This is a genomic window from Streptomyces cacaoi, from assembly GCF_006539165.1.
In the GTDB taxonomy this organism is placed as follows: Bacteria; Actinomycetota; Actinomycetes; order Streptomycetales; family Streptomycetaceae; genus Streptomyces; species Streptomyces cacaoi.
In genome coordinates this window covers 1-57,671 of record NZ_BJMM01000033.1, presented here as the reverse complement: position 1 = coordinate 57,671, position 57,671 = coordinate 1, and the positions used below count along the sequence as shown (strand labels likewise).

General features: G+C 75.1%; 43 protein-coding genes (1 of these 43 running past the window's edge). 20 read left to right on the top strand and 23 right to left on the bottom strand.

Going from position 1 to position 57,671, the window contains the following annotated elements:
• The 4 genes from SCA03_RS25295 to SCA03_RS25280 all read right to left on the bottom strand — a co-directional run.
• A protein-coding gene (locus tag SCA03_RS25295) for a WXG100 family type VII secretion target (RefSeq protein WP_030886768.1) crosses the window boundary here: on the bottom strand, window positions 1–847 show its 5' portion. The gene continues 527 nt to the left of window position 1, outside the view; 847 of the gene's 1,374 nt are visible here — the first part of the coding sequence; it begins with the start codon at window positions 845–847; the stop codon falls past the left edge of the window.
• A gap of 9 nt (window positions 848–856) precedes the next feature.
• Window positions 857–1,204, bottom strand: coding sequence for a hypothetical protein (locus SCA03_RS25290; protein ID WP_051846177.1), 348 nt, complete (start codon window positions 1,202–1,204; stop codon window positions 857–859).
• 352 nt (window positions 1,205–1,556) lie between these two features.
• On the bottom strand, window positions 1,557–2,387 hold the full coding sequence (locus SCA03_RS25285) for an SCO6745 family protein (RefSeq protein ID WP_170297932.1): 831 nt from the start codon (window positions 2,385–2,387) through the stop codon (window positions 1,557–1,559).
• A 104-nt stretch (window positions 2,388–2,491) separates the two neighbouring features.
• Entirely contained in the window at window positions 2,492–3,037 is a 546-nt protein-coding gene (locus tag SCA03_RS25280) for a YbhB/YbcL family Raf kinase inhibitor-like protein (RefSeq protein ID WP_086817225.1), read from the bottom strand.
• Window positions 3,038–3,385: 348 nt separating this feature from the next.
• On the opposite strand from SCA03_RS25280, the gene SCA03_RS25270 reads away from it, so the two are divergent.
• The gene (locus SCA03_RS25270) at window positions 3,386–4,078 is read left to right on the top strand and encodes a GntR family transcriptional regulator (protein ID WP_141275674.1); all 693 of its coding nucleotides are present in this window, start codon (window positions 3,386–3,388) and stop codon (window positions 4,076–4,078) included.
• A gap of 53 nt (window positions 4,079–4,131) precedes the next feature.
• Here SCA03_RS25270 and SCA03_RS25265 read toward each other — a convergent pair whose 3' ends face one another.
• From SCA03_RS25265 to SCA03_RS25250, 4 genes are all read right to left on the bottom strand, one after another.
• On the bottom strand, window positions 4,132–4,509 hold the full coding sequence (locus SCA03_RS25265) for a GNAT family N-acetyltransferase (protein ID WP_371863985.1): 378 nt from the start codon (window positions 4,507–4,509) through the stop codon (window positions 4,132–4,134).
• A gap of 34 nt (window positions 4,510–4,543) precedes the next feature.
• Window positions 4,544–5,149 carry a DsbA family protein gene (locus SCA03_RS25260; RefSeq protein WP_030886752.1) on the bottom strand — a complete coding sequence of 202 codons (606 nt, stop codon included), beginning with the start codon at window positions 5,147–5,149 and terminating at the stop codon, window positions 4,544–4,546.
• Between the two features lie 66 nt (window positions 5,150–5,215).
• Window positions 5,216–5,884, bottom strand: a complete 669-nt coding sequence (locus tag SCA03_RS25255) for an isochorismatase family protein (RefSeq protein WP_086815871.1) — start codon at window positions 5,882–5,884, stop codon at window positions 5,216–5,218.
• A gap of 121 nt (window positions 5,885–6,005) precedes the next feature.
• Window positions 6,006–8,615 carry a penicillin acylase family protein gene (locus tag SCA03_RS25250; protein ID WP_371863984.1) on the bottom strand — a complete coding sequence of 870 codons (2,610 nt, stop codon included), beginning with the start codon at window positions 8,613–8,615 and terminating at the stop codon, window positions 6,006–6,008.
• A 268-nt stretch (window positions 8,616–8,883) separates the two neighbouring features.
• Between SCA03_RS25250 and SCA03_RS25245 the strand changes: the two genes are divergently transcribed.
• Window positions 8,884–9,129 carry a Rossmann-fold NAD(P)-binding domain-containing protein gene (locus SCA03_RS25245; protein WP_141275672.1) on the top strand — a complete coding sequence of 82 codons (246 nt, stop codon included), beginning with the start codon at window positions 8,884–8,886 and terminating at the stop codon, window positions 9,127–9,129.
• Window positions 9,130–9,141: 12 nt separating this feature from the next.
• Here SCA03_RS25245 and SCA03_RS25240 read toward each other — a convergent pair whose 3' ends face one another.
• Complete coding sequence (locus SCA03_RS25240) at window positions 9,142–9,777, bottom strand: TetR/AcrR family transcriptional regulator (RefSeq protein ID WP_030886737.1); 636 nt, start codon at window positions 9,775–9,777, stop codon at window positions 9,142–9,144.
• Window positions 9,778–9,850: 73 nt separating this feature from the next.
• On the opposite strand from SCA03_RS25240, the gene SCA03_RS25235 reads away from it, so the two are divergent.
• The 6 genes from SCA03_RS25235 (at window position 9,851) to SCA03_RS25210 (ending at window position 20,050) form a co-directional block, all read left to right on the top strand.
• On the top strand, window positions 9,851–10,516 hold the full coding sequence (locus SCA03_RS25235) for an O-methyltransferase (RefSeq protein WP_030888226.1): 666 nt from the start codon (window positions 9,851–9,853) through the stop codon (window positions 10,514–10,516).
• A 250-nt stretch (window positions 10,517–10,766) separates the two neighbouring features.
• On the top strand, window positions 10,767–11,546 hold the full coding sequence (locus SCA03_RS25230; protein ID WP_030886732.1) for a 2,3-dihydro-2,3-dihydroxybenzoate dehydrogenase: 780 nt from the start codon (window positions 10,767–10,769) through the stop codon (window positions 11,544–11,546).
• A 356-nt stretch (window positions 11,547–11,902) separates the two neighbouring features.
• Entirely contained in the window at window positions 11,903–13,192 is a 1,290-nt protein-coding gene (locus SCA03_RS25225; RefSeq protein WP_141275679.1) for an isochorismate synthase, read from the top strand.
• A gap of 98 nt (window positions 13,193–13,290) precedes the next feature.
• Window positions 13,291–14,916 (top strand): (2,3-dihydroxybenzoyl)adenylate synthase, encoded by a 1,626-nt coding sequence (locus SCA03_RS25220; RefSeq protein WP_086816485.1) that lies wholly within the window; start codon window positions 13,291–13,293, stop codon window positions 14,914–14,916.
• Between the two features lie 14 nt (window positions 14,917–14,930).
• Window positions 14,931–15,815: an isochorismatase gene (locus tag SCA03_RS25215; protein ID WP_086816487.1), complete on the top strand. Its 885-nt coding sequence runs from the start codon at window positions 14,931–14,933 to the stop codon at window positions 15,813–15,815.
• Window positions 15,812–20,050 carry a non-ribosomal peptide synthetase gene (locus tag SCA03_RS25210; protein WP_086816489.1) on the top strand — a complete coding sequence of 1,413 codons (4,239 nt, stop codon included), beginning with the start codon at window positions 15,812–15,814 and terminating at the stop codon, window positions 20,048–20,050. The genes SCA03_RS25215 and SCA03_RS25210 overlap by 4 nt, the downstream gene beginning before the upstream one ends.
• Before the next feature lie 30 nt (window positions 20,051–20,080).
• Here SCA03_RS25210 and SCA03_RS25205 read toward each other — a convergent pair whose 3' ends face one another.
• From SCA03_RS25205 to SCA03_RS25160, 10 genes are all read right to left on the bottom strand, one after another.
• Entirely contained in the window at window positions 20,081–20,329 is a 249-nt protein-coding gene (locus SCA03_RS25205; protein WP_086816491.1) for a hypothetical protein, read from the bottom strand.
• Entirely contained in the window at window positions 20,329–20,646 is a 318-nt protein-coding gene (locus tag SCA03_RS25200; RefSeq protein WP_141275671.1) for a hypothetical protein, read from the bottom strand. The genes SCA03_RS25205 and SCA03_RS25200 overlap by 1 nt, the downstream gene beginning before the upstream one ends.
• A 96-nt stretch (window positions 20,647–20,742) precedes the next feature.
• Window positions 20,743–21,972, bottom strand: coding sequence for a helix-turn-helix domain-containing protein (locus SCA03_RS25195; protein WP_086816496.1), 1,230 nt, complete (start codon window positions 21,970–21,972; stop codon window positions 20,743–20,745).
• A gap of 231 nt (window positions 21,973–22,203) precedes the next feature.
• Complete coding sequence (locus tag SCA03_RS25190; protein ID WP_086816498.1) at window positions 22,204–23,292, bottom strand: FecCD family ABC transporter permease; 1,089 nt, start codon at window positions 23,290–23,292, stop codon at window positions 22,204–22,206.
• Window positions 23,289–24,380, bottom strand: coding sequence for a FecCD family ABC transporter permease (locus SCA03_RS25185; protein ID WP_371863983.1), 1,092 nt, complete (start codon window positions 24,378–24,380; stop codon window positions 23,289–23,291). The genes SCA03_RS25190 and SCA03_RS25185 overlap by 4 nt, the downstream gene beginning before the upstream one ends.
• A complete protein-coding gene (locus tag SCA03_RS25180; protein WP_078873798.1) occupies window positions 24,377–25,048 on the bottom strand; it encodes a dTDP-4-dehydrorhamnose 3,5-epimerase family protein in 672 nt (223 codons plus the stop codon). Before SCA03_RS25180 ends, SCA03_RS25185 begins: the two co-directional genes overlap by 4 nt.
• Complete coding sequence (gene rfbD, locus SCA03_RS25175) at window positions 25,036–25,986, bottom strand: dTDP-4-dehydrorhamnose reductase (protein ID WP_086816500.1); 951 nt, start codon at window positions 25,984–25,986, stop codon at window positions 25,036–25,038. Before rfbD ends, SCA03_RS25180 begins: the two co-directional genes overlap by 13 nt.
• Window positions 25,983–26,951, bottom strand: a complete 969-nt coding sequence (rfbB, locus tag SCA03_RS25170; protein ID WP_030886689.1) for a dTDP-glucose 4,6-dehydratase — start codon at window positions 26,949–26,951, stop codon at window positions 25,983–25,985. The genes rfbD and rfbB overlap by 4 nt, the downstream gene beginning before the upstream one ends.
• A gap of 9 nt (window positions 26,952–26,960) precedes the next feature.
• Complete coding sequence (locus SCA03_RS25165) at window positions 26,961–28,028, bottom strand: glucose-1-phosphate thymidylyltransferase (RefSeq protein ID WP_030886686.1); 1,068 nt, start codon at window positions 28,026–28,028, stop codon at window positions 26,961–26,963.
• Window positions 28,025–31,765, bottom strand: coding sequence for an ABC transporter ATP-binding protein (locus SCA03_RS25160; protein WP_158102318.1), 3,741 nt, complete (start codon window positions 31,763–31,765; stop codon window positions 28,025–28,027). Before SCA03_RS25160 ends, SCA03_RS25165 begins: the two co-directional genes overlap by 4 nt.
• 141 nt (window positions 31,766–31,906) lie before the next feature.
• On the opposite strand from SCA03_RS25160, the gene SCA03_RS25155 reads away from it, so the two are divergent.
• From SCA03_RS25155 to SCA03_RS25140, 4 genes are all read left to right on the top strand, one after another.
• Window positions 31,907–33,079 carry a nucleotide disphospho-sugar-binding domain-containing protein gene (locus tag SCA03_RS25155; protein ID WP_086816502.1) on the top strand — a complete coding sequence of 391 codons (1,173 nt, stop codon included), beginning with the start codon at window positions 31,907–31,909 and terminating at the stop codon, window positions 33,077–33,079.
• Window positions 33,076–34,569, top strand: coding sequence for an enterochelin esterase (gene fes / locus SCA03_RS25150; RefSeq protein WP_086816503.1), 1,494 nt, complete (start codon window positions 33,076–33,078; stop codon window positions 34,567–34,569). Before SCA03_RS25155 ends, fes begins: the two co-directional genes overlap by 4 nt.
• 63 nt (window positions 34,570–34,632) lie before the next feature.
• Window positions 34,633–35,604, top strand: a complete 972-nt coding sequence (locus tag SCA03_RS25145) for an ABC transporter substrate-binding protein (RefSeq protein WP_086816505.1) — start codon at window positions 34,633–34,635, stop codon at window positions 35,602–35,604.
• Window positions 35,605–35,766: 162 nt separating this feature from the next.
• Window positions 35,767–37,884: a P-loop NTPase family protein gene (locus tag SCA03_RS25140; RefSeq protein WP_086816694.1), complete on the top strand. Its 2,118-nt coding sequence runs from the start codon at window positions 35,767–35,769 to the stop codon at window positions 37,882–37,884.
• Here SCA03_RS25140 and SCA03_RS25135 read toward each other — a convergent pair.
• Together SCA03_RS25135 and SCA03_RS25130 are read right to left on the bottom strand one after the other, a co-directional pair.
• On the bottom strand, window positions 37,814–39,145 hold the full coding sequence (locus SCA03_RS25135; RefSeq protein WP_230988905.1) for a hypothetical protein: 1,332 nt from the start codon (window positions 39,143–39,145) through the stop codon (window positions 37,814–37,816). The genes SCA03_RS25140 and SCA03_RS25135 overlap by 71 nt on opposite strands.
• A gap of 594 nt (window positions 39,146–39,739) precedes the next feature.
• A complete protein-coding gene (locus SCA03_RS25130; protein ID WP_141275670.1) occupies window positions 39,740–40,909 on the bottom strand; it encodes a carboxylate-amine ligase in 1,170 nt (389 codons plus the stop codon).
• Between the two features lie 293 nt (window positions 40,910–41,202).
• Here SCA03_RS25130 and SCA03_RS25125 point away from each other — a divergent pair, with 293 nt between their 5' ends.
• Window positions 41,203–42,324, top strand: a complete 1,122-nt coding sequence (locus tag SCA03_RS25125; protein ID WP_230988904.1) for a DMT family transporter — start codon at window positions 41,203–41,205, stop codon at window positions 42,322–42,324.
• A gap of 235 nt (window positions 42,325–42,559) precedes the next feature.
• Here SCA03_RS25125 and SCA03_RS25120 read toward each other — a convergent pair whose 3' ends face one another.
• Both SCA03_RS25120 and SCA03_RS25115 read right to left on the bottom strand, forming a co-directional pair.
• Entirely contained in the window at window positions 42,560–43,750 is a 1,191-nt protein-coding gene (locus SCA03_RS25120; RefSeq protein WP_086816566.1) for an FAD-dependent oxidoreductase, read from the bottom strand.
• A gap of 57 nt (window positions 43,751–43,807) precedes the next feature.
• The gene (locus SCA03_RS25115) at window positions 43,808–45,025 is read right to left on the bottom strand and encodes a DegT/DnrJ/EryC1/StrS aminotransferase family protein (RefSeq protein ID WP_086816564.1); all 1,218 of its coding nucleotides are present in this window, start codon (window positions 45,023–45,025) and stop codon (window positions 43,808–43,810) included.
• Between the two features lie 385 nt (window positions 45,026–45,410).
• Between SCA03_RS25115 and SCA03_RS25110 the strand changes: the two genes are divergently transcribed.
• The 7 genes from SCA03_RS25110 (at window position 45,411) to SCA03_RS25055 (ending at window position 57,652) form a co-directional block, all read left to right on the top strand.
• On the top strand, window positions 45,411–45,665 hold the full coding sequence (locus SCA03_RS25110; RefSeq protein ID WP_030886651.1) for an acyl carrier protein: 255 nt from the start codon (window positions 45,411–45,413) through the stop codon (window positions 45,663–45,665).
• Complete coding sequence (locus tag SCA03_RS25105) at window positions 45,662–47,428, top strand: (2,3-dihydroxybenzoyl)adenylate synthase (RefSeq protein WP_230988903.1); 1,767 nt, start codon at window positions 45,662–45,664, stop codon at window positions 47,426–47,428. The genes SCA03_RS25110 and SCA03_RS25105 overlap by 4 nt, the downstream gene beginning before the upstream one ends.
• Window positions 47,429–47,474: 46 nt before the next feature.
• The gene (locus tag SCA03_RS35275) at window positions 47,475–54,062 is read left to right on the top strand and encodes a type I polyketide synthase (RefSeq protein ID WP_086816562.1); all 6,588 of its coding nucleotides are present in this window, start codon (window positions 47,475–47,477) and stop codon (window positions 54,060–54,062) included.
• Window positions 54,044–55,021: a 3-hydroxyacyl-CoA dehydrogenase family protein gene (locus tag SCA03_RS25070; protein ID WP_141275669.1), complete on the top strand. Its 978-nt coding sequence runs from the start codon at window positions 54,044–54,046 to the stop codon at window positions 55,019–55,021. The genes SCA03_RS35275 and SCA03_RS25070 overlap by 19 nt, the downstream gene beginning before the upstream one ends.
• Window positions 55,022–55,096: 75 nt before the next feature.
• Entirely contained in the window at window positions 55,097–55,372 is a 276-nt protein-coding gene (locus SCA03_RS25065) for an acyl carrier protein (protein ID WP_030888298.1), read from the top strand.
• Window positions 55,369–56,628: an acyl-CoA dehydrogenase family protein gene (locus SCA03_RS25060; protein ID WP_051846180.1), complete on the top strand. Its 1,260-nt coding sequence runs from the start codon at window positions 55,369–55,371 to the stop codon at window positions 56,626–56,628. Before SCA03_RS25065 ends, SCA03_RS25060 begins: the two co-directional genes overlap by 4 nt.
• The gene (locus SCA03_RS25055; protein WP_086815455.1) at window positions 56,618–57,652 is read left to right on the top strand and encodes an HAD-IIIC family phosphatase; all 1,035 of its coding nucleotides are present in this window, start codon (window positions 56,618–56,620) and stop codon (window positions 57,650–57,652) included. Before SCA03_RS25060 ends, SCA03_RS25055 begins: the two co-directional genes overlap by 11 nt.
• Window positions 57,653–57,671: the final 19 nt, after the last annotated feature.

The following is a 57,671-nucleotide window of genomic DNA, read 5'->3' as shown; positions in this document are numbered from 1 at the left end:
TGTTCGCGGTGATCCACTCGCTGCGCTCCGCCGCGTTCGAGGGCGGCGACCAGTAGCTGTCCTTCGCCCCGGGAAGCCCCTCCAGCTCGCGGCGGATGGCCGCCAGCGCGGGCGAGATCTGCCGGTCGCCCGCCGCCGAGGTGGAGTCCCGCTTCGGCCCGGAGCCCGGCAGATGTGTGAGCGGGACCTTGCGTGCCTCCCTCGCCTCCCGGAGCAGGTCCGGCATGTCCCGGAAGAAGTCGGCCCGTTCGGTCCGGCCGAGGAAGAACTCCGGGAGCTGCTCGTAGGCCCGCTTGAGCCGGGAGAGACACAGCGCGCGCGCTTCCTTCTCGGTCCGCCGGGCCCGGCCGAACGCCTCGCTCGTGCTGTCGTGCAGGCTGTTGGCACGGTCCTTGATGTCGTCGACGTCCATGCCGATCTCGGCGACGAAGTCCAGCACGCCCGTCGTCGCCCGCATGTCCTCCCATCTGCGCATCGGCTCCGCCTCCTGCGCGGTGCGCGTGACGGCCGTGCCCTTCGTGCCGATCAGGTCGGACAGCTTGGCCTCGACCTCCTTGCCGTGGGCGTAGTGCCGCTTGGCGGTGGCCAGTTCGTCCGCGTAGTGGCGCAGGGCACCGCGTGCGGTGTCGAACGCCTCCTGCATCTCGGTGACGAGGCTGCGTGCCTCGCGCAGCCGTGCGTCGTACTGATTCCGCGCCTCGCCGACCCACTGGGTGCGGGTGGCCTGCCGGGACGCGGGTTCGACCTCACCGAGCAGATCGCGGACCCGCTTGAACTCGTCCGCGTTGCGGTCGACCTGCTCCGGGCTGCACTTGTCCAGGTATGCGACGTCCTCGTGGTACGTCATGGCGGCACCTCAGCTCGGCCGGGACTCGGGTGAGCGGTAGTCGCCCTCCAGGACGTGCCGGAGGAAGTCCCGCGACTTCTGCCCGTCGACCTCCGCGTAGGCGGTCCCGGCAGTGCGCAGCTTGGTGGACAGGGCCGCGTAGAGGGCGACCGTGTCCTCGTACTGGTTCTTGGCGAAGGAGACGAACCGGGCCACGGCGTCGGCCACGGAGGCCGGGGTGCGCGGGACGCGCGTCGCCGTGCACAGATCGATGTCGGGCCGCCCCTCGTACAGCAGCCCGGCGATCTCGATCAGAAGGTTCGAACTCCCGTTGATCGAGGTGCCCTTGACGCTGAAACCGTCGCTCTGGTCGCTCATCCCCGCCCCCACGAGAGAAGTTCCGACCGTGCGTTGCTGAGCTTGTGTGGTGCTGAGCTTGCGCGTTGCTGAGCTTGTGTGGTGCTCAGCTTGTGTGGTGCTGAGCGTGCGTGGTGCCGTGCCCGGCGCGTCCGCGTACGTCGCTCGCGCGTCTTTGTCCGTCCGCGTCTTCGCGGCCCGTGCGTGCGGGCGGCCGCGTGTCCGTGCTCGCGGCCCCGCGTGTCCGCGGTCCCGCGTGTCCGCGTCTCCGCGGACTCGCGAGCTCACGTGCTCGCGTGTCCGCGTCAAGTAAAGCGGGGCGCCGGCAGGCCCGGCAAGGGGGCCGGGGCCGTGCCGGGCGGTGCCGCGGCCCTCACCGGGTACGCAGGGCCTCGAAGGTCCCGGCTGCGGTGAACGCCTCGATGATCGGTGCGACGAGTGCGGCGAGACGGCGGGCGCCCGCCTCGCCGACGGGTGCCCACAGGGCGGCGCAGTGCTCGTCCGTCTCCGTCTCGATCCGCTCGCGCGCCGCCCGGCCGGCGTCCGTGGGGGTGCCGTCCGGGGCGAGCCAGCCGCGTGCGACGAGGCGTTCCGTCGCCGCGGCCCACTCCGCGTCGTCCCATCTGCGGGTCGCGCGGGCGATCTGCACCGGGAGGCGGCCCGTCGCGGTGTGCAGGACGAGGCACTCGCACGGGCCGAGGCGGTGGGCGGCGAGCACGGCGAGATGGGCGTCGCCGCGCCACTCGCGCACCACGGTGAGCTGCTGCCACAGCGCGACGAGCGGGTCCCGGGGAAGCGGCACCGACGCGTTGGCGGCGGCCAGCACCTTGCCCGCGTGGTCGGCGGACGCGACGACCCGGTCGAGCAGTGCGCGGGCCTCGGCGATCCGGTCGGGCGCCAGGTCGGCGCCGACGCGTCGCAGCGCCCGCCCGGCGGCCCGGAAGCGGGCGGCCTGCCACTGCTCGGGAGGCGCGGCGTCCCACACCCCCGCCATGGTCCGCACCGCCTGCGGGCTGAAGTTGTAGAAGGCGGCGAACGTGACCTGCCACGGGACCGCCCCCATGGCGGCCGACCGCAGGGCGAAGTAGGCCCGCCCGCGGTCGGTCACGCCCAGCCCGGCCGCCTCCTCCGCGCTCTCGGGCACGAGGTAGATGAACCGGTGGGCCGCGCTGACGGCCTCGCCGGCTTCGCGGACGGCGTCCAGGGCGAGGGGCTCGCCGTTCTGCCGGGAAGCGCCGGGGAGTTCGGCTGCGCCGGGGCGCAGGGGTTCGCCGGTGTGCATGAGGGGGTGTTCCTCCGGGGGGTTCGTCATCGGGCGGGGTTCTCCGCGGGGGTCTCCGCTGTGGCGGTCAGGACGGCGCGGCCGAGGATGTGGCCGGCCAGGGTGAAGCCGAGGACGGCGGGGGTGGCGTCGGCCGGGACGCCGAGGGACTCGACGTCGAGGGCGTGCACCACCGTGAAGTAGCGGTGCGGGCCGTGCCCGGCGGGCGGGGCGGCGCCCAGGTAGCGCGCCACGCGGGCGTCGTTGGGCAGCTGGAACGCGCCGGCGGGCAGCCCCGAGCCGCTGTCGTCGCCCGCGCCCTCCGGCAGTTCGGTGACGGTGGCCGGGATGTCGGCCACGGCCCAGTGCCAGAAGCCGGACCCAGTGGGGGCGTCGGGGTCGTAGACGGTGACGGCGTAGCTCCTGGTGTTCCCGGGGGCGCCGCTCCAGGACAGCTGCGGGGAGAGGTCCTTGCCGCCGGCCCCCGAGGAGAGCTGCTCGGGGGCCCAGGCGGCGCCGTCGGTGACGGACGTGCTGGTGACGGTGAAGGACGCGGCCTCCGGGAGGCGGGCGAAGGGGTCGTTGGCGCTCATGTGTCGTTCCTCTCGGTGTCGAAGACGGAAGGGACGGCCGGGACTTCCGGGAGCTCCAGGACATCCAGGATCTCCGCGACGTCCAGGATCTCCGGGACTTCCGGGTCGTCCGGGTCGCCCGGGTGTGGTCGGGGCCGCCGGGCAGCGGCGCTGCGTCGGCAGCTGCGTGGCGGCTGCGTGGCGGCTGCGTGGCGGCCGGGTGGCGGCCGGGTGGTCGCGCGGGCGGTCGGCCCTGACGTCGTACCGGTCGTGGTGCCGTACCGGCCGTCACGCTGTGCCGATCCGTGAAGCTGAAATCGACAGTAGCAGAGATAATCGATTATCCCCTTCGTCGTCTATGATGGCGCCATGACACAGACGGGGTCCTCGACCGGTTCACCGGGGAAACAGATGCTTTCCGAGCAGGTCTACGCGCGGCTGCGGGACGCGATCATGCGCGGGGAGTTCGCCCCCGGTGACGCCCTCAAACCGCAGGATCTGGCCAGGGAGCAGGGCGTGAGCCTGGCCGTCGTGCGCGAGGCACTCGTCCGGGCCGTCGGTGACGGCCTCGCCGACCGGCTGCACAACCGCGGCTTCGCCGTCCCGGCCTTCTCCGACCGGCGCTGGCAGGAGATCGCCGAGGCCCGGCGCACCGTCGAGCCGGCCGTCCTGCGCCTGTCCGTCGAGCGCGGCGACGTCGACTGGGAGGCCCGCGTCCGCGCCGCGCACCACCGGCTGGCCCGTACCCCGGCGTTCACCCCCGAGGAGGGCAGGTACTACACCAGCGCCTGGGCCGAGGCCCACCGTGTCTTCCACCGGACCCTGCTGGAGGGGTGCGGCAACCCCGTCCTGCTGGAGACCTTCGACCGCATGTGGACGGCGAGCGAACTGGTCCGCCGCTGGTCGGCGTACCGCGACCCCGGCCGGGACGGCGCCGAGGAGCACCGGCGGCTGGAGGAGGCCGCGCTGGCCCGCGACGCCGACACCGCCTCCGCCGTGCTGCTCCGGCATCTGACGCTGACGGCGGACGCGCTGGTGGACGACCCGGGCCGGGACGGCTGACCGCCGAAGTCCGGGTGCCGTGCCGCCCGGACGGCCCCGCCGCACCGCGCTCCCTAGCCCCGGCCGTGCCCGCTGCCCCCGCCGTCCCCGCCGTCCCCTCCCTCTCCGTCGTCCTCCTGCGGCTTCTCGTAGACGAGGGGGAGGTAGTCCGGGTGCTTGCGGAGCCAGCCGGCGATGTAGGGGCAGGCGGGGACGACCTTGTCGCCGGCCGCGGCGGCGGTGTCCAGGGCGGTGCGGGCCAGGGTGCCGGCCACGCCGCGGCCCTCGTAGGCGGGTTCGACCTCGGTGTGCAGCAGGGCGATCACGTCGTGGGCGCGCTTGTAGCGCAGGACGCCGGCCAGCAGCTTGCCGTAGCGGGCCTCGTAGCGGCCCTCGGCGGCGTTGTCCGTCACGGTGGGCACGGTGGGCGGGGCTTCCTCGGCGTCGCTCACGGGGGCTCCCGGTGTCGTCCAGGGCGGCTGCGGGTCATCCGGCGACGGAGCGGAGGCGGTCGGTGAACTCCTCGGGTTCCAGGGCGTGTCCGTCGCGGTCGAGCACATGGACGGGGCGGTCGGCGAAGCGGACCGTCGGTGTGCTGTCCACGCCGCTCTCGTCGAAGGCGCGGGAGACCCGCTCGACCCAACTGTGGAAGGCCCCTTCGAGTACGGCGTTCTCGAACTCGGGGGAGCGCAGGCCCGGCACCTCGGAGGCGAGGCCCAGCAGGGTGCGTTCCTCCGCGAAGCCGTCGCTGTTCTCGCGCGGCTGGCTGCGGTAGAGGGCGTGCAGATACGCCATGAAGTGCCGCTGCCCGGTGTTGGCCGCGGCGCCCAGCGCGTTGAGCGCGCGGTGCGAGCCGTGGCCGCCCAGCTCCCGGTCGAGGAACGTCGCGAAGTGGTAGTGGAGCACCAACTGCCCGTCGTCGGCGAGCTGTTGCATGGTGGAGCCCAGCGCCCGGTCCATCCGCTTGCAGTACGGGCAGCGCAGATCGGCGTAGACCTCCAGGACGGGCACGCCGGGCGGTGGATCCTCGGCGGGGTCGGTGCCGTAGACGACGACGGTGCCGCCCTCGCCGGCCGTGTTCGCGGGGATCATGTCCTCAGCCTCACGCGGCGGCCGGTGCCGGGCAACGGGAGGCGGGCCGATGGGGTGGCACGCCGGTCAGCCCCGCTCCCGCCGGTCCTGGTCGAGCATCGTCCAGAGGTACTCGACCCCCAGCCCGTAGGCGCCGCCGTGCGCGCGCACGAGATCGCCGACGGCGGAGGCCGTGCCGGACCTGGCCCAGTCCCGCTGGAGCTCCAGGGTGTAGGCGAGCCAGGTCAGTGGCTGCACCCCGGCCTGGGTCATGCGCTGCACGGCCCGCTCGTGCGCCTCGGGGCTCACCCCGCCGCACGCGTCGGTGACGGCGTACACCTCGTACTTCTCGTCCAGCGCGCACAGTGCGGGCAGCGCCACGCACACCTCGGTCCACAGCCCGGCCAGCACCAGCTTCCGTACGCCGGTCGACTCCAGCCAGGCGCGGACCCGGGTGTCCTCCCAGGGGTTCATCGTCGTCCGGTCGATCCAGCTGTCCCGGTCGGGGAAGACCTCCCGGATGCCGCGGAAGACGGGCCCGCTGAAGTGCTGTTCCATGACGGTCGTCACCAGCGTGGGCACCTGGAAGAGCCGTGCCGCCCCGGCCAGGCCCGCCGCCGCGTTGAGCACCAGCTCCATCGGGTGCGAGCCGACGGCGAAGCCCATCTGGCTCTCGTGGTCGACGAGCATCAGCGCGTGGTCGTCGGGGGCCAGCAGCCGGGGGGAGACACCCGCCGGCTCGGTCGCGTCGGTCATCCGCCGCTCCTTTCGCCGCCGCACGACGGCCCCCCGCCGCGGGAGGGGCCGAGGGGCCGCCGTGCACCACCATGACCCGGTTCCGCCGCACACGCACGGCGGGCGGCGGCCGGGCCGGGGCTCAGCGGGTGCCGACGTGGACGGTGCGCAGCCCGGGTGCCGAGCGGATGTCCTGCTCGCAGAACCGCTCCTGGACCATTCGGCCGCGCGAGTACAGCCGCGTCTGGTCGCTGTGGTGGGCCGAGGTCGGGTCGGACGACTGCGAGTAGGTCAGCAGGGTGCCGGCTCGCACCGGGCAGCCGTGCCCGCTGAACGTGACCGTCTGGATGTAGCTGGAGCCGGCCTCGACCTCGCGGTAGCCGCCGTGCCCGGTGTCCCACACCGGTTCGGTCTTGTTCCAGACACCGAGCGACTCGGTGCCGCCGGGGATCGGCAGCCGGTCGCCCCGCCGCTCGACGAACTGGTGGCGGCCGAGCGGCGCGTCCGGCGCGATCCCGTACCGGTCCAGCTCGGCGACGGCGTCGGCCAGCGCGGTGCGGAACGCGGGGGTGCCGGTGTTCAGATCGCGCGGGGTGCTCACCGGATGCTCCGGGTCGAAGGGCGTCCGCCACAGCTTCCCCTCGGGCGCGGACGCGGTCAGATGCCGCCAGAACCGGTCGAAGAGCAGGGCGCCCTCGCTGTCGGTGCGCAGGGTGCGGTCCCAGTCCCGCAGCACGTCGCACGCGGCGGAGACGTCGACGTTCCGGCCGTCGCTGCCGGGCGCCGTGCCGCCGGGAAGCTTCGCGCAGGCGGTGGCCGCGTCCTCGGCCGCCAGCTCGCCCGCCGGCGCGCGGTTGGCGAACTGCTGGGCGCGCAGGGCGCGTTGGTCGATGCCGCCCTCCCGGGCCATGGCCGAGACGTCCCGCAGGGCGCCCCGGGTGCGCATCGAGCGCTCGGTGCCGGTGTCGCCGAAGATGCGCGGGAAGCCCGTCAGCGGCCGTCCCGCATACGACAGCCAGGCGCTGTCGTTGGAGTTCTCCACGTAGGGCGCGTCGTGCAGCTGGGGCATCTCGGACGGGCCGAACACCCCGCGCTGCACCGCGCCGGGCCCGGTCCGCGGTACGCAGTCCCCGCGGGAGCCGTCCAGTACGGCGAGCCCGGCGGCGGGGTACGTGGCCTGCCCGAGCGGGGTGTTGCAGCGTTCGGCCAGCGCGTCGGTGACCCGCGGCAGCACCTGCGACTGCGCCATGAGGGTGTGGCCGCCGGAGTCGGTGGCGACGGTGTTGACCCAGGGCAGGCCCTGCACCCGGCGCAGGGCGTCGCGGACACCGGCCACGTCGCGCGCCTTGCTGAAGGCGAGGCCGGCGTCGGTGAACCGGAGGTTGCGCGCGTTGGGGTCGGCGAGCGCGTAGGCGGTCCGCTCGGTCCAGGGCAGTTCGACGCCGGCGACGTTCGTCGAGACGGGCCCGTAGCGGGTCCACCACTGGGTCCGGGTCACCCGCCGGCCGCTCTTGTCGGCGACGGTCACCTTGCGCGGGCGCATGCGCTCGGTCTTCCCGTCGACGGTGTAGGCGGTCGGGTCGGCCGGGTCGAGCTTCAACTCGTGCAGGGTGAGCGGGACGCCGGTGGCCACGGTGTGGCTCCAGGCGATGTTCCGGTTGTGTCCGATGGAGATGGTGGGGGAGGCGAGCAACGAGCCGCCCGCCGCGTCGAGTTCGCCGGGGATCGTCTGGTGCGACTGCCAGAAGCGGCGCCCGCCGGACCAGGGGTAGTGCGGGTTGCCGATCAGGGCGCCGGAGCCGTTCGCGGTGGTCGAGCCACCGAAGGCCACGGCGTTGGAGCCCATGTCGGAGCGCTGCGGGTCGAGCGCCGCACGGGCGGCCCGTGCCGCCTCCCGCGGATCCGGCTGCCGCGCCGCCCGTGCCTCCCGAGGGGCCTGGGCTTCCGGCGCCTTCTGTGCTCGCTGTGCCTTCTGTGTCTCCTGGTCCTTTTGCGGGTCCTGCGTCGTCCGTGCCGCCTGTCCGGTGCGGCCGGTGCCGGGACGGGCGGCGTCCTCGGAGCCGGCGCGGGCGGAACCGGTGCCGGGCGGTGTCGCCGCGGTGATGCCGTTCACGGCGGCGCCCTGGCCGGACAGCACGGAGAGCGCGAAGCCGCGCCGGGAGACGTCCAGCGGTGTGATCGGCCGGACCCAGTCCGCGCCCTTGCAGGCCGGGTCGGTGATCTCGTCGCGGTGGTCGCGCAGCCAGGCGTTGTACCCGGCCGCCCAGCCGCGGCTGAGCTGCCGTACCTCCCGGCTGGGGCCGGCCGGCGCGGGCCGGGCCAGCAGCTTCTCGACGGTGCGGGCGTCGCGGACGCCACGGAACCACAGGTCGCTGGTGAGGTTGGTGCCGGCGGCCGAGAGCGACGCGTCGGGCTTCTGCTCGGCGCCGAACCACCGCGAACGCTCCCCGCGCACGGTGACGAAGCCGTCGGCGAGGGTGCAGATCTGGTCGGCGGCCTGGGCCCAGCCGGTGCCGAAGCCGAGGCCGGGATAGTCGTCCGCGGTGATGTGCGGGATGCCGTACTCGGTGTAGCGGATGACGGCGGACATGCCGTCACCGGAGGGGTGCGCGCCGCGGGACGCGGTGTCCCGGCCGGCCGCCGCGGCCGGCAGCGCGGTGACGGTGAGCGCGAGGGCGGCGCAGGCCAGGGCGGCGCGGCGGAGCCCGGATCTGCGACGCGCGGATGTCGCTCCGCGCGGTATTCGTCGCACGGTGTCTCCCAACTGTGGTGACGGAAGGGCCCGTTGAGCCTACCGATCGGTATGTGCGCGGGGGCAGGGGGCGAGCGGGGGTGGGCACACGGCTGACGTCGAGTCGGCTTCAACCACGAGAGTGGGCCGTAACCACGAGAGTGGGCCGTGTGGTCGCCCACCCGGGCGGCCGGACCCGCGGGCACCCCACGCCCCGGCACCACAGGAGTGAGCACTCCTCGGCCGGGCCCCGGAGACGACCGGGCCCGAAGTGCTCACCCGGGCCGAGGTGGCGCGCACGATCGGACGGGTGCTGGGCCGGCCGCTGGAGGCCGAGCGCATCAGCGTCGAGGAGGAGCGGGCCGCGCTGCCGGCCGCCGGGCTGCCCCCGGTGTGCGCGGACGGCATCGTCGCGGCGCACCGCGCCATGGAGGCCGAACCCGAGCCGGTCGTCACCGGGTTCGAGGCCCTCGTGGGGCGCCCGGCACGCACCTTCCGGCAGTGGGTCGAGGACCGGCTCGCCGCGGCGCGCTGAACCGCCGCCGGGTCAGCGGGGGCGTGCGGGGAAGCGGGCCAGGAAGGCGTCGACGAGCGCGTCGGTGAACGCGGGGCCGACGGACTCGCCGGTGACCAGGACGCGGTAGTAGAGGGGGCCGATCAGCCGGTCGGCCTCCGCCGCCAGGTCGAGGCCGGAGGGGAGTTCGCCGCGCCGCACCGCCCGCTCCAGGGGCAGCCGGTCGCGCCGGCGCTGCTCGGGCAGGCACCGTTCGCGGAACTGCCCGGCCACGGCGGGGTCGTGCTGCGCCTGGCCGATGAGGGCGCGGAAGACGGCGCCCGGGTCGGTGCCGGTCAGGAACTCGGCCAGCCGGCGCAGGTGGGCGCGCAGATCCCGCTCCAGGTCGCCGTGGTCGACGGGGGCGAGGGCCTCGGCGGCGTCGGTGAGGTACGCCTCGACGAGGATGTCGGTCTTCGAGCTCCACCAGCGGTAGATGGTCTGCTTCGCGACGCCCGCGCTCTTGGCGATGCCCTCGATGGTGACGCCGGCGAAGCCCTTCTCGGCCAACAGGTCGTCGGCGGCCCACAGCACGGCGAGGCGGGCCCGCTCGCTGCGGCCGTGCCGGTTGCCGTGGTGCTGCTGCCGGGGCTCGGTGCCGGTGCCGTTTTCGCCGTTGCCTCGTGTCATCTCGTTCTCTCGCCTCCTTCGGACAGGATAGAAGGGCTAGCGTGGACGCAACGTTGCGTCTACTCTGGTCTCCATGGCGAACACACTCCACGAGCCGCGCGTCGCCTCCGCACTGAAGCGGATGTTCGCGCAGGCCGAGCAGGACGAGATCAGTTTCCGCCGGGTCGACGAGGAGAACGGCGGCAACGCGTTCGACCCGGCGCGGCTCACCGCACAACAGCGCGCCGACGTCGCCGACCGGATCTACATGCCCGTCTCCGCGGACGCCGGGCGGCTGCTCTACAGCATGGTCCGGGCCGCCCGCCCGGCCACCGTCGTCGAGTTCGGCACCTCCTACGGCATCTCGACGCTCCATCTGGCCGCGGCCGTCCGGGACAACGGGACCGGCCGGGTGGTCACCACCGAGATGAGCGCCACCAAGGCGCAGGCCGCGCGCCGCACCTTCACCGAGACCGGGCTCGACGACGTCGTCACCCTGCTGGAGGGTGACGCGCTGGAGACCCTCGCCGACCTGGAGGGGCCCGTCGGGCTGCTGCTCCTGGACGGCTGGAAGGAGCTGTATCTGCCCGTACTGAAGCTGCTGGAGCCGCAGTTGGCGCCCGGCGCCCTGGTGGCCGGTGACGACCTCGGCCTCCCCGGGATGCAGCCCTACCTGGACTACGTACGCGACCCCGGCAACGGCTACGAGAGCATCACCTTCCCCGTGGAGGACGGCGTGGAGATCAGCTGCCGGGTCTGAACCCGCGCCCGCCGCACGGCAAGGGGCCCGCACCCAGGAACCGCCCTGGGTGCGGGCCCCTCGCCGTGCGGTCGCCGTCTCCGGTCGTTCGTCCCCGGCTGCTCGTCCGCCCGCTGCCCGCCGTCGGCTCCGCGTCGACGGCTGCCCGTCGGCTCGCGGTCGCGGGGTCGTCGGCGGCGGGGTGGGGCGGCCGGTTCCCCGATGTGTAAGGTTAGGCTAACCTAAATAGCCGACCTAGGGGGTTGTGCGCGTGCTGGAGGATCAGTTCGCCGGTCGCATCGCAGTGGTGACCGGCGCCGGACAGGGCGTCGGCGAGGCCGTCACCCGGCTGCTCGTTGCGCGGGGCGCGCGGGTCGCGGCGGTGGACATGCACGAGGCCGGTCTCAAGTCCCTTGTGGCGGACCTCGGTTCGCGGCGGGTGACCGCCCACCGCGTCGACGTGGCCGACGCGGACGCCGTCCGGACGCTGGTGGACGACGTCGAGCAGGACCTCGGCCCGATCCACTACCTGGTCAACGTCGCGGGGGTGCTCCGGCCGGCGACCGTGCTGGAGACCGCCGACGAGGACTGGGAGCGGACCATGGCGGTCAACGCCGGCGGTGTCTTCCACATGTCGCGGGCCGCGGCCCGCCGGATGGCGCGGCGCCGCGCCGGCGCCGTCGTGACCGTCGGCTCCAACGCCGCCGGCGTACCGCGCACCGCCATGGCCGCGTACGCCGCCTCCAAGGCCGCCGCCGCCCATGTGACCCGGTGCCTGGGGCTGGAGTTGGCCCGCTCCGGTGTGCGCTGCAACATCGTCTCGCCCGGCTCGACCGACACCGCCATGCAGCGCGGGCTGTGGGACGGGGACGAGCCCCCGGCGTCCGTGCTCGACGGCGACCCGGAGTCCTACCGGGTGGGCATCCCGCTCGGCCGGATCGCCGACCCCCGCGACATCGCCGAGGCCGTCGCCTTCCTTCTCTCCGACCGCGCCCGGCACATCACCATGCAGGACCTGTACGTGGACGGCGGCGCGACCCTGCACGTGTGACGACCGCCGCGGCCGTCCCCGCCGCCGCTGCGATCCGGCTCCCGCCGCCGAACTGCCGCCGACCGCCGCCCTGTTCGGCCCCGCCGCGCCTGTCCGCCGTCTTCTGCCGCTGCCCGCCGTCCGGCCCGCTGCTCCTCTCGTCGTTCTCGTCGTTCTCGTCGCCCTCGTCGCCGCCCCGCCGTCCGTCCTGCCCTTCGTCGTCCGCCGTCCGCCGTCCGTCATTCGTCTCCCGTCCGTCCGCCGTCCGTTGTCGTCCGTCCTGTCGGTGCGTCCCCGCGCCGACCCGCCCGACCGGCACCCCCGTGCCGAGAACGGAGCCTCCCGTGTCACCCGAGACCGCCGCGAGCGGTGCGCGCGTGCCCGCCCCGTCGACCCCCTCACCGTCCTCCGTACCGTCCCCTCGGGCGTCCTCCGTACCGCCCGCCCGCGGCCCGGGCGAGGGCACGGTCGGTGTCGCCACCGCGCTGCTGGACTCCTACCGGCCCGGTGCCGACAGCCGCTTCCTCGCCTCGCCGACCCGCACCCTGCTCGCACACGGCGCGCGCCACCGGGTCCCGCACGGAACCGGCGGGTTGGGGGAGAGAGCGGCGGAAGCGATAGCCGCCGCCCGCGACGCGGGTGTCGCCCGGCCCGTCGTCGTCGGCGCCGTGCCCTTCCGCGCCGACGAGCCCGCTGCGCTGGTGGTGCCGGAGGCCGTGCGCTGGGCACCGCCGCTGCGTCAGGACCCGCTGATCGCCCTGCCCGGGCCGGAACCCGCCGGTGCGGCCGACTGGCGGGTCAGCCCCGTGCCGGACACCGGGACCTACGAGAAGGCCGTCGGCGAGGCGGTCGCCCGTCTGGAGCGCGGCGAACTGCGCAAGGTGGTGCTCGCCCGCACCCTCGAACTGCGCTCCGCACGCGGCGCGGAACCCGATGTGCCCGCCATGCTCCAGCGGCTGGCCCGCCGCGACCCGGGCGGCTACACCTTCGCCCTGCCCACCGGCCCCGGGCGCACCCTGCTGGGCGCCAGCCCCGAACTGCTCGTCTCCCGCCGGGGGCGGCACGTCGTCGCCAACCCGCTGGCCGGATCCGCGCCGCGCAGCGCCGACGTGGCCGAGGACGTGCGTGCCGCCGCCCGGCTGCTGGAGTCCGCGAAGGACCTGCACGAGCACGCCGTCGTCGTCGACGCCGTCCGGGCGCGGCTGGCGCCGTCCTGCGCCGAGCTGTCCGTGCCGGCCCGCCCCACACTGGTGCGGACCGCCACGATGTGGCACCTGTCCACGACCGTCACCGGCACCCTGCGCGACGACGCGGGCCCCGGCCCGTCCTCCCTCGACCTGGCGCTCGCGCTGCACCCGACACCCGCCGTCTGCGGGACGCCGACGGACGACGCACGCGCCGCCATCGGTGAACTGGAGCCGTTCGAGCGGGGGTTCTTCACCGGCATGGTCGGCTGGGCCGACGAGCACGGCGACGGCGAGTGGGTGGTGACGCTGCGCTGCGCCGAGGCCGAGGAGAGCACCCTGCGGCTGTTCGCCGGCGCCGGCGTCGTGGCCGCCTCCCGGCCGGAGGCGGAGACCGCCGAGACCGCGGCGAAATTCCGAACGTTCCTCGACGCGGTGGGCGCCGAGCGCGGCGCGCTGACCGGCGAGGAGGGACAGCAGTGAGCGTCACCGCACCCGGAAGCCCGTCCCCGGCCCCGTCCCCGGCCCCGTCCTCGTCTCCGGCCCCGGCTCCGTCCTCGACCCCGGCCGAGAACGCGGACGTGGACACCCACCCCACCTGGCCCGAGGAACTCGCCCGGGTCTACCGGGAGGCGGGCTACTGGCGGGGCGAGACCTTCGGCGAGGTGCTGCGGGCGCGTGCCGACGGCTGCGGCGAGCGCGTCGCCGTCGTCGACCCCGTCTCCGGCGCGCGCTGGACCTACGCCGAACTCGACGCCCGCGCCGACAGCCTGGCCGCCGGACTGCTGGCCCGGGGCATCGGCAAGGGCGACAAGGTCGTCGTCCAACTCCCCAACGTCGCCGAGTTCTTCGAGGTGATCTTCGCGCTGTTCCGGATCGGCGCGCTGCCCGTCTTCGCGCTCCCGGCGCACCGCTTCGCCGAGATCCGCTACTTCTGCGCCTTCACCGGGGCCGCCGCCTATGTGATCGCGGGCGAACACGGCGGCTTCGACCACCGCACGCTCGCCGACCGGGTACGGGCCGACGTGCCCACCCTGCGGCACGTCCTCGTCGCCGACGCCGACCCGGGCTCCCACGAGCGGCTCGCCGACGCGCACGCCGCGCCCGTCCCGGTGCCCGACCCGCCGCAGGCGCACGAGCCGGCCTTCCTCCAACTGTCCGGCGGCACCACCGGCGTGCCGAAACTCATCCCGCGCACCCACGACGACTATCTGTACTCGATCCGCGCGTCCAACGAGATCTGCGGCGTCGACGAGGACAGCGTGTACCTGTGCGCGCTGCCCGCCGCGCACAACTTCCCGCTCAGCTCGCCCGGTACGCTCGGCGCGCTGTACGCCGGTGCCCGCGTCGTCCTCGCCCCGCAGCCCGCGCCCGAGGTCGCCTTCCCGCTGATCGAGCGGGAGCGGGTGACGCTCACCGGCCTCGTACCGCCGCTCGCCCTCGTCTGGCTGGACGCCGCCGCGCACCGCACCGAGGACCTCGGCAGCCTGGACGTGCTGCTGGTGGGCGGCGCCAAGTTCAGCGAGGAGGCGGCCCAGCGGGTGCGGCCCACGCTCGGCTGCCGGCTCCAGCAGGTCTTCGGCATGGCCGAGGGGCTCGTCAACTACACGCGGCTCGACGATCCGGAGGAGACCGTCGTCACCACCCAGGGCCGCCCCATCTCGCCGCACGACGAGGTCCGTGTCGTCGACGCCGACGACAACGACGTGCCCGACGGCACCGACGGCGCGCTCCTCACCCGCGGCCCGTACACCATCCGCGGCTACTGGAACGCGCCCGAGCACAACGCCGCCGCCTTCACCGCCGACGGCTTCTACCGCACGGGCGACATCGTCCGGCGCACCCCCACCGGCCATCTCGTCGTCCAGGGGCGGGCGAAGGACCAGATCAACCGGGGCGGCGAGAAGGTCGCGGCCGAAGAGGTCGAGAACCATCTGCTCGCACTGCCCGGGGTGCACGACGCCGCCGTCGTCTCCATGCCGGACGCGTACCTGGGCGAGCGCGTGTGCGCCTACGTCGTGCTCCGCGCCGGGGTGGAACCACCGCGCCCGGTGCAGGTGAAGAAGTTCCTGCGCGAGCGCGGGCTCGCCGCCTACAAGATTCCCGACCGGATCGAGCTGACCGACGCGTTCCCCGTCACCGGCATCGGCAAGGTCAGCAAGAAGGAGCTGCGTGCGGCGATCACCGCGCGGCTCCACGAGAAGTGAAAGGCCCTGCGTCCATGGCACTCCCCACGATTCAGCCCTATCCGATGCCGACGGCGGCCGACCTCCCCGCCGACCGCGTCACCTGGCAGGTGGACCCCGGGCGGGCCGTCCTCCTCGTGCACGACCTCCAGAACCACTTCCTCGACCCGTTCCCCGACGGCGCCTCGCCGCGCCGCGAACTCCTGCACAACGTCGCCCGGTTGAAGGAGGTCTGCGCCCGGCTCTCGGTGCCCGTGCTCTACTCGGCCCAGCCCGGCGGCCAGACCCCGGCGCAGCGCGGGCTCCAGCAGGACTTCTGGGGGCCCGGGCTGCCCGGCGGCGACCCGCGGGCCGCCGCCGTCGCCGACGAGGTCGCACCCGGCCCGGACGACGTGGTGCTCACCAAGTGGAAGTACAGCGCGTTCGTCCGCACCGACCTGGCGGAACGGATGGCGGCCCAGGGCCGCGACCAGCTGGTGATCACCGGGGTGTACGCGCACATCGGGGTGCAGGCCACCGCCTGCGACGCCTGGATGCGCGACATCCGCGCGTTCGTCGTCGCCGACGCCGTCGCCGACTTCGGGCCGCGCGAACACCGGCAGGCGCTCGCGTGGTGCGCGGGCCGCGCCGCCCGCGTCCTCACCACCGACGAACTCGTGGCCCTCGGCGCGGCACCCGACGAGGCCGCAACGCCTTTGACTCTCGACCGGGTGCGCGCCGACGTCGCCGACGTCCTCGGTGAGGACCCGGCCGACATCGCCGACGACGACAACCTCGCCGATGCCGGCCTCGACTCCGTCCGGCTGATGGCCCTCGTCGAACGGTGGCGCACCGCACACGGTATCGACATCTCCTTCGTCGAACTCGCCGAGAGACCCGGCATCTCCGCCTGGTGGCAGCTGCTGGAGGGGCGCGCATGACCGCCGACCCCGCGCCGGAGACCGTCCCGGCCGACGAGGGCCCGGGGCTCCCGCTCACCGCGGCGCAGACCGGCATGTGGCTCGCACACACCCTCGACGAGGGCAGCCCCGCCCTCAACACCGCCGAATGCGTCGCACTGGACGGCCCGCTGGACCCCGCCGTCTTCCGCACCGCGCTGCACCGGACACTCACCGAGTGCGAGCCCCTGTGGGTACGCATCACGGGCGGCGCCGAGCCGCACAGCCCGGAGCCTTCGGGCTCGCGGCTGCGGGGGCCGCGGCAGTTCCCCGTCCCCGTGCCCGCCGTCCCCGACCCGGCGGCCGGATTCCCCTACGACGAGACCGACCTGCGCGGCGAGGACGACCCCGAGGCCGCCGCCGAGGCGCGGATGCGTGCCGACCTCGGCACCCGCTGCGACCTCGCCGCGGGCCCGCCGTTCCGCGCCGCCCTCCACCGCGTCGGCGAGCGGCGGTGGCTGTGGTACCAACGCGTCCACCACGCCGTGCTGGACGGCTACGGCTACTCCCTCGTCGCCCGCCGCGTCGCCGAGACCTACCGGGCGCTGCTGGCCGGCCGCGCCCCCGGGCCCAGCCCGCTGCGTCCCCTCGCCGAGCTGCTCGCCGAGGACGCCGCCTACCGGGCCTCGGACGCCTTCACCGCCGACCGCGACCACTGGAGCAGGCGGCTGTCCGGGCTCGACGAGGCCGCCGCCGGACCCGACGTGCAGCCCTCCCGCACCTTCCACCGCCGCTCGGCGCACCTGCCGTCCGAGGCGACCGCCCGGCTCAAGGCACGCGCCGCCGAGCTGCGCGCCACCTGGCCCGAACTCCTCCTCGCCGTGCAGGCGTTGAGCGAGTCACGGCAGACGCGCAGCGAGGAGGTCGTGCTGGGTGTGCCCATGATGTGCCGCAGCGGAACGGCCGCCCTGCGCGTCCCCGGCATGGCCATGAACGTCCTCCCGCTGCGGCTGCGCCTCCCGGCCGGCGCCACGTTCGCGCAGCTCGTCCGCCAGGTCGTCCTCGGCCTGCGCGAGCTGCGCCGCCACCAGCGCTACCGCTACGAGGACATCCGCCGCGACACCGGCGCCACCGCCGCCGGGCGGGCGCTGACCGGCACCCTGGTCAACACCATGCCGTTCGACTACGCCCTCGACTTCACCGGCTGCCGCGCCACGCCCCGCAACCTGTCCGCCGGGCCCGTCGAACACCTCACCGTCAACATCCACGACCGGGGCGACGGCACCGGGCTGCACCTCGACCACGACGCCAACCCCGCCCTGCACGACGAACCCGGCCTCGCCGCCCGGCAGGAGCGCTTCCTCCAGCTCGTCGCACGCCTCACCGAGGCCGACCCGCACACGCCGCTCGACCGGCACGCCGTCGCCACCGACGCCGAACTCGACCGCGTCCTGCGGGAGTTCAACGACACCCGGGTCGACCTGCCGCCCACCACCCTCATCGGACCCGTCGAGGCGCAGGCCGCCCGCACCCCGCACGCCACGGCCCTGGTCGCCGACGGCCGGACCCTCAGCTACGCCGAACTCGACACCCGTGCCAACCGGTTGGCCCGGGAACTCGTGCTGCACGGGCTGCGCCCCGGCGCGCTCGCCGCCGTCGCCCTGCCCCGCTCGGCGCACCTCGTCGTCGCGCTGCTCGCCGTGCTCAAGGCCGGCGGCGCCTATCTGCCGCTCGACCCCGAGCACCCGCGCGAGCGGCTGCGCGACATGCTGGAGGACGCCGCACCGCGCTGCGTCCTCACCGACAGCGCGACCCGGCCGCTGCTGCCCGCCTGCCGTACGCCCGTCCTCACCCTCGACGAGCTGGACGTCTCCGAGCACCTGCCCACCGCGCCCAGCCGCCCGCTCACCCCGCGCGACCCGGCCTACGTCATCTACACCTCCGGCTCCACCGGCCGCCCCAAGGGCGTGATCGTCCCGCACTCCGCGATCGACAACCGGCTGCGCTGGATGCAGGCCGAGTACGGGCTCGGCCCCGGCGACCGGGTGCTCCAGAAGACGCCCGCCGGATTCGACGTCTCCGTCTGGGAGTTCTTCTGGCCGCTGCGCGAGGGCGCCGCCCTCCATCTGGCCGCGCCCGGCGCACACCGCGATCCGGCCGCCCTCGCCCGCACGCTGCGCGAACAGCGCATCACCACCGTGCACTTCGTCCCGTCGATGCTCCGGGCGTTCCTCGCCGAACCCGGCGCCGCCGAAGCCGCGGCCGAGGGCGCGCTGCGCCGGGTCTTCTGCTCCGGCGAAGCCCTCGCCCGGGAGACCGCCGACCACTTCCACCAGGTGCTGCCCGGCGTCCCCCTGCACAACCTGTACGGGCCGACCGAGGCCGCCGTCGACGTCACCCACCACACCTGCGAACCCGGAGCGGACGGGCCCGTCCCCATCGGCCGCCCCGTGTGGAACACCCGGCTGTACATCCTCGACCGGGCAGGACAGCCGTGCCCGCCCGGCGTCGCCGGTGAGCTGTACCTGGCGGGCGCCCAGCTCGCCACCGGCTACCTCGGCCGCCCCGCCCTCACCGCCGAACGCTTCGTCACCGACCCGTTCACCGCCCGCGTCCCCGCCCGGGTCCCGGCCCGGGAGACGGCGGGCGCCCCGGGAACGACGGGCTCCCCGGGGACGACCGGCGCCCCGGCGACGACCGGCTTCCCGGGGACGGGCCGCCCGCGCCCCGCCGGCTGGGACGTCCCGCAGCCCGGGGACGACCCGCCCTGCGCACCGCCCGGGGACGGACGCATGTACCGCACCGGCGATGTGGCGCGCTGGCTGCCGGACGGCTCCGTCGAGTACCTGGGCCGCACCGACCACCAGGTGAAGCTCCGGGGCCTGCGCATCGAGCCCGGCGAGACCGAGGCGGCCCTGAACGCCGAACCGGAGATCGCCGCCTCCTGCGTCCTGGTCCGCGAGGACCGCCCGGGCGACCAGCGGCTCGTCGGCTACGTCGTCCCGGCACAGGAGCGCCGCGCCCCCGCCCGGGGCACCGAGGAGGCGACCGCGGCGGACTCTCCCGCACCCGCCACCGTCGACACCGCCGCCCTCCGCTCCCGGCTGGCCGCCCGCCTCCCCGCGCACCTGGTGCCCAACGCCCTCGTCGTGCTCGACGACTTCCCCCTGACCGCCAACGGAAAGCTCGACCGCAAGGCCCTCCCGGCGCCCGACGAGCCGGCCGGCACCGGCGGCGGACGGGCCCCGCGCACGCTCCGCGAGGAAGCGCTCACCCGGATCTTCGCCGAGGTGCTCGGCGTCCCCCGGGTCGGCGTCGACGACGGCTTCTTCGACCTGGGCGGCACCTCGCTGCTGGCCGTGCGGCTCGTCTCCCGTCTCCGCGCCGACCTCGGCACGGAGACCTCCGTCGGCGCGCTCTTCCGCGCCCCCAGCCCGGCCGCGCTCGCCGCACTGTCGGCCGACGGCGCGCACGGCAGCGGGGACGCCGGGGCCCTCGACGTGCTCCTGCCGCTGCGCGCGGGCGGCACCGCGCGCCCCCTGTTCGCCGTCCACCCGGCGGGCGGCCTCAGCTGGTGCTACTCGGGTCTGCTGGCACCGCTCGGCACCCGGCAGCCGGTCATCGGCCTCCAGGCACGCGGCCTCGCCCGCCCCGGCGAGGAGGAACTCCCCGGCACCATGGAGCAGATGGCGGCCGACTACGCGGAACAGCTGCGCAAGGCCCAACCACGCGGCCCCTACCGGCTGTTGGGCTGGTCCGTCGGCGGGGTCCTCGCCCACACCGTGGCCGTCCAGCTCCAGGAAGCGGGTGAGGAGGTCGAACTGCTCGCGCTGATGGACGCCTACCCCTCCGACCAGTGGCGGGACATGGCCGTCCCCGACGAGGCCGACGCGCTCCGGGCCCTGCTGCGGATGGCCGGCTTCGAATCGGCCGAGGACGGCACGCTGGAGCGGGCGCAGGTGCTGCGCCGCCTCGGCGAGGAGGGCAGCGCGCTGGCGAGCCTGTCCGAGGAGACGCTCACCGCCGTCACCCGGGTCGTCGTCAACAACGCCCGGCTGATGCGCGCCCACGAGCACCGCCGGTTCGACGGCGACCTCGTCTTCTTCACGGCCACGGCCCCACGCGCCGAACACTGGCTGGACCGCACCGCCTGGCGCCCCTACGTCACCGGCGACATCCGCAACCACGACATCCCCTGCCTCCACCACGAACTCACCCGCCCCGAACGCCTCCAGGAGGTGGCCCGCGTGCTGCGCGCCCAACTGGCCGAGGAATGACGGGGGTTCGGGCGGACCGCGGCGGCGTGCTCACGGCCGCCGCCCGGCCCGGGCGTCCAGCGCGGCGATGTCGTCCTTGAGCCACTGCGGGGCGAACCACAGCGCCGCATACACCCGCGCATGCGCCTCACACGCCTCCAGCACCTTGCCCGGCCCGGAGTTCCCCTGCGCGTAGGCGACGGCCATGGCGTCACCGACGTACCGCTCGCAGTCGACGCACCAGCCGTACCCGACGGGCGGCCCCTCCGCTGCGCCGTCCCCGGACATGCTGCCGTCCATCACCGCTCCCCGAGCCCCGCGATCCGCGCGGCGAGCGCGTCCCGCTGACGGTCCGTGCGTGCCGACGCGGCCTCGTAGGCGGCGCGTTCGTCCGCCGTGGCCGGCCGCAGACGGTGGTCGGCCGCGGTCCACACGAAGCCGGTGGGCGACAGCAGCCGCGAGCCGCTCCCGTCCTCGAAGACGTGCACCAGCCGCCCCGTCCACGGTGTTTCGCCGAGGACGGCGGTCCCCTCGTCCACCAGATGGGCACCCAGGGGGTACCTCGGGGGCGTGGTGGCCGGGCCTTCGCGTCCTTCGCTGTGGGATGCCTGTCCCATGTCTGCACTCCTTCGGCTCGCCAGGGCCGTGAACCTAGGAGCTTCGGAAGGAGCGAGGTGGGACAGGATGTCCCCCTGCCCCGGGCCGTCCCCGTCTCAGGCCCCGCCCACTCCCACCGCCGTCGCCAGTTCCCCGGCTTCCGTGCGGAGGGCGCGGGGTGCTCTGCGCCAGAGTTCGGCTGTGGCCGTGCGGGCCGAGGGGGTGTAGGCCACCGTTTCCGCGCCGATGCGGTGGGCGCGCTGCATCACGTGCAGGGCTGCTGTCGCGTCGCCGCGCTGGAGGTGGCCGCGGGCGACCTCGACCCACAGTCGGGACCGGCGCTCGGTGGAGGGCATCGTGTCGGGGTCGAGGTCGTCCGCCAGGGACAGGGCCTTGCCGGAGCTGCGCAGGTCCGTGGCCACGGAGACGGCGTGGAAGTCGACGTTGGCGCGGCCGAAGACGGTGCTGGGATGGACGTAGCCGGACGGCAGGGACTTCGCGACCTGGTCGCCCGCGTCCCAGAAGCGCCACGCGTCGCCCTCGCGCCCCTCGCGCGCGCACGTCACCGCCGCGTGCAGCTGGAGCGCACCGTAGACGCCCCGCCAGTGCTCGGGGCCCGCCTCCAGATGGGGGCGCAGCAGGTCCGCCGCCTCGGTGACCGTGCGCAGGGCCTCTTCCGGATACGAGGTCTCGCGCAGGATGTTGCCCATGTTCCACGCCGCTGCCGCGACGGCCGCCGGATCGTCCGCCTGCTGCGCCGCCGTGAGCGCACGATCGGCCACCACCCAGGCGAGTTCGGCCGGTGCCACATAGGCCGTGGCCTGCCCGGTGAGGCGATAGGTGGCGGAGAGCGCGACCAGGGCGGCGCGGCGCTCCGCGCCGTCGCAGGTACGGGAGGCGGTCTCGGCCTGCCGGATGAGGTCGGGCAGCAGGGCGCCGACCTCGGTCCGGTTGCGCCCGGAGGTGTGCCACAGCCTCCAGGTCTGATCGACCCTGCCCCGGAGGACGTCGACGTCCGGCGCCGCGTCCGCAGCTTCCGGGGTGAGCCTGCGGTCCATCACCGCCGCCCAGATCTCGGGCATGGCCGGGTGGTTCAGGCGCCCCAGCGGGACGGGCTGGTCCACCGCGTCGGCTCCGGTGAGCGAGGACAGGTCGGGTACCCGGAGGGCGGCGGCCAGGCGCAGGAGGAGGGTGTACGAGTTCAGCGGCCGTTCGCCGTTCTCGATCTTCTTGAGCCAGTCGGGGCCGCGCCCGCACAACCCGGCGAGCACCGGACGGCTCATGCCCCGCGCCTCCCGGAGGAGACGGATGCGCTCGCCCACGTTCATGTCGGTCTGCTCAGGCATGCCGGCCTCCTCGTCCCGACGCTGACACTCGACAACGGTACGCCGTCCGGGCGGGGCGAGCGATGTTCCGGTGGCGGCTGCCGTGCACCGGGGCGTACGACGAACGCCCGTGCAGGGGCAGGCCGTTGGCCGTGGCCGGTGCCGTCCGGGCCACGGTCAGCTCCGTGCCGTCGACTGTGGCGGCCCCGAGCAGGAGCAGCCGGCGGTGGTCACCGGCACGTGCCCGTGCCGCTACAGCCGCCCGTCCCGCCGCTGTCGCCACAGCAGCCAGGCCAGATACAGGCCGCCGGTGACGCCGGTGACGACGCCCACCGGGACGATGCCGGGGAGGCGCTGGGCCGTCCAGTCGCAGGCCGCGACGAGGAGGGCGCCCATCCAGCCGGCCGGGAGGAGGTTCGGCCCGGTGGAGCGGGTGACGCGGCGGGCGAGTTGGGGCGCCGCCAGGGCGACGAAGGGAATGGGGCCGGCGGCGGCGACGGACATCGCCGTCAGGCCCGTGCCGGCGGCCAGCAGGGCGATGCGGGTGCGCTCGGGGGAGACGCCGAGCGCGGCGGCGGCGTCGTCGCCCATCTCCAGCAGGGCCAGCCGGCGGGCGCAGGCCAGCACGGCCGGCAGCAGCGCGAGCAGGCCGACGGCGGCGACGGCCGCGTCGCTCCAGCCGCGTCCGCCGAGGCTGCCGACCATCCAGGTGGCCGCCTGCGCGGCCTTGCCCAGGTCGGCCCGGACGAACAGGAAGCTCGTGCAGGAGCCGAGCACGGCCGAGGCGCCGATGCCGATGAGGACGAGCCGGTAGCCGTGTGCGCCGCCGCGCCGCGCCAGCAGATAGACGACGAGGGCCGTGCAGAAGCCGCCGCCGACGGCGCCCGCCGCGGTCTGCACCGGACCGGTGTCCAGGAGGATCAGCGCGACCAGCGCCCCCGCCGAGGCGCCGTTGCCGAAGCCGATGATGTCGGGGCTGCCCAGCGGGTTGCGGGACAGCGATTGGAAGACGGCCCCCGCCACGCCCATGCCGAAGCCGACGAGCAGCGCGTCCAGGGCGCGCGGCAGCCGCAGGTCCATGACGACGAAGTCGGCGCCGGGCGGGCCGCTGCCGGCCAGGGTGCGCACCACCTCCAGCGGAGACAGGGACAGTTCGCCGGAGCCGATCGCGGCCACCGCGGCGCAGCCGCCCGCCAGGGCCAGGACGAGCGCGGCCAGCAGCGCACGCCGCTCGAAGCGCAGCGACAGCGCGCCGCCCCGGCTGCGCAGATGGCCGCGGCCCAGCTCCAGCAGGGGAGCGTCGGCGGGCGTCCGGGAGGTGCGGGCCGGGCGGGTACTCACAGCTTGGCCACCTTCCGGCGCCGGACGAGGTGCATGAACAGCAGTCCGCCGAGAAAGGCGGTGATGATGCCCACCTGGATCTCCGAGGACGGGATGAGGACCCGTCCCACGACGTCGGAGACCAGCAGCAGGACGGGCGCGTACAGGGCGCAGTAGGGGAAGAGCCAGCGGGCGTCCGGGCCGCAGAAGGCGCGGACGGCGTGCGGCACCATCAGCCCGACGAAGCCGATGGGGCCGCACAGCGCGGTCGCGCTGCCGCACAGCAGCGTGACGGCGACGACGGACAGCACCCGGGTGCGGCCCGGCGCGGCCCCCAGCGCACGGGCCGCGTCGTCGCCGAGGGCCATCGCGTTGAGCGGCCGGGCGAGCGCGAAGGCCAGCACGACGCCGGCCACGAGCAGCGGCAGGGCCTGCCACAGCAGGGATCCGGGACGGCCGGCGAGGCTGCCCACGTCCCAGTTGCGCATCCGGTCCAGGGCGTCCAGATCGAGCAGTTGGAGCCCGTTGACGTAGCCGGAGAGCGCCGCGCTGACGGCGGTGCCGGCCAGCGCGAGCCGGACGGGTGTGGCGGAGCGGCTGCCGCCGAGCGCGTTGACGAGGACGGCGGCGACGGCGGCGCCGGCCAGCGCGAACCACAGATAGCCGCCGAAGCTGGTCACCCCGAGCAGGCTGATCGCGGTGGCGACGGCGGCCGAGGCACCGGCGTTGACGCCCAGCAGCCCGGGGTCGGCGAGCGGGTTGCGGGTGAGGGTCTGGAGGACCGCGCCGGCCAGGCCGAGCGCGGCCCCGGCGGCGACGCCCAGGAACGTCCTGGGCAGCCGCAGATCGTGCACGATCGTCTCGTTCTTGCCGGTGGCGCCGTGCACCAGGCCGTCCCAGACCTGGCCGAGCGGGATGTGCTCGGCGCCCGCCGAGACGCTCAACAGGGCGGCGCCGGCGAGCAGGACGAGCCCGAGGAGCAGTCCGGCGCCGCGCCCGGCGGTGCCGCGTGCACGGCCACGGGAGCCGCCGGGCGCGGGCGCCGGGGCGCGGGCGGGTACGGGCGCGTCGGCGGACGGGGAGGGTCTGCCGGGCAGCGAGAGGCTCACGCCGGCCCCTCCTGCGCCGGCCCCTCCTGCGCCGGACCGTCCCCGCGGCCGGCCGCGCCGTCGGACCCGGTACCGGTCCCGGCCGCCTGCGCGCGCAGCCGCAGGCAGTCCTCGTAGCGGGGGAGCGCGCCGGCCGTGCGGGCCTGTTCCAGGGTGGGTGCGGCCTCGTCCTTGGCGGACAGGACGGGGGTGAGGCCGTCGGGCCAGGCGATGCCGAGGGCCGGGTCGAGGGGGTGGATGCCGTGTTCCCGGCCCGGGGCGTAGCCGGTGGAGCACAGATAGACGACGGTGGCGTCGTCGGTGAGGGCGAGGAACGCGTGGCCGAGGCCCTCCGAGAGGTACACCGCCCGTCCCGTGCCGGCGCCCAGCTCGACGGCCTCCCAGCGGCCGAACGTCGGGGAGCCGACCCGGATGTCGACGACGACGTCCAGGACGGCGCCGCCCACGCACGTCACATATTTGGCCTGGCCGGGCGGCACCTCGCTGTAGTGGATGCCGCGCAGGGCGCCGCGGCGCGACACCGAGCAGTTGGCCTGGGCGAGGGCCGGGCGCTGCCCGGTCGCCGCGGTGAACTCGTCGGCGCGGAACCACTCGTGGAACGCGCCGCGGTCGTCCCGGTGCACGGGCGGGGTGCGCAGCCAGGCACCTTCGATGGTCAGTGCGTGCATCGGGTGTGCTCCCCTGTGGACGGGTGGCCGGCGAGCGCCCCGGCCGGACGCGGGGCCTCCGGGACGACGAAGGGCAGGGCCTCGGCCAGCGCCGCGCGCCAGTCGCGCGGGGGCGGTTGCCCGGGCGGGGTGTCGCGCCGCCCGTGGGCGAGGACGCTCCAGGCGGGGCGAGGCGCCGGGCGGTTCAGCGCGGCGCTGTCGAGGGGGCGGACCCGGCCGGGGTCGGCGCCGCACAGCCGGAAGACCTCGCGGGCCAGCCCGTACCAGGTGGTGCGCCCCGCCGAGGTGCTGTGGAAGACACCGGAGGCCGGCGTCGGCGCACGGCCGAGGGCCAGCAGATGCCGGGCGACGTCCCGGGTCCAGGTGGGCTGCCCGTGCTGGTCGTCGACGACGGAGACGGTGCCGCCGCCGGGCGCCAGGGCGCGGTCGGCCATGGTGCGGACGAAGTTGCGCCCGTGCCGCCCGTACAGCCAGGCGGTGCGGACGACCGCGCCGGACGTGGGCAGTTCGGCCAGTACCGCGCGTTCGCCGGCGAGCTTGGTGCGGCCGTAGGCGGTGCGCGGCCCGGGCGGCGCGTCCTCCGGGTAGGGGGCCGGGCCGCCCGGTCCCGGCTCGCCGGAGAAGACGTAGTCCGTGGACAGATGGAGCAGGCGTGCGCCGGACGCGGCGCAGGCGCGGGCCAGCAGCCGGGTGCCGTCGGCGTTGATCCGGGCGGCGGCGGCCTCGTCGCGCTCCGCGCCGTCGACGTCCGTCCAGGCGGCGCAGTTGACGACGACGGCGGGGCGGGCGCGGCGCAGGGCGCAGCGGACCGCCCGCTCGTCGGTGAGGTCGAGGTCGGCGCGGGCCAGCGGCAGGGCGGCGATCCCGGCCTCGGTGAGCGTGGTGTGCAGCTCGCGGCCGAGCATGCCGCCGGCGCCGGTGACGAGCCAGCGGGTCACGCGTCCCACCACCCGGGGTTGTCGCGGTACCAGGCGACGGTGGCGGCGAGGCCCTCGGCGAAGTCGTGCCGGGGCGTGTAGCCCAGCTCGTCGCGGATGCGGCTCCAGTCGACGGAGTAGCGCAGGTCGTGTCCCTTGCGGTCGGTGACGTACTCGACGCGGTCCCAGCCGGCGCCGCAGATCTCCAGCAGCCGTGCCGTCAGTTCGCGGTTGCTGAGTTCGGTGCCGCCGCCGATGTTGTAGATCCGCCCGGCGCGGCCCCCCTCCAGCACGAGCCGCAGCGCCCGGCAGTGGTCGTCGACGTGCAGCCAGTCCCGGACGTTGCTGCCGTCCCCGTACAGCGGCACCGTGCCGCCCGCGAGCAGCCGGGTGGCGAACAGCGGGATGACCTTCTCGGGGTGCTGGCGCGGGCCGTAGTTGTTGGAGCAGCGGGTGACGCACACGTCGAGCCCGTGGGTGCGGTGGTAGGCGAGGGCGAGCAGGTCGGAGCCCGCCTTGCTGGCCGAGTAGGGGGAGTTGGGCGCCGGCGGTGACTCCTCGGTCCAGGAGCCGGTGGCGAGGGAGCCGTACACCTCGTCGGTGGAGACGTGCACGAAGCGGCCGACGCGGTGCCGGGCGGCGGCCTCCAGGAGGGTCTGGGTGCCGAGCACGTTGGTGGAGACGAACTCGGCGCCGCCGGCGATGGAGCGGTCGACGTGGGACTCGGCGGCGAAGTGCACCACGGCGTCGTGCCGGCGCAGCAGCGCGTCGACGAGCGGTGCGTCGCGGATGTCGCCGTGCACCACGTCCAGGCAGGCCCCCTCGCCGAGGCCGGCCAGGTTGCGGGCGTTGCCCGCGTAGGTGAAGGCGTCCAGCACCGTGACGGTGTGGTGCGGTCCGTCGTCGGGGGGAGCGCCGGTGCCGAGCAGGGTCCGGACGAAGTGGGAGCCGATGAACCCGGCCCCGCCGGTGACGAGAATGCGCATGGGGTCCGTTCAGGTCGTGATGTGGACGCGGCTGTGGTCGCCGAGGACGAGCCGGTGGGCGCGCGGGGCCCGCGGGGCGCCCGTGACGTGCACGGTGCGGCCGATCAGCGAGCCCTCGATGCGCCCGGCCCGGTCGATGCGGGAGCCGCCGAGGACGATGGAGAACTCCACCTCGCTGCCCTCGATCACACAGTTCTCGGCGACGGAGGTGGACGGGCCGATGCAGGAGTCGCGTACGACACTGCCCGCGCCGATGACGGCGGGGCCGACGATGCGGGAGCGCACCACCTGGGCGCCGCTCTCCACCCGTACGCGGCCGATCAGTTCGCTGTCGGCGTCGACGTCGCCCTCGACGGCGCCGTCGAGCGTCTCCAGTACCGACCTGTTCACCTCCAGCATGTCCAGGACGTTACCGGTGTCCTTCCAGTAGCCGGTGATGGTGGTGGCCTGCACGGTCAGCCGCCGGTCGAGGAGCCACTGGAGGGCGTCGGTGATCTCCAGTTCGCCCCGGTCGGAGGGCTCGATGGCCCGGACCGCCTCGTGCACGGCCGGGGTGAACAGATAGACGCCGACGAGCGCGAGGTCGCTGCGCGGCGCCGCGGGCTTCTCCTGGAGGCCGCGCACGCCGCCGTCCGGGCCGAGTTCGGCCACGCCGAACATCCTCGGGTCGGGCACCTTCGTCAGCAGGATGCGGGCGTCGGGCCGGTGCGCGCGGAAGTCGGCGACCAGTTCCGTGATGCCGCCGACGATGAAGTTGTCGCCGAGGTACATCACGAAGTCGTCGTCGCCGAGCCAGTCGCGGGCGATCAGCACGGCGTGTGCGAGGCCGAGCGGCCGCTCCTGGCGCAGATAGGTGACGCGGGCGCCGAAGCGGGAGCCGTCGCCGACGGCGGCGCGGATCTCCTCGGCGGTGTCCCCGACGACGATGCCGATCTCGTCCACCCCGGCCGCCACCAGGGACTCCAGCCCGTAGAAGAGCACGGGTTTGTTGGCGACGGGCACCAGCTGTTTCGCCGCGGTGTGGGTGATGGGCCGCAGCCGGGAGCCGGTGCCTCCGGCCAGTACGAGTGCCTTCATGCGGGGTCCCCCTGTCGGAGCGTGCGGCCGGTGGCGGGCCGGCCGGCCGTGGGTGCGGCGAGCGCGGCCGGTGTGCCGGTGCCGGGGTCGGCCGGCGGTGCGGGACGGTCCGGCTGCTGCTGGTGGTGCCAGAGCCGGGCGTAGGCGCCGTCGGCGGCGAGGAGTTCGTCGTGGGTGCCCTGCTCGGCGATCCGGCCGTCGTCGAGGACGACGATGCGGTCGGCGCGGGCCGCGGTGGCCAGCCGGTGGGCGACGAGCACGGTGGTGCGCCGGCCGGGCGCGCCCGCCGTCGCCTCGGCGAGGGCGCGTTCGGCGGCCGGGTCGAGCGCGGAGGTGGCCTCGTCGAGCAGCAGCAGGCCGGGGTCGGTCAGATGGGCGCGGGCGAGGGCGAGCAGCTGGCGTTCGCCGGCGGAGAAGTTCCGGCCGCGCTCGTGCACCTGCTGGCGGAAGCCGTACGGCTGGGCGGCGACGAGCGGCAGGGCGCCGGTGGCCCGGGCTGCGGCCTCGACCTCGGCGTCGGTGGCGTCGGGGCGGCCGTAGCGGATGTTGTCGGCGAGGTCGCCGGTGAACAGGTGGGCCTCCTGCGGGACGTAGCCGATGCGGCGGCGGTAGTACGGGCCCGGCACCCGGCGCAGATCGGTCCCGTCGACCAGGACCTGTCCCGAGGTCGCGTCGTGGAAGCGGGTGAGGAGCTTGACGACGGTGGACTTGCCGGCGCCGGTGCGGCCCACCAGCGCCACGGTGCTGCCCGGCTCGATGCGCAGGCTGACGCCGTCGAGCGAGGGCCGGTCGGCGCCGGGGTAGCGGTGGCAGGCGTCGCGCAGCTCGACGGCGCCGGTGAGCCGGGCGGGCAGGGCCGCGGGGGTGTCCGGGTCGGGCACCGAGCTGGGCAGCCGGAGCAGTTCGACGGTGCGGCGCATGCCGACGGACGCCTGCTGGTAGCTGTCGAACGCGAGGGAGAGCTGCTGGACGGGGGAGAAGAGCAGCCCGAGGTAGAGCACGAACGCCACGAGGACCCCCGCGTCCAGCCGCCCGTCGGCCACCCGGAAGGCACCGGCCAGCAGGACCAGCGCCTTGCCCAGCTCGGCGCACAGGTTGATGCAGGGGAAGTAGACCGAGGCGTAGCGCTGGGCACGCAGCCGGGCCGCGCGGTAGGAGTCGGACAGCTTGTCGAAGTCGGCGGCCGTGCTCTCCTCCCGGTTGCCGGACTGGGCGACGCGCAGCCCCGAGACGTTCTCCTGGAGCGAGGAGTTGACCTCGCCGATGCGGCGGCGCGCGTCCGCGTAGGCGGCGGAGGACAGCCGCCAGAACACCACGCTGGCGGCGGCGACGAGCGGCAGCGGCGCCAGCGCGACGAGGGCCAGCGGCAGATCGACGGCGAGCATCGTGACGGCCACGCCGGCGACGGTGGCCAGCGCGGCCACCGAGGTGAGCAGGTGCGACTGGAGGAAGGCCGACATCGCCTCGATGTCGTTGACCATCCGCGTCATGATCCGGCCGCCGCGCTCGCGCTCGTAGAAGTCCATGCCGAGCCGCTGGAGCTGGGCGAAGGCCCGCACCCGCAGCCCGTACAGCACGCGTTCGCCGGCCCGCCGGGTCACCCGCGTCTGGAGGGTGAGCACGCACCAGCCGGCGAGGACGACGGCGAGCGCGGTCAGCGCCGCGGTGTACAGCGCCCCGGCGTCCCCGGCGGCGACGCCCGCGTCCAGGCCGTGCCGGACGAACAGCGGCAGCGAGACGGTGCCCGCGGTGTCCAGGACGACGAGGAGCAGCCCCACCAGCAGGGCCGCGCGCACCGGGCGCAGCAGCGTGGGGAAGCCGATGCGGGCGCGTGGGGCGCGCAGTTCGCGCTCGTCGAGCCGTGGATCCTCGGCGGGCTCCCCTTCCGCCTCGGCGGGCGCCGGGGCCTCGGCGGGCTGTGGCCACAGCTTCGGGGTGACGCCGGTGGCGACGGCGGCGTCGGGTCGGGTGGTGGTGCGCTCGTCGACGGAGCCGCCGGGGCCCGCGGTCAGTTCGCGGAACAGCGCGCAGCGGCCGGTGAGTTCGGCCCGGGTGCCGATGTCGACGACGCGGCCGCCGTCCAGCACGGCGATCCGGTCGGCCAGTTCCAGGGTGGAGCGGCGGTGGGCGATGAGCAGGGTGGTGGTGGAGCGGGTGATCTCGCCGAGCGTGGTGTGCAGCTCGGCCTCGGTGTGCGCGTCGACGGCGGAGGTGGCGTCGTCCAGGACGAGGACCCGGGGCCGGTTGAGCAGCGTCCGGGCGAGGGCGATGCGCTGGCGCTGCCCGCCGGAGAGGGTCAGCCCGCGCTCGCCGACCTCGGTGGCGTAGCCGTCGGCCAGGCCCGTCACGAACGTGTGCGCCCCGGCTGCCCGGGCGGCGGCTTCGACCTCGGCGTCGGTGGCCCGCGGGCGGCCGTGCGCGATGTTGTCGCGGATGCTGCCGGAGAACAGGAAGGGTTCCTCGAAGACGACGCCGACGGTGTCCCGCAGCGAGGCCAGGGTCGCCTCCCGCACGTCCACGGCGTCGTCCGGCGGTCCGACCAGCACGCTGCCGGCCTGCACGTCGTAGAAGCGGGGGAGCAGCAGCGAGACGGTGGACTTGCCGGAGCCGGGCGGGCCGACGAGGGCGAGGGTCTCGCCGGGGCGCACCTCGAAGGACAGGCCGTCCAGCACGGGGTCGCTGGGCGCGTAGCCGAACCGCACGTCGCGGAAGGCGAGACCGGCCGGGCCCTCGGGCACGGGCCGTGCGCCGGGCGCCTCGGTGATCCGCGGCCGGGCGTCGATGAATTCGTAGACCCGCTCGGCGGAGGCGCGGCCCTGCTGCGCCGTGACGACGAAGTTGGCGAACAGCCGGGCGGGCCCGGCGAGCAGCGCGAGATAGGCGGCGAACGCGAGGAAGGTGCCCACGTCGACGCTGCCGCGCAGCGCGAGCCAGCCGCCGAAGGCCAGCACCCCGACCTGGCCGAGCGCCGGGAGCGCCGCCATGGAGGAGGTGGCCAGTGCCTGGAGCCGGATGACGCGCAGCCGCCGGCCGAACAGCCGCCGGGCGGCCGAGGCGAGTCGGTCGGTCTCGCGCTCCTCCTGCCCGAAGCCCTTCACGACGCGGACGCCGGTGATGTTCTCCTCGACGCGTTCGGCGATGCGTGCGGCCTCGGCCTGCGCGTCCCGGGTGGCCGGTACGAGGCGTTCGCGGCTGCGCGCGGTGAGCCGGGCGAGCGCGGGGACGACGGTGAGCGCGACGAGGGTCAGCAGCGGCGAGAGCCACAGCATGGCGAGCACGGCGACGGCGAACTGGGCGACGACGCCCATCGGGATGGGCAGCATTCCCAGCATGATCTGCACCTGTTGCAGATCGCTGTTGGCCCGGGAGACGACCTGGCCGGTGCGCAGCGTGTCCTGTTTCGCGCCGTCGAACTGCTGGAGCGCGCCGAACACCCGGGTGCGGAGCCGGTGTTGCACGGCGAGGGCGAGCTTTCCGGCGACGAAGCGGCGGGTGAACTCGGCGCCGAACTGCACGACGGCGAGCGCGGTGAGCGCGGCGACGAGCAGATGGATGCGGTCGGTGCGGCCGTCGACGGCGTCGTTGACCCCGAGGCGGGCGACGAGCGGGCCGACGGCCTCAAGTCCCGTGCCGCACACGGAGCTGAGCACGACGGCGAGGGTCAGTCGCCGGTGCCGGAGGCAGGCGGCGCCGAGGCGGCGGAACCAGGCGGTGGGTGTTGGTGATCCCTGAGGCACATGATTAGCTTAGGCTTACCTAAGTAGCGGTCACCCCATGGGTCGTGTGACCTCCACCACACCGCGGACGGCGGGGCGGTGGCGGCCACGGCGCGGGCCGGCCGTGCCCCTGTCCGGTGTCGACACCAGAAAGCAGGTCCGATGCGCGTCCTGTTCGCCGGCCCGCCCTTCTTCGGGCTGCTCTACCCGATGGTTCCGCTCGCCCAGGCCCTCCGCGCGGCCGGCCACGACGTGCTCGTCGGCACCTGCGGCGCCGCCGTGCAGCGCACCCGCGAGGCCGGGCTGCTCGCCGCCGACTGCGCACCCGGCCTCGACCCGGACGCGCGCTACGCGCGGATGGAGAAGCAGCGCCGGGGCCGGCCGCCGTCCCCCGGTGAGGCCGGGGCGCCCGCCAAGGGCCGCGGATTCTCCTTCTTCAGCGACGACATGGCCGACCGCATGGTCGAGTTCGGCCGCGCCTGGCAGCCCGACCTCGTCGTCCACACCCCCAACGGGGTCGTGGGCCAGCTCGTCGCCGCCCGCCTCGGCATCCCCTCCGTGCTGCACGCCGTCGGCTTCGGCCACACCGGCGCACACGTGGGCATGATGAACGACGCCCTCGCCGACGCCTACACGCGGCACGGCCTCGACGGGCCCGCGCCCCTCGCCGCCTGGCTCGACGTCGCCCCGCCCAGCATGAGCACCAACCGCGAACCACGCCGCTGGTTCATGCGCTACGTGCCCTACAACGGCGGGGCCGCGCTGCCCGACTGGCTCCTCGCGCCGCGCGAGAGGCCCCGTGTCACCGTCACGCTCGGCACCGTCCAGCCCGTCGTCGACGGGATCTCGCCGCTCGCCCGGGTCGTGGAGGCCGCACGGGAGTCCGATGCCGAATTCGTCCTCGCGCTGGGCGGTACCGACCTCTCCGCCCTCGGCGAACTCCCCGGCAACGTACGGCCCGTGCCCTGGATCCCGCTCGGCGCGCTGCTCGACGCCTCCGACGCCGTCGTCCACCACGGCGGCGCCGGCACCACCCTCACCGCGCTCGACTCCGGGCTGCCGCAGATCGTCCTCGGCCAGGGCGCCGACCGGCCCGCCAACGCCGCCGCCGTGCACGCCCGCGGCTGCGGCCTCGTCCCCGACGGGCCGGAGGGCCTCACGCCCGCGCTCGTCGCACGGCTGCTGACCGACGAGGGCCTCGCCCGCGCCGCCCGGGAGACGGCCGAGGAGATGGCCACCGTGCCCAGCCCCGCCGAGACCGTCGGCCGCCTCACCCAACTCGCGCTCATCCGCCGCCCGGCCGGGCCCGCGCCCGCACACGGGAGCCCGGCATGACCCCCTGCGCGGACGCCGCACACCACGCGCCCGACCCGGCGGCACCGTTGGGCCCGTGCCCCGCACCGGGCGGCACCCCCGCGGGCCGGGACGCCGTACCGCATGCCGCCGTACCGCATGCCGCCGTGCTGGACGGCAGGGAGCCCGCACGCGGTACGCCGGACGGCCACTCCGCCGCGGCCCGCCGGGTGCCGAGCCCGCGCATCGCCCGGCTCGTCGCACGGCTCGCCGCCCACGGCGCCGACCCGGCCGCACACGAGGCCGAACTGGCCCGGTTCTGGGCCGAGGTGGCGGACTCCGGTACGCCGCTCGTCGAACCCCTGCCGGGAGAGCCGGAGCACCGCGCCGTCACCTTCCTGTGGCGGGGCGGGCCCGGAACGCACACCGTGCTCCTGCTGGCCAACCGCCTCATCGACCGCTCCGACTACACCTCCGGCCTGCTGGAGCGGGTCCCCGGTACCGATGTCTGGCACCTGTGCTACCGGCTGCGCTCGGACCACCGCGGCTCCTACCGGATCGCAGCCGACCGTGACCCGGCCACCCGCCCCGGCGCGCCCGCTCCCGTTCCCGGCCCCGGTTCCGGTGAGGGCGCCGAGGAGCCTTCCGCGGCGCAGACACGGCTCCGCGCGCTGGTCCCCTCCGCGGTCCGCGACCCGCTCAACCCGCACACGGTGGCCACCCGTTGGCACGGGCCGCCCGGCTCCGTCTTCGCGCTGCCCGACGCGCCGCCCCAGCCGTGGGCGGCCCGCCGGGACGGGGTGGCGCGCGGCACCGTCGCACGGCACCGCCTCGCCTCCCGGGCGCTGGGCGCCGAGCGGGAGGTGTGGGTCCGGCTGCCGCCCCGGCCGTGGCCCGCCGAGCTGGACGTGCTGATCCTGCTGGACGGCGACATGTGGTTCGGGCAGCTCGGCGCCGAGCACCTCTTCGACAATCTGCACGCCGACGGCGCGGTCCGCCCGCTGGCCGTCCTCGCCCCGCACGCCGTCGACAACCCCACCCGTATGCGGGAGTTCGGCGGAAGGCAGGCGTACACCGACTTCCTCACCGAGGAGCTGCTGCCCTGGGCGGCCGCCCGCCTGCCGCTCACCGCCGACCCGGCGCGCACCACCGTCGCCGGACAGAGCCTCGGCGGGCTCACCGCGCTCTACGCCGGGCTCGGGCAGCGCGGCGACCGCGTCGGCAACGTCATCGGCCAGTCGCCCTCGCTGTGGTGGCACCCCGGTGTCGGCCCCGGCATCCCGCCGCACACCGGCGAGGGCGAACAGTGGCTCACCCGGGAGTTCACCACCGCGCCGGTGCGCGCCGGACTGCGGCTGCGGATCGACGCCGGGGTGCACGAGGGCGCCATGGCCACCATGGCGCGCGCCCTGCACACCCGGCTGCGCGAGCGCGGATACGCCGTCACCCACACCGAGTTCAACGGTGGCCACGACTACGTGTGCTGGAGCGGCGCACTCGCCGACGGCCTCGCCGCCCTGCACACCCCCTGACCGTCGGGTCGTTCACCGGCCGCCGGTCGCTCAACCCCCTTGTACACACCAGGAGTTCCCGTCATGAGATCCGCCCAGTACCGCAGGCCCGGCACGCTCGCCGCGCTCACCCTGGCAAGCGCCCTCGTCCTCGCCGGCTGCGGCAGCGACGACGGCTCGTCCGGGAAGGCCGACGGCTCGTCCGGCACCCGCACCGTCACCGACGCCGACGGCAAGAAGGTGAAGGTCCCCGAGAACCCGAAGAAGATCGTCACCCTGAGCGAGCCCACCCTGGACGCGGCGCTCGCCCTGGGGCACGAGCCCATCGGCGCCACGTCCGGCCGCGGGCAGCAGGGCGTGTCCACCTATCTGGCGAAGAAGGCCGACAAGGCGAAGGTCGTGGCCACCGTCGCCGAGCCCGACCTGGAGAAGCTCGCCGTCCTCGACCCCGATCTGATCCTGCTGGACGAGACCACCGGCTCCAAGCGGTTCATGGACAAACTCCGGGACATCGCGCCCACCGTGCTCACCGCGAAGCTCAACGAGGACTGGAAGAAGTCCTTCCGGGCCACCGCCGACGCCCTCGACGACAAGGCGGCGGCCGACAAGTGGCTGAAGGACTTCGACCGGGACGTGGCCCGCACCCGGGACGGGCTCGGCGGGAACGCCGGGGCCGTCACCAGCGTCGTCCGCTGGCAGGACGGGGCGCCCTCCGTCGTCGGCAAGGGCAGGGGCCACGTCGGCTCCACGCTCACGGCGCTCGGCCTGAAGCGGCCGGCGGACCAGCAGGGCGAGAGCGCCGGCCACAGCGAGCCCGTCAGCCTGGAGAAGCTGGACACCATCGACGGCGACTGGCTCTTCTTCGGCACCCTCGGCGACGAGAAGTCCGGCGAGAAGGCCCTCGCCGAGGCCCGGAAGGTGCCCAACTTCGGCCGTCTGAAGGCCGTACGCGAGGGCCATGCGGTCGTCGTCGAGGGCTCGGCCTGGAACAGCTCCGGCGGCCCCCTCGCCGCCCGCGCCGTCCTCGACGACCTCACCTCCCACCTGGCGGACTGACGGCCCGCCCCGCCCCCCGGCACCCGTCGGCCCCCGCGCGGGGCGGCGGCCACCGCGACAACAACCCGCCGTGTACGGCACGGTGGACCGGGGCGGTGGGTCCGCCGCCCCGGTCCTGCGGATACAGTCCGGCCCGAGGCCGGTGCCAGGGGAGGGGTGGTCGTGATCGAAGGGGTGACGGTGGGCGCGCTCACCGCGTTCTTCACCGCGGTGTGGAACGGCGCGGCCGGCGAGATGGGCAAACAACTGCTGCTGACGACCGGCGCACAGGTGCGGCGGACCCTGGGCCGGCAGGCCCCGCCGCTGCCCGCCGGCGCCGCCGACGGGGAGGCACTGGCGCGTGCGGTCCACGCGCGCCTGGGCGAGGACGGGCGGCTGGCCGGCGAGTGGGCGCTGCTGTTGCGCACCCTGCCCGGCACGGCGCCGGTGCTGCGCCCGGGGCCCGGACTGCCGCCCGCCACCCGGGACTTCGTCGACCGGGAACGGGCCCGCAGACAGCTGACCCGCGAGGCGGCGCGCCCCGCCGGCGGACGGCCCCGGGTCGCCCTGCTGCACGGCCCGCCGGGGATCGGCACCAGCGCGACCGCCCTGTACTGGGGCGCCGAACAGTTCGAGCGGTACCCCGACGGGCGCTTCCACCTCGATCTGCGCGGCGCCGCCGGGCAGCACGGGCCGGAACCCGCCGCCGTGCTGGCCTCCCTGCTGCGGAAGATGGGCGTCGCACAACTGCCTGCCGGCGAGGTCCGGCGCCAGGAGCTCTACCGCGAACTCACCGCGGGCCGCCGCGCGTTGATCGTCGTCGACCACGCGTCCTCCGCCGCGCAGGTCCGCGCCCTCGTGCCCGCCACACCCGAGGTCTTCCTGCTCGTGGTGGCCTCGGGGCCGCCCTTCGCGCTGGAGGCCGAACGCATCGCCGTACCGCCGCTGAGCAGGAGCGACGCCGTCAAGATGCTGCGCAGGGCCGTCGGCACGGAAGAAGTGGCCCGCGTCAAAAGGCAGTTGCCCGCCGTGCTGGAGCACTGCGCGGGCAACGCCTTCGCGCTGAAGGCCGCGGCGTCCCGGCTGCTGTCCGAGGAGTCACCCGTGCCCGACGAGGGAGAGAGCACGATGGCGCAGCATCCTATGCGCGGCGTGGTGCAGGCGGCCTGCCGCGCCCTGCGGCCGGAGGCGGCCCGGCTGTGCCGGCTGACCGCGCTCGGCGACTGGCCCCTGATCGACGCCCGGCTGGCCGGCTGGGCCGCCGGCACGGCACAGGACGAGGCCGGAGCCATGCTCGAAGAGGCCGTGGAGCGGCAACTGTTGGACCCGGCAGGCGACGGGCGCTACCGGTTCCGGCCCGAGGTCCGGCGCTGCCTGGAGGAAAGCGCCGGCCCGGAGCACGGCATCGCCGAGTGCGCCGCCGCGGTCTCCCGCACGCTGGACGGCCTGCTCGACCGGGCGCTGCACGCCGCGCACGCCACCCTCCCGCAGAGCTGGCGCACCGAACCGGCACCGGGCCCGCACGAGCCCTTCCCGGACGAGACCGCCGGGCTCCAGGCCCTCGTCCACGACCGGGAGAACCTGGTCCGCGCCGTCCTCGTCGCCGACGCCTACCAGCACCACGAGACCGCCCTGCGGCTCGCCCGCGCACTGTGGCCGCTCCAGCTCAAGGCCGGGTACCGGGACGAGGTGCTGCCCGCGCTGCGGCTCGCCGCACGCCGCGCCGTCGAGCAGTACCCGGGCTCCCGCACGGCCGGCGCCCTCCAGTTCCAGCTCGCCCACTGCCTCGGCGAACTGGAGCGCTGGGAGGAGGCCGAGGAGGCGGCACGCCGCGCCGTGGACGCCGAGCACACCGCGGGCCACACCCGCGGCGAGGCGTCCTCCGTCGAACTGCTCGGCCTGCTGCGGCTGTACGAGTTGCGGCCGGAGGAGGCGTACGAGCGGTTCATCGAGGCGGAGCGGATCTACCGGCGGATCGCGCCCGGCGAGGAGGGCGCCGAGGACCTGCCGCGCGCCCTCGCCCTGATCGAGCGCCACCAGGGCCGGGCGCTGCGCGGCATGGCGGAGTGGGACCGCGCCCGCGCACGCCTGGAGGCCGCGCGGGACTCCTTCGCCGCGCTGGGCGACGCCTACAACCGGGCCCGGACCCTCACGGACCTCGCCGAGACGCTGCTCCTGGCCGGTGACACCGCGGGCGCCCGCACCGAGATCGCCCGGGCCGAACAGCTGCTCAGCCCGGAAGCGGCCGTCCACCTGGAGTACCTGGCCCGGCTCCGTCTGCGCTGCGAGGAAGCGGAGTAGCCGGCACGACCGCCACCGGGTGCACCGCCGAGGCCGCGTGCACCCGCAGCGTCGTCCCGCCGTCCGGCACCGTGCCGCCGTCCGCCAGCCACGCGTGCAGCGCGGAGGCGTACACGGCCGGGTCGGCGTCGGCCTCCGGCAGCGCCGTCAGCCGGAACGCGCCCTGCCCCCGGGCCCGTACGAAGCAGGCGTCGGCGTCCGTCAGATAGGCGGCGAGCCCGCAGTGCGGATGTCTGCGCAGGACCTCCGCCGTCCAGTGCGCCGGACCGCCCAGCCGGGGGTCGTCGGGCCGGCCCTCGCGCACGATCACCTCGGCCACCGTCAGATCGCCGGGGTCCCGGGTCTCCTCGTGCACCGCCAGATGCGACAGGCCCGCGGCGTCGTACGGCTGCGCCGTGGAGCGCTCGATCCACACCTCGCCGCCGTGCACCCGGGTACGCACGTGCAGCGGCGCGGTACGCCGCGGCGGCTCGTGCGGCGGCAGCGGCAGCGGCTCCAGCAGGGCGGGTGCGGCGGGCTCCGGCAGCCCCATCAGCCGGTAGAAGTGCCGCCGGAGCAGCGCGGCCGAAGAGCCCGGCACGGAACTCGTGTACCGCGCCGGGCCGGTGAACGGACGGTGCTCCGCCGCGGTCTTCTCCACCTGCTCGCGCAGGGGGCCGTGCGGGTCCAGCCGGGGAGCGCGGGCGACGAAGTCCGCCAGCGGGGCCTCGGGGTCGAGCCGCTCGCGGGAGGCGGAGCCCAGCAGGACGGGGGTGCCCAGGGCCGCCGCGTAGTAGCTGACCGCGCCGAAGTCCCCCAGGACGACATCGGCGGCCAGCAGCGCCTGGCGCCAGGCGTGCACCGGGTCCACCGGCGTCAGCCCGGCCCGCCGTGCCCGGTCCAGCCAGGCACGGACCTGGCCCGGCCCGTGGCCGTACCAGATGTTCGGATGCAGCACGGCCGCCAGCCGGAAGTCGTCGGCCGGCAGCTCCTCGGCCAGCCGCGGCAACAGGCCCGGCAGGACGTCGCCTTCACCGCCGCTGCCGAAGAAGCCCTCGGGGTTCCACGTCGAGTTCAGCACCACGAGCCGCTGGCCGCGCCGTACCCCCAGCGCACGCCGGAAGCGCTCCCGGTAGGGCCGGGCGGCCAGCATGCGGTCGTAGCAGGGGTCGCCGGCGACCACCGCGGCGTGCGCCGCCTCGGGGCAGACCCGCCGCAGCCGCTCCGTCTGCTCGGGGTGCGACAGCACGAGCGCGTCCACGTACGGCACGCCGTCCGCCAACAGCCACTCCGCCGACAACCCGAACGTCGGCTCCCGGCTCCCGGCTCCCGGCTCCCGGCTCCCGGCTCCCGCCGGCCAACTTCTTGGTATATCCGACGCCGTGTGAAAGAACAGCCAATTTGCCCTGGATCAGGGAGAGTTGACCGCCGAAGCTGGCGGAGAGCGCCAGGTCCACGGGGGTGGCCAGCGCCTGCTCCCACGGCAGCACCGGAAGCCCCAGCTCCGCGAACAGCTCGCGCACGCCGCCCTCGAACGCGGACGAGCCCGTGCAGGTCACCATCAGCTGGACGCGGAAGTCGTCGTGGAACAGCGGCAGTACGTCCAGCAGGCGGCCGGCCGAGGTGACGTTGTGCACGACGAGCAGTACCCGGCGGTCCACCCGGCGGCTCGTCCACCGCTCGGCGCCCTCCCCGACCGGTACCCGTATCGCGGCCTCGGACCGCACCCGGCACCCCCGCACTCCGCACATCGGCGATCAACGTCGGCCTCACCCTAGCCAGGCCGCGCACGGGCCGCACCGACGGGCCCTCACCCGCCGGGCGGCCCGCCCGCCGCGGCCCGCCTCCGGTCCGTCCCGGCGGGGAGCCCGCCCGGTCACGAGGGGGACGGGGTGGCGGCCGGGTGGGTCGTCCGGGGGGAGGCGGGCGCCGTGGTGGCGGGGTCGGGGGTGCCGTACCGTTCGGTGGCGCGCTGGCGGTCGGCGCCCGTACCGTCCCGCAGCACGCGGGCGAGCAGACGCTGGACGGTGTCCAGGTCCCCGGCGGCGCGCAGCGCGGGACGCAGCAGGGCCATCAGCTCGGACACCAGATCGGCGGCGGGCACCTGGCGCCCCGTGAAGGGGTGCAGGGCGGGGCCACGGACCCCGTGCCGGGCGGCGGTCCACAGCGCGGCGGAGGCCATGTGGCCGTCCACCTGCGGCGGGTGCTCACCGTCGGCGCGGGCGGCGAGCGCGGTGTGCACGAGGGCGCGGGAGAGGCCCGCCTGGAGCACGGCCTCGTCGACGGTGGCGGCGGTGTCGGCGACCCGCAGTTCCACCGTGGGCAGGCGGTAGGAGGGGCGCACCAGCCAGTAGGCGTTGCAGCCCCGGGGGAGGACGCCGCCCCGCTGGAGGGCGGTCACGGCCCGGTCGTAGGCGTCGGCCGAGGAGAAGTGCGGCGGGATCTCCAGGGTCGGCCAGCGGCTGAGCATCACCGTGCGCCAGCTGGCGTAGCCGGTGTCGACGCCCTTGTAGAACGGGGAGTTGGCGGAGAGCGCCAGCAGGGTGGGCAGCCAGGGGCGGACGTATCCGGCGGCCCAGACCGCGGCCTCCCGGTCGAAGGTCCCCACGTGCACATGGCATCCGCAGGTCTCGCTCTGGGTGACGAGATGGCCGTAGAGGCGCCGCATGCGCCCGTAGTGGGGGCCCGGCGAGGCCGACCGGGGCGGGCCGGCGACGCGCGGCGTCCCCAGGGGCAGCGGCCGGATGCCCGCCTCGCCCGCCGCCGCGCGCAGCCGGGCGCGGGCCGAGGACAGTTGCTCGTGCACCTGGCCCAGGTCGGTGCAGACGCCCGTCGCCGTCTCGGCCATCGACGTCAGCAGCTCGCCGTGCAGCACCGTGGGGTCCTCGGAGGTGTGCGTACCTCCGCCGGCGAGGAGCACGTCCGCCCCGGGCCGTACCGCCGGGACCTCGTCGGAGCCCGCCAGCAGGAACTCCTCCTCGACCCCGAGGGTGAAGGGCGTACCGTCCGCCGTCGTGGGGCCGGCCGCGGCCCGCTGGGCTCTCACCGTGGCGTCCGTGTGTCACGTGTCATAGGTTCCTCCCGCACGCGAAGCAGAGGACCGGCACCTCCTGCGGCTTGTACCCGGACGGAGAACGGGCACACGGCTCCCTGCCTGCCGAATGACCGGCAGGACCGGCGGACTCTTAGAGATCGCATGGTCACACATGGTAGTTTTGCGCCGTTTCAATCTCCGTCGGAGCCGAGCCGTTTCGCCGTCCGGAGAGTTCCGGGGGCGCGGGGGAAACGGGGGGAATCGGCCGGCGATCCCGGAGCAGTCCCACAGAAGGGGCCCTTGAGGTGGGGGACGAGCGCAATGTCATCGGCAGGTACACGGCACTCGCGCGGCGGCGCGCCCGGCAGGAGGAGGGCGCGGACGCCGACGGGGCGGGCGCGGGCGGGAAGCGCACGGTGCGGGAGCGCATCCCGCGGGCACGGAGACGGCCCGCGGAGCCGGGGCAGGGACGGCGGGGCGGCGGTGCACGGTGGGCGTGGGCGGGCGCCGCGGCCGTCGGCGCCGCCGCCCTGGCCTGGAGCACCTCGTTCTCGGTGACCAAGCTCGCGCTGGAGCGGACGCCGCCGCTGACCGTCGGCGCCCTGCGGTTCTGTCTGGCCGCCGTGCTGCTGGCCGTCGCGGTACGGCTGCAACGGCGCTGGAAGCCGCCGTCCGTGCGGGAGCGGCTGGAGATGGCCGCGGCCGGGCTGCTCGGCATCACCCTGTACTTCGGTCTGGAGAACTTCGGCGTCGATCTGGCCACGGCCTCCGACGCGACCCTGATCGTCGCCTCCTACCCGGTGGTGACCTTCGCGCTGGAATTCGCCCTCTTCCGGCGGCGGCCGGCGCCGGCGGCGCTGCTGGGGATGGCGCTGGCCGTCGGCGGTGTGGTGCTGATCGTGCGGGACAACGCGGACTCCGCCGGCAGCCAGCGGCTCCTCGGCGATCTGCTGCTCGCGCTGGGCGGTCTGGCCTGGGCCGCCTACAACCTGCTGCTCGTGGCGCGGCGGCCCCGGATGTCGGCGCTGACCGCGACCTACTACCAGACGCTGGGCGGCGGACTCGCGTTCGCCGCGGCGGCGCTCACGGAGCACCGGGACTGGGGCGGGCTCGCACCGGTCGACATCGGCCTGATGGCATATTTGGCCGGAGTGTGCTCCATCGGCGGCTTCCTCTGCTACAACGTGGGCCTCCGCAGCATCTCCTCCACCACAGCTGTCACCATCCTCAACACCATTCCTGTTTTCGGTGTCGTCTCCGCCGTGGTCGTCGCCGGCGAATCCGTGACGAAAATGCAAATCCTCGGTGGCGCTGTCGTGGTGGCGGGCGTCGTACTGAGTCTGCGGCGTGATCCCTCCGGGCACGACGAAAGCCCGCCGGGCGAGACGGAAAAGGCCGACGGGGAAAAAGCGGGAGCGGAAACCTAGCGCACCTCGGCGGCCGTGGCCGTACGGAAAAGCGATGGCGCTGCCGCATCTCTTTTCCGAGGTGCGCGCAATACGAGGACGGCCCGTCGGAGGTGAATGCCTCCGGCGGGCCGTGCGTTCGTCGGGCAGCGGATGTGCGTACCGGTTTCCGGATTCCGGGTGAACGCGGCACCGTTCGGCGGGGAATAGCCGGGTGCACCCCCTTCCGCCGCCCGGCGATCGGCGAAGGAAATGATCAGGAACCCGGTGCGGGGTCGAGTGCCAGGCGGGAGATGTCGTGCCGTGCCGTCCCGCTCTCGGCCAGATCCACACAGAGCCGGCCGAAGAGCGGAATGAACTTGAAAGCCCAGCCGGCGCCGTAGACGACCAGCCGTTCGCCGTGCGGGATCCGCCCGGCGGCCGTGTCCAGGAAGAACTGCCGCTCCTCGTCCGCCGGCAGTACGGCGGGGCAGGTGCCCTGCCGCACCGGCGCCGGGTCCAGGCCGGGCAGATGCTCGCCGACCCAGCCGGAGAGCCGCTCCATCTGGTAGGCGTCGGGCGTCCCCGTCGCCTTGGAGGGGTGCGGCAGCGGGCTCATCTCGAAGTCGACGCCGCACCGCACCAGGGCGCCCCTGGTCCACGGGTTGTGGCCGAACCCGTAGAACAGGTTGGTGTCCCGCTCGGTCGGCTGCTGGAAGAGGAACCAGAACGGGGACGACGACGGGCCGGTGGAGGACCGCTGCCGGAACGTGGCCACCGCCATCTCGTAGACGTGGTAGTCGAGCCGCAGACCGAGCGGCCCCAGCAGATCGTTGACGAAGGGGCCGCAGGCCAGCACCACCTTCTCCGCCTGGTAGACGGCCCGCTCGGTGCGGACCGTCACCCCGTCCGCCGCCGGCAGCACCTCCCGCACCGGCTCCCGGGCGTGCAGCGCGCAGCCGCTCGCCTCGGCCAGGGACAGCAGCCCCGCTGTGGTGCCGCGGACGTCGATCGCGCCGCCGTCCGGCTGGAGGAAGCCCTCGTAGTGCGCGGGCAGGTCCTGGAAGCCGAAGCGCCGCTCGATGTCGGACGCGGTGAGCCACTCGTACCGCACGTCGAGACGGTCCATGTTCGCGGCCGTCTCGCGGATCTGCCCCTCGTTCGTGCGGACTTCGGTGTCGCCGAACCACAGGCTGCCGATCTCGTGCAGCAGCTGCCGTTCGCAGCGGCTCTCCAGCCTCCGCCACAGCGGCAGCGCCTCCAGGGTGAGCCGGAAGATGTCCTCCTGGGTGTACTGGAGCCGCCAGTGGCGCTCGGAGCCGGTGCTGCCGCCCTGCTCGTGCAGAAAACCGAAGCTCTCCAGCACCAGCACCCGGTGGCCGCGCTCCGCCGCCTCCCAGGCGCAGGAGAGCCCCACGGGGCCGCCGCCCACCACCACGATGTCGTACCGGCCGTCCGTGTCGTTCATTGCTGGCCCTCCTGGCTGGTTGGTCGGGACCGGGGCGCGGGCGGTCCCCGCGGCCGGTCAGGAGAAGGCGGACTTGAGCGCGCGGAGCATGTGCTCGACCTGCTCGTCGGTGAGCGAAGGATGGCAGGGCAGATTGATCTGCTCGTGGAACCAGACACGCTCGGCCACCGGGCACTCGCCGGGGCCGTGCCCTCTGCCGCGCCACTCCGGCCGCAGATGCAGCGGGAAGTAGCGCAACTGCACCTCCACACCGGCCCGGTCCAGCGCCGCGACGACCTCGTCCCGCCCGATGCCGTGACCGGGGCGGACGAAGAAGGTGTAGAGGTGGTAGGCGTGTTCCACGCCGGGCGGCGCCTCGGCCACCCGCACCTGCGGGAATCCGCGCAGGGTCGCGGTGATCCGGTCGGCGATCCAGCGCCGTCTGCCCACCAGCCGGGCCATACGGCCCAGTTGGACGGTGCCCACCGCCGCCCCTGCCTCGCTCATCGTCGCGTTGCCGCCGGGGCGGCGCACGTCCGAGCAGATCTGCTCGTAGGACTCGTCCACCCACATCATCCAGGGCCGCACGGTGTCCGGCTGGCCGAACCGGTCGGGCGCCGCCCGGTAGACGCCGTCGGTGGCGTTGGACCGGAGGCGGTCGAGACGGTCGGCCCAGTCGTCGCGGTCGAAGGTGAGCAGTCCGCCCTCGCCGAGCGAGGTGATGTTCTTGCTGGTGTGGAAGCTGAAGCAGCCGATGTCGGCCAGCGATCCGGGCCGTCTGCCGTGGTAGAGCGCCCCCAGCGCGTGGGCGCAGTCCTCGATCACCAGCAGCCCGTGCCGCCGGGCGATCCGCAGGATCTCGTCCATCTCCGCCGGGTGCCCGCCGAAGTGCACCAGCACCAGTGCGCGGGTGCGTGCGGTGATCAGCTCCTCCAGCCGGTGCGGGTCGAGGTTGAGGGTGTCCTCGCGCACGTCGCAGAACCGGACGTCGACGGGGTGCGCCAGCAGGGGATCGACCATGGCCTTGAAGGACTGCGGGGTGGTGACGACCTCGTCCCCCGGCCGCAGGTCCAGCAGGTGCACGGCCAGATCGAGCGCCACCGTGCCGCTGGTGACGGTCAGCGCGTGCCGGGTGCCGACGTGGTCACGTAATCGCTCCTCGAACTCGGCTCTGCGGCTGCCCTGGGAAAGCACTTCCCCGGAATCCACCAGCGCCCGGAGAGCGTTCAATTCGGCGTCGTCGAGAATGCTTCCGTTGCGCCCGGCAGGCACCACGTAGTCGCGTCGGCGGGCCATCTCAGAAAAGGCCGCACCGGACGGGGGCGAGGGATAAGGAGATGTGCCGGCAGGGAACTGTACGGCTCGATGGTGTCGCACGGTTCACGGTCTTCCGCCCTTCGGGCATACAGGAATGGGAACGCGGCGCCAGTCACGGTAAATGGGGGCCGCCGGACCGTCAACGCCGTCGGAACCCGGTTTCGGCCATGGTCGTTTTCCGGCCGCCCGCAGCGGCATGTGCCGGGTAAAAGCGGCCCGGGCACCCTTGACGATGTCGGATGGCGCTTGGTGGAATCCGGACCCGGTGTTCCGGCTGATGTTTCCGATCACGTTCCCGTGCCCCAGCCAGATCACTGCGACCACCGGACCGACGTCGTGACGCGTGATTGGACGAGTGGGATCCATGGCTGCCATCCAGGAGTTACGAGAAATACTCGCCGAGTTGGGTTTCCAGCCGGAACTCCTCACCGACGACCGCCGGCTGCGCGCCGAGTTGGCGCTCTCCTCGGCCGAGACCACCGAACTGGGGCTGGAACTGGAACGCCGCTTCGGCACCCGGGTCGACCTGTGGGACGCACACGACTACACCCTCGCCGAACTCGCCGCGGCCCTGGACGCGGAGGCACAGGCTTCCGGCGCCGAGGGAGGCGGGCGGTGACGGAGCCCGCACAGGATTCCGGCGCCCGGCACCCGGACCCGGCACCGCCGCGCGTCACCGCCGAGCGCGCCGCCGCCTACCGGGCCCGGGGCTGGTGGACGGGGCAGCGGGTCGAGGACATGGTGCTGGCCGGCTCCGCCGCCCGCCCGGACCGGCCGGCCGTCACGGCAGGCGAACACCGGCTCACGCACGGCCAGTTGACGGACGCCGTCGAGGGCGCCGCCGCCCGGCTGACCCGGCTGGGCACAGCCCGGGGCGACACCGTGCTCGTCCAGCTCCCGAACATCGTGGAGCTGGTCGTCCTGTCGCTGGCGCTCCTGCGCGTGGGCGCGCACCCGGTGCTGACGCTGCCCAGCCTGCGCCGCCGCGAGCTGGCCCATGTGCTGCGCATCGTGCGGCCGACCGCCATGGCCGTGCCCCGCCGTCTGGACCGCTTCGACCACTGCTCACTCGCCCGTGAACTGGCCCTGGAATGCCCGGGCCTGGACACCCTGCTGGTCGTGGACCACCAGCCGGGCGAGGTACCGGCCGTGCCGGACGGGCACCGGGACGAGGCGCCGGAGAAGCCGGCGGACGGCGGCCCCCGGATCGTCGATCTGGCCGCGCTGTGCCGGCCCGAGCGCGAGGACGGGCCGGCGCCCGCGCCGCTCGGGCCGCCCGCCGAGGGCGAACCGGCCGTGTTCCTGCTGTCGAGCGGGACGACGGGCCCGCCCAAGCCCATCGCCCGCGACCACGAAGGCTACGGCTACATGATCCGCACCGCCTCCGAGCAGGTCGGGCTGTCCGCCGAGAGCGTGCTGCTCGCCGTCATGCCGGCCACGCACGGCTTCGTGTGGAACTGCCCCGGTGTGCTGGGCACGTTGACGGCGGGCGGCCATGTCGTGCTCGGCTCCCCGCAGGACGCCGACGGCACCCTCGATCTGATCGCGCGCGAGCAGGTCACGCACTGCGCGCTGGTGCCCGCCCTGGTCGGCCAGTGGTTGACAGCGGCGGAGCGGCGGGCGCCCGGCGAGCGCCCCCGGTCGCTGCGGGTGCTCCAGGTCGGCGGCTCCCGGCTGGAGCCGGAGCCCGCCGAGCGGGCCGCGCGGCTGCTGGGCTGCACCGTCCAGCAGATGTACGGCATGAGCGAGGGGCTGCTGGCGTGCACCGCGCTCGACGACCCCGCGGAGATCATCGCCGGCACCCAGGGCCGCCCCCTCTCGCCGGGCGACGAGATCCGCATCGTCGACGACGACGACCGGCCGGTGCCGCCGGGCACCGCGGGCAGCCTGCTCACCCGCGGCCCCTACACCGTCTCCGGCTACCACGCCGATCCGGCCGCCACCGCACGGGCGTTCACCGCCGACGGCTTCTACCGCACCGGTGACGTGGTGCGGCTCCACCCCTCCGGCAACCTCATCGTCGAGGGCCGGCTCGACGACGTCATCAACCGCGGCGGCGAGAAGATCAGCGGCGGCGAGCTGGAGGAACTGATCGTGCGCCACCCGAAGGTGGCGGCAGCGGCGGCCGTCGCCATGCCGCACCCGGTGTGGGGCCAGGCCGTCTGTCTGTGCGTCGTGCCGGCGGCGGACGCGGAGGGCGGCCCGGCCCCGGAGCCCGGCCTGCTCGAACTGCGCCGCCATCTGGCACAGAGCGGGCTGGCGCCGTACAAGCTGCCCGAACGCCTGGAGATCCTCGACGCGTTGCCCATGATCGGCGTCGGGAAGGTGAACCGCGTCGCGCTGCGCGCCCAGGTCGCCGACACCGCCCCGCAAGGGAGATGAGCGCAGCCCGCGCAGCTTCCGCACCCCGACATCCTGGAGACGCTCCATGACGTCCCGCACCACACCCACGTCCGGTCCGGACATCGCCGTCGTCGGTATCGGATGCAGGTTCCCGCAGGCCGAGGGCCCGGAGGCGTACTGGCGCAACGTGGTCGCCGGAGTGGAGACCGTCTCGTTCTTCACCCGCGAGCAGGCGCGGGAGGCGGGGGCGCCGGCGCACCTCGTCGACGACCCGCGCTATGTGCCCGCACAGGCCCAACTGCCGGACACCGACCTGTTCGACGCGCCCTTCTTCGGCATCAACCCGAAGGAGGCCGACCTGCTCGACCCGCAGCAGCGGCAGCTGCTGGAGTGCGCCTGGGAGACCTTCGAGGACGGCGGCAACCCGCCGGGCACCGGCCGGCTCGCCGGACCGGTCGCCGTGTTCGTCGGCGGCTACCGCAACGCCTACTACGACCTGGCCGGAGCGGGCGCCGCCGGGGACCCGCACCACCTCTTCCAGCGCGACATCGGCAACGAGGCCGACTACCTCGCCACCCGCCTCGCCTACGTCCTCGATCTGAAGGGGCCCGCGGTCAGCGTGCAGACCGCCTGCTCCAGCTCGCTCGTCGCCGTGCACCTGGCCGTGCAGGCGCTGCGCGCCGGGGAGTGCGGCGCCGCGCTGGCCGGCGGGGTCACGGTGCGCTCCGGCGAGGGGCCCGGCTATCTCGCGCCCGAGGGGAGCATCTACTCGCCCGACGGCCACTGCCGCTCCTTCGACGCCGCCGCCCAGGGCACGGTCATCGCCGAAGGCGTCGGGCTGGTCCTGCTCAAGCGGCTGTCCGACGCGCTGGCCGACGGCGACACCGTACGCGCCGTCATCAAGGGCTCCGCGACCGGCAACGACGGGGCCGGCCGGGTCGGCTTCACCGCGCCGAGCACCGCGGGACAGGCCGCCATCGTCGAGGCCGCGCTGACCTCGGCCGGTGTCCACCCCGACAGCGTCGGCTACGTCGAGGCGCACGGCAGCGCCACCCCCATGGGCGACCGTATCGAGATCGACGCCCTCACCCGCGCCTACCGGCAGGCGCACTGGACCGGCGGCCGGCGGCCGATCGGCTCGGTGAAGGCCACCATGGGGCACGCACACGCCGCCGCCGGAATCGCCGGACTGATCAAGGCCGTGCTCGCCCTGCGGCACCGCACCATCCCGCCGGTGCCGCACTTCCGCACCCCGCACCCGGCCATCGACTTCGACGCCTCGCCGTTCCGCGTTCCCGTCGCCGCCGAACCGTGGCCGTCCGACGGCGACGCGCCCCGCCGGGCCGGCGTCAGCTCGTTCGGACTCGGCGGCACCGGCGCCCATCTGATCCTGGAGGAGGCGCCGCGCACCCCGGACCCCGGCGCACCGCCCGCCGACGGCACCGAGCCCCGCCGCTGGCATCCGCTCACGCTCTCCGCGCGCAGCGCGAGCGCGCTGGGTGCCGTACGCGAGCGGCTGGCCGGCCACTTGGCGGCCCCCGGAGCACCCGGCCTCGCCGAGACGGCACACACCCTGCACCGGGGGCGGCGGCACTTCGCGCACCGCGCCGTGGTGGTCGCGGACACCCCCGCGGCGGCCCGGACCGCGCTGGCCGACGACGCCGGCTGCGCCACCGCCCGCCTGCCCGGCCGGGACGCCGGACCCGTCGGCACCGGCGGCACAGGACCGGCGCCGCCGGTCGCCTTCCTGCTGCCCGGGCTGGGCGACCAGCACATCGGCATGGCCGAGCGGCTGTACGCCACCGAACCCGTCTTCCGGCGCGAACTCGACCGGTGCGCCGAGCTGTTGGGCACCCGGCCGGGCACCCGTCTGCTGGCCGGCCTCTACCCCGGGCGGCGGCCCGGCACCGCACGGCCGGACCCCGGCGGCGCCCCGGACGGCGAGCCCGATCTGCTGCGCATGCTGGGCCGCGGCCGTGCCGGGCACGACCCGGACGCCGAGGACGGGCTGCCGGACACCCGCTTCGCACAGCCCGCCGTCTTCGCCGTCGAGTACGCGCTGGCCCGGCTGTGGCAGGACTGGGGCATCGTCCCCGACGCCCTGATCGGCTACAGCATCGGCGAGTTCACCGCCGCCTGCCTCGCCGGGGTCCTCTCCCTGGAGGACGCGCTGCGCCTGGTGTCCGAGCGGGCACGGCTGATCGCGGGGCTGCCCCCGGGCGGCATGCTCGCCGTGCCGCTGGCCGAGGCGGAGCTGACCGGCCGGCTCGCGGACGAACCCGAGCTGTCCCTGGCCGCGTTGAACGGCCCCGGGCTGAGCGTCGTGGGCGGCCCCCGGCCCGCCCTCGAAGCGTTCGCCGCGCGGCTGCGCGAGGACGGTGTGGTGAGCCGGCCGGTGCGCACCAGCCACGCCTTCCACACGCCGATGATGGAGCCGGTGCTGGAGGAGTTCACCTCCGTGGTGGCCTCCTGCACGCTGCGGGAGCCCCGGCTGCCCTACGTCTCCACCGTCACCGGCGACTGGATCACGCCGGAGCAGGCCCGCGACCCCGCGCACTGGGCCCTGCACCTCCACCGGCCGGTCCGGTTCGCGGACGGCGCCGCCCGGCTGTGGGGACGGCCGGGGCGGGTCTTCCTGGAGGTCGGGCCCGGGCGCACCCTGGGCAGCCTCGCCCTCCAGGCCCGCCCGCCGGAGGCCGCGGCGGACGTCCGGGTCCTGGCCTCGCTGCCCGCGCGGCACGAACCCGGGCCCGAGGACCGCTTCCTGATGACCACGCTGGGCGAACTGTGGCTGGCCGGTGCGCCCGTCGACTGGGAGGCCGTGCACCGCCACGAGCGCCCGGCCCGGATACCGCTGCCCGTCTACCCGTTCGAGCGGCGGCGGCACTGGCCCGAACCGCCCGCGGGCGCGGCGGCGTCGGCAGCGGCACCGGCCCGGCGCACCGGAGACGGGAACGCCGCCGCACCGGCGGAGCGGGACGGCGTACGCGGCAGGGCACCGGACGGCCGGGCACACGCCGGTGCCGGGGACGCGCCCGCCGACCGGCTCGACGGCTGGTTCACGACGCCCGGGTGGACGGCCCTGCCGCCGCTGCCCGCCGTCCCGGCGCCGTCCCCGGCGGAGCCGTGGCTGCTGCTGGTCGACGACTGCGGCGTCGGCGGCCGGCTCGCGGCCGAACTGCGGCGGCGGCAGGTCCCGGTGCTCACCGTCGCCTGCGCTCCGGGCGCCGGGGACGTGCCCGGAGCGGACCGGGCCGGTGGCGCCGACGGCGCCGGGGAGTCCGCCGCTTCCGGTGGCGCCGATCATCTCCTCGACCCGGACGACCGGGACGGCTGGGTGCGGCTGCTGCGCGAGGCGGCCGACGCGGGGGTGACGCCCCGGCACATCGTCCATCTGTGGACCGTGACCGAACCGCCCGCGGCGCCCGGCGACCCCGCGGGCTCCGGACCGGTGTGGCGCCGCGGCTTCGTCTCGCTGCTGCGACTCGCCCAGGCGTGGGGCGAGGCGGCCCAGGACGCCGCGCCCGTCCGGGTCACCGTCGTCTCCTCCGGGATGCAGGCGTTCCAGTCCGGCGGGGCCTCCTGCCCGGACAAGGCCGCCGTGCTCGGCATGTGCCGGGTCTGGCCGATGGAGAACCCGGCGGTCGCCTGCCGCAGCGTCGACCTCGTCCTCCCGGCGGCGCGGAACGGGAGCGGTGACGGGCGTGGCGACGGCGGCCACGGCGGCGACGGCGGCGATGGCGGCGACGGCCGGGACGCGCGCGCCGGGGAGCCTTCGCCACGGGAGTCTCCGGCACGGGAGGCGTCCGCCCGCCGGGTGCTCGCCGAATGCCTCGCCCCCGACGCGGACGCGGCACCGGCCGTCGCGCTGCGCGGCTCCCGGCGGTACGCGCTGACCCACCTTCCGGTGGCGCTGCCCCCGCCCGGTTCCGCGTCGGACGCGGAGGTCCCGGCCCTGCGCGAGGGCGGCGTCTACCTCATCACCGGCGGCCTCGGCGGCATCGGCCTCGCCCTCGCCGACCGGCTCGCCCGGGAGTTCAGGGCCCGGCTGGTGCTGGTGGCCCGCACCGGGCTGCCGCCGCGCTCCGAGTGGCCCGTGTCGGCGTCGGACGGGTCGGACGGCGGGACGGACGGTGGGCCGGAACCCTCCGGAGCACAGGCACCGGACGGCGGCGCGGTGCCCGGGCCCGGTCCGGGCGGCGGCGCGGGGAGCGGGCCCGAGGACGGCGGCACGGGAAACGGCGCCGAGCACGGCGGCGCGGGAAGCGGGGCCGACGAGGAGACCGTCCGCCGGATCCGGGCCGTGCGCGCGCTCGAAGAGGCCGGCGCCGAAGTGCTGGTCGTCCGCGCGGACGTGACCGACCCGGCGCAGCTCGCCGACGCCGTCGAGCAGGCGCGGAAGCACTTCGGCGGCGTGGACGGCGCGGTGCACGCGGCGGGCGTCGCCGGGGGAGGGGTCATCCAGTTCAAGGACCCCTCGGTGGCCGCCGACGTCCTCGCGCCCAAGCTGGCCGGCGCCCGCCACCTCATCGAGGCGCTGCGCCCGCTCTCCCCGTCCTTCATCGCCCTGTGCTCCTCCACCCTCGGTCTGACCGGCGCGCCCGGGCAGGCCGACTACTGTGCGGCCAGCGCCTGTCTGGACGCGCTCGCCGCCCACGACGAGGAGCACGGGACGGGAACGGTCGTCTCCCTCGACTGGGACGGCTGGACGGGCATCGGTATGGCCGAACGCGCCGCGGCGTCCGGCCACCTCCCGGCGAGCCCGTCCCCGGCCGAGCCGTCCCCGCCGGACACCGGCACCACCGGCAGCAGCGGCACCACCGACCGGGCGCCCGGCACATCCGCCCCGGCCGCACCGGCCACGTCAACTCCGTCTGTTTCAGGGCCCGTTGCGTCCGCCCCGTCCGCCCCCGAGGGCCCGTCCCCGGCCGGAGCGCACCCCACCGGGCATCCGCTGCTCGGCGACCGGCTCCCCTCCGCGCGGCCCGGCTGCGACGTCCACGAGGCCCGCTACAGCGCCGCCGACACCTGGCTGGTGGACGAACACCGGATGCTCGGCCACCCGGTGGTCCCCGGGACCGGCCATCTGGAACTCGTCCGTGCCGCCCTCGCCCTGCGCCGCCCCACCGGGGACGCGACGCCCGTCGAGATCGCGGACGTCACCTTCCACGCCCCCGTCGTCCTCGGCGAGCACGAGACGCGGCGGGTGCGGACGGTGCTGGAGTGGGACGGCACACCGGACGGTGCCGAGCCCCCGGCGGCCACCTTCCACGTCCTCAGCGCGCCGGAGTCCACCGGCCCGTGGGTCCGCCATTCCACCGGCCGGGTACGGGAGTCGGCCGGGGACGGCGGCGTCCCGGAGCCGGGCCCCGGGGCGCTGGACGCGCTCCTCGCCCGGATGAGCCCCCTGCCGCCGCCCGGCGCCACCGGGCCCATGGGCTTCGGGCCGCGCTCGCGCTGTCTGCACCGGATGTGGGCCGGGGAGGGCGAGTGCCTCGCCGAGCTGCGGCTGCCCGACCGGTTCGCCGCCGACCTCGGCCCGCTGGCCCTGCACCCGGCGCTCATGGACATCGCGGCGGCCTACCCGGGCATCCATCTGCACGAGACCTTCCGTATCCCGCTCGCCTACGGGCGGCTGCGGCTCCACGCCCCGCTGACGGCACGGCTGTTCAGCCATCACCGGTTCTCCGGGCCCGGCGCCGCGGGCGACGAGCGGGCCGGCACCGGCCAGACCGTCACCTCGGAGATCACCCTGTTCGACGCGGACGGCCGGCTGCTGGCCCGCGTCGAGGGCTTCGTCCTGAAGGACCCGGGTGCGCTGGCCGACCGGCTCCGGTCGGTGCGGGACGGCACGGCCCCCGATCTGACCGCCTACCGGGGCCCGGGCACCGAGCCCGCCGAGCCCGCCGAGCCCGCGGTTCCCGCCGGCGCCCCGGCCGCCACGGACCCCGGGCGCGCGGAGGGCTCCGCGCGCACCGCCGCCTCCGCCGACGGCGCGGGGCCGGACCGGCCGCACCTCGGTGTGCGGCGCACCGGTCCGCCGGGACCCGGGGCCCCCGCCGCGCTCGCCGACCATCTGGCGCGCGGCATCGACCCGGACGACGGCACCAGCGCGTTCCTGCGGGTGCTCGCCGCGCCCCGGCTGTCCCAGGTGGCGGTCTCGCCGCGCGGTGCGGTCGCGCCGGCGCTGTCCGGGACCGCGGCCCCGGCTCTTCCGGCCGGCGGGCCCCGCGCGGGGGACGCGGCGGAGGAGCCGGAGGCCGCCGGTGCCGCCGCCGGTGATCCGGACGCCGGGCCCCGGCATCCGCGGCCGTCGCTGAGCACCGCCTATGTGGCCCCGCGGGACACCACGGAGCGCCGGCTCGCGGGGCTGATGGCCCAGCTGCTCGGCATCGAACAGGTCGGCGTCCACGACAGGTTCTTCGACCTGGGCGGGCACTCGCTGCTCGCGCTCCAGCTGCTGGCGCGGCTGCGCGGGGACTTCGGGGCGCGGCTGAGCATGAACGAGTTCTTCCAGTCGCTGACGGTGGCCGACCTGGCCCGGCGGCTGTCCGCGCCGGACGGCGGAGAAGCCGGCGGCGCCGACGCAGGAGGTCCCGTCGCCGACGGCGGCGCGGGCACCACGAGTGACACCGGATCGGAAGGAGAAGCCCCGTGGTCAACCGGCCCGTGATCGGGGTCGTCGGCGCCGGCGTCATCGGCAGCCAGGTGGCCCAGACGTTCGCCCAGGCGGGACACCCCGTCGTCCTCGTCGATGTGCACGACGAGGCGCTGGAGCGGGCGCGCAGGAGCATCAGCAGGGATCTGCGCTTCCACCGGATGCTGGCGGGCGGCAGCACCGGCCCGGGCGCCGCGACGAAGACGCAAGCGGCGAAGACGCCCGCGGCGAAGGGCGCCGCACCGGGTGCGGCCGCGGCGGGGAACGCACCGGCGGGGAACGCCGCCGGGGGAGAGGGGGAGAGCCGGGCCGCCGTCCTGGAGCGGATCACCTTCACCCGGGATCTCGCACCGCTGGCCGAGGCGGAGCTGGTGGTGGAGAACGTGGTGGAGGACTGGGAGGTCAAGCGGGGCGTCTACGAGAAGCTCGACCCGCTGTGCGCCGACGGATGCCTGTTCGCGGTGAACACCTCCGTCATCCCCATCACCCGCGTCGCCGCCGCCACCGGCCGCGCCGACCGCGTCCTGGGCATGCACTTCATGAACCCCGTGCCGCTCAAGCCGATGGTCGAGGTGGTACGCGGCCACCACACCTCGCCCGGGACGCTCGACCGGGCCCGGGAACTGCTGGCGGGCATCGGCAAGGAGGCCGTGGTGGTGGCGGACGCCGCCGGCTTCGTCTCCAACCGGGTGCTCATGCTCACCGTCAACGAGGCCGTGTTCACCGTGCACGAGAACGTCTCGGCCGCCGAGGACGTCGACCGGCTCTTCAAGGGCTGCTTCGGCCATCCGATGGGGCCGCTGGAGACCGCCGACCTCATCGGCCTCGACACGGTGCTGCTCTCCCTCGACGGCCTGTACGCCGAGTTCGCCGACAGCAAGTACCGCCCGTGCCCGCTGCTGCGCCGCATGGTCGACGCCGGCCTGCTGGGCCGCAAGAGCGGACAGGGCTTCTACACCTACCCGCAGATCTGACACGGCCGCGCCCCGCGGCACCGCACGGACGAGACGGTGCGGTGCCGCGGGGCGCGGCGGGAGGACGGTGAGCCAGTGACGGACACTTCACAGCCGCAGGCCCGGGAGAGCATCCGGGAGTTTTTGGGCCGGCATCTGAGCGGCTACGACATAGGCGACGACGAGAACCTCTTCGAGACGGGCTACGTCAACTCGCTGTTCCTGCTCCAGCTCGTCGTCTTCGTCGAGGAGACCTTCGGTCTGGAGGTGGAGGACGGGGACCTGCGGCGGGAGAACTTCTGCTCGGTGTCGGCCCTCACCGGGTTCGTGGCGGGCAAACAGGCGGCGGCCGGGGCGCCGCCGCAGCCGTGACGGCGCCCGGGCCGCCCGGCACCCGGAACGGTTCGGGGCCGGCCGCGCCCGCTCCCTGGACGGAGGGGCTGGAGCTGACCGGGGAACAGCGGGCGGCGCAGGCCGGGTTCGCGGACTTCGCCGCCCGCGTGGTCGCGCCGTACGCCGACCGCTGGGACCGGGAGGAGCGGCTGCCGGGCGAGGTGGTGCGCGCCCTCGCCGACAGCGGCCACCTCGGCGCCGTGGTCCCCGCCGACCAGGGCGGCTCCGGCCTCGACGCGGTGACGTTCGGCCTCCTCAACGAGGCACTGGGGCACGCCTGTTCGTCCGTGCGGAGCCTGCTGACCGTGCACAGCATGGTGGCCCGGGCCGTCCTGCGCTGGGGGAGCCGTGCCCTGCGGGACCGCTGGCTGCCCGCGCTGGCCCGCGGCACGGCCGTCGGCGCCTTCGCACTGACCGAACCCGAGGCGGGCTCCGACGTCGCGGGCCTGCGCGCCACCGCCGAGGAGACCTCCGGCGGCTACCGGCTGACCGGCGGCAAACGCTGGATCACCTGCGGGCAGTTCGCCGACGTGTTCCTGGTCTTCGCCCGGTGCCCCGGCGGGCCGGCGGCGTTCCTGGTGGAGCGGGACACCCCGGGCTGCACCGTCGAGCCGGTCACGGGCATGCTCGGCACCCGGGCCGCGATGACCGGGCACGTCGACCTGGACGGGTGCGAGGTCCCGGCGGAAGCCCTGGTGGGCCGCGTCGGGTTCGGGCTGAACGCCGTGGCGGCCGACGCCCTGGAGACCGGCCGCTACAGCGTCGCCTGGGGCAGCGCGGGGCTGGGGCGGGCCTGTGTCGAGGCCGCCGCCCGGCACGCCGCCACCCGCCGCCAGTTCGACCGGCCACTGGCCCAGCACCAGCTGGTGCAGCGGCTGTTGACGGAGATGGCCGTGGGCACCGGCGCGGCCCGGCTGATGTGCCTGCGTGCCGGGCGCCTCCTCGGCAGCCGCGATCCGCAGGCCGTCGAAGCGGTGTGGGCGGCCAAGTACGCGGCGGCGCGCAGCGCGTTCCGGGCTGCCGCGGACGCCGTCCAGGTGCACGGCGCACACGGCTGCGGCCCCGATTCCCCGGTGCAGCGGCTGCTGCGGGACGCGAAGGTCATGGAGATCATCGAAGGCACCACCGAGATCCAGCAGACGGTGATCGCGCAGTCGGTGGTCCGGGAACTGGCCGGACCCGCCAAAGGGCCGGTCCCGTCCGAGAACAGGGGAGCGCACGACGATGCCCGGTGAGAAGAAGAAGTGCGTGGTCTGGGATCTGGACAACACCGTGTGGGACGGGGTGCTGCTGGAGGGCGACCGGCTCACGCTGCGCCCGGGGGTGCACGAGGCCCTGCGCACCCTGGACGGCCGTGGCCTGCTGCACTCCGTCGCCAGCCGCAACGACCACGAGGCCGCCTGGGCACGGCTGACGGAGCTGGGGCTCGCCGAGTACTTCCTCGCGCCACGGATCGGCTGGGGCACCAAGTCCCAGGCCATCCGGGAGATCGCGGCCGAACTCAACCTGGGGACCGACGCGTTCGTCTTCGTCGACGACGATCCCTACGAGCGCGCCGAGGTCGGCCACGCCCTGCCCGAGGTGCTGTGCCTGGACGCGACCGAGGTGCCCAAGCTGGCCGAACGGGCGGAGCTGAACCCCGAGTTCGTCACCACCGAGGCCCGCGGCCGGCGCCGGCTGTACCAGGCGGCGGCCCGGCGCAAGGAGGCCGAGGAGGAGTTCGAGGGGCCCCAGGAGAGCTTCCTGGCGTCGCTGGAGATGTGTCTGCGCATCACCCCGGCCCGGGAGTCGGATCTGCGCCGCGCCGAGGAGCTGACGGTACGCACCCACCAGCTCAACGCGACCGGCCGGACGTACTCCTACGCCGAACTCGACGCGCTGCGCACCTCCTCCACCCATCAGCTCCTGGTGGCCGAACTCACCGACCGCTTCGGCCCGTACGGCGTCATCGGCCTGGCCCTGGTGGAGACCGGCGCCGAGGCGTGGACGGTGCGGCTGCTGCTGATGTCCTGCCGGGTGATGTCCCGCGGTGTGGGCGCCATCATGGTGAACCATCTGCGCCGCACGGCACGCGCCGCCGGACGGCCGCTGTACGCCGACTTCGTGCGCACGGACCGCAACCGCATGATGTACATCGCCTACCGGCTCGGTGGCTTCACCGAGGAGGGGCGGGACGGCGAGGTGCTCAGCCTGCGCGCGGCGGACGACGAGATCCCGCCGCTCCCGGACTATCTGCGCCTGATCACCGACGACGACTGATCACCGGCGGGGGGGGGGG

What these genes read in the sequence shown, in the direction of transcription:
- SCA03_RS25290 (WP_051846177.1), bottom strand. Translation starts at nt 1,204, where the DNA reads ATGAGCGACCAGAGCGACGGTTTCAGCGTCAAGGGCACCTCGATCAAC.
- SCA03_RS25280 (WP_086817225.1), bottom strand. Translation starts at nt 3,037, where the DNA reads ATGAGCGCCAACGACCCCTTCGCCCGCCTCCCGGAGGCCGCGTCCTTC.
- SCA03_RS25270 (WP_141275674.1), top strand. Translation starts at nt 3,386, where the DNA reads ATGACACAGACGGGGTCCTCGACCGGTTCACCGGGGAAACAGATGCTT.
- SCA03_RS25260 (WP_030886752.1), bottom strand. Translation starts at nt 5,149, where the DNA reads ATGATCCCCGCGAACACGGCCGGCGAGGGCGGCACCGTCGTCGTCTAC.
- SCA03_RS25255 (WP_086815871.1), bottom strand. Translation starts at nt 5,884, where the DNA reads ATGACCGACGCGACCGAGCCGGCGGGTGTCTCCCCCCGGCTGCTGGCC.
- SCA03_RS25240 (WP_030886737.1), bottom strand. Translation starts at nt 9,777, where the DNA reads ATGACACGAGGCAACGGCGAAAACGGCACCGGCACCGAGCCCCGGCAG.
- SCA03_RS25235 (WP_030888226.1), top strand. Translation starts at nt 9,851, where the DNA reads ATGGCGAACACACTCCACGAGCCGCGCGTCGCCTCCGCACTGAAGCGG.
- SCA03_RS25215 (WP_086816487.1), top strand. Translation starts at nt 14,931, where the DNA reads ATGGCACTCCCCACGATTCAGCCCTATCCGATGCCGACGGCGGCCGAC.
- SCA03_RS25210 (WP_086816489.1), top strand. Translation starts at nt 15,812, where the DNA reads ATGACCGCCGACCCCGCGCCGGAGACCGTCCCGGCCGACGAGGGCCCG.
- SCA03_RS25205 (WP_086816491.1), bottom strand. Translation starts at nt 20,329, where the DNA reads ATGGACGGCAGCATGTCCGGGGACGGCGCAGCGGAGGGGCCGCCCGTC.
- SCA03_RS25200 (WP_141275671.1), bottom strand. Translation starts at nt 20,646, where the DNA reads ATGGGACAGGCATCCCACAGCGAAGGACGCGAAGGCCCGGCCACCACG.
- SCA03_RS25195 (WP_086816496.1), bottom strand. Translation starts at nt 21,972, where the DNA reads ATGCCTGAGCAGACCGACATGAACGTGGGCGAGCGCATCCGTCTCCTC.
- SCA03_RS25180 (WP_078873798.1), bottom strand. Translation starts at nt 25,048, where the DNA reads ATGCACGCACTGACCATCGAAGGTGCCTGGCTGCGCACCCCGCCCGTG.
- rfbB (WP_030886689.1), bottom strand. Translation starts at nt 26,951, where the DNA reads ATGCGCATTCTCGTCACCGGCGGGGCCGGGTTCATCGGCTCCCACTTC.
- SCA03_RS25165 (WP_030886686.1), bottom strand. Translation starts at nt 28,028, where the DNA reads ATGAAGGCACTCGTACTGGCCGGAGGCACCGGCTCCCGGCTGCGGCCC.
- SCA03_RS25155 (WP_086816502.1), top strand. Translation starts at nt 31,907, where the DNA reads ATGCGCGTCCTGTTCGCCGGCCCGCCCTTCTTCGGGCTGCTCTACCCG.
- fes (WP_086816503.1), top strand. Translation starts at nt 33,076, where the DNA reads ATGACCCCCTGCGCGGACGCCGCACACCACGCGCCCGACCCGGCGGCA.
- SCA03_RS25145 (WP_086816505.1), top strand. Translation starts at nt 34,633, where the DNA reads ATGAGATCCGCCCAGTACCGCAGGCCCGGCACGCTCGCCGCGCTCACC.
- SCA03_RS25120 (WP_086816566.1), bottom strand. Translation starts at nt 43,750, where the DNA reads ATGAACGACACGGACGGCCGGTACGACATCGTGGTGGTGGGCGGCGGC.
- SCA03_RS25115 (WP_086816564.1), bottom strand. Translation starts at nt 45,025, where the DNA reads ATGGCCCGCCGACGCGACTACGTGGTGCCTGCCGGGCGCAACGGAAGC.
- SCA03_RS25110 (WP_030886651.1), top strand. Translation starts at nt 45,411, where the DNA reads ATGGCTGCCATCCAGGAGTTACGAGAAATACTCGCCGAGTTGGGTTTC.
- SCA03_RS35275 (WP_086816562.1), top strand. Translation starts at nt 47,475, where the DNA reads ATGACGTCCCGCACCACACCCACGTCCGGTCCGGACATCGCCGTCGTC.
- SCA03_RS25055 (WP_086815455.1), top strand. Translation starts at nt 56,618, where the DNA reads ATGCCCGGTGAGAAGAAGAAGTGCGTGGTCTGGGATCTGGACAACACC.